The sequence below is a fragment of the Hyphomonas neptunium ATCC 15444 genome (assembly GCF_000013025.1).
GTDB lineage: Bacteria > Pseudomonadota > Alphaproteobacteria > Caulobacterales > Hyphomonadaceae > Hyphomonas > Hyphomonas neptunia.
In genome coordinates, this window is the sequence record NC_008358.1 from 613,703 (window position 1) to 670,071 (window position 56,369).

General features: G+C 63.2%; 53 protein-coding genes (2 of these 53 running past the window's edge). 33 read left to right on the forward strand and 20 right to left on the reverse strand.

Annotation, left to right across the window (positions count from 1 at the left end; all coding sequences use genetic code 11):
• On the reverse strand, positions 1-1,090 hold the 5' portion of the coding sequence (locus HNE_RS03060) for a M20 family peptidase (RefSeq protein ID WP_011645643.1). The gene continues 404 nt to the left of window position 1, outside the view; 1,090 of the gene's 1,494 nt are visible here — the first part of the coding sequence; its start codon is at positions 1,088-1,090; its stop codon lies off the left edge, out of view.
• Positions 1,091-1,175: 85 nt separating this feature from the next.
• Here HNE_RS03060 and HNE_RS03065 point away from each other — a divergent pair, with 85 nt between their 5' ends.
• On the forward strand, positions 1,176-2,600 hold the full coding sequence (locus HNE_RS03065; RefSeq protein WP_233351984.1) for an MFS transporter: 1,425 nt from the start codon (positions 1,176-1,178) through the stop codon (positions 2,598-2,600).
• 18 nt (positions 2,601-2,618) lie between these two features.
• Here the strand turns inward: HNE_RS03065 and HNE_RS03070 are convergent, their stop codons facing one another.
• Both HNE_RS03070 and ubiG read right to left on the reverse strand, forming a co-directional pair.
• Complete coding sequence (locus tag HNE_RS03070; protein ID WP_011645645.1) at positions 2,619-3,230, reverse strand: DUF924 family protein; 612 nt, start codon at positions 3,228-3,230, stop codon at positions 2,619-2,621.
• The gene (ubiG, locus tag HNE_RS03075) at positions 3,227-4,003 is read right to left on the reverse strand and encodes a bifunctional 2-polyprenyl-6-hydroxyphenol methylase/3-demethylubiquinol 3-O-methyltransferase UbiG (RefSeq protein ID WP_011645646.1); all 777 of its coding nucleotides are present in this window, start codon (positions 4,001-4,003) and stop codon (positions 3,227-3,229) included. The genes HNE_RS03070 and ubiG overlap by 4 nt, the downstream gene beginning before the upstream one ends.
• A 94-nt stretch (positions 4,004-4,097) precedes the next feature.
• Here ubiG and HNE_RS03080 point away from each other — a divergent pair, with 94 nt between their 5' ends.
• From HNE_RS03080 to ispG, 4 genes are all read left to right on the forward strand, one after another.
• A complete protein-coding gene (locus tag HNE_RS03080; protein WP_011645647.1) occupies positions 4,098-5,345 on the forward strand; it encodes an aspartate kinase in 1,248 nt (415 codons plus the stop codon).
• 24 nt (positions 5,346-5,369) lie between these two features.
• Entirely contained in the window at positions 5,370-7,637 is a 2,268-nt protein-coding gene (gene ptsP, locus HNE_RS03085; RefSeq protein ID WP_011645648.1) for a phosphoenolpyruvate--protein phosphotransferase, read from the forward strand.
• Between the two features lie 111 nt (positions 7,638-7,748).
• Entirely contained in the window at positions 7,749-8,711 is a 963-nt protein-coding gene (locus tag HNE_RS03090; RefSeq protein WP_041298745.1) for a helix-turn-helix domain-containing protein, read from the forward strand.
• Positions 8,712-8,794: 83 nt separating this feature from the next.
• The gene (gene ispG, locus HNE_RS03095; protein ID WP_011645650.1) at positions 8,795-9,937 is read left to right on the forward strand and encodes a flavodoxin-dependent (E)-4-hydroxy-3-methylbut-2-enyl-diphosphate synthase; all 1,143 of its coding nucleotides are present in this window, start codon (positions 8,795-8,797) and stop codon (positions 9,935-9,937) included.
• A gap of 9 nt (positions 9,938-9,946) precedes the next feature.
• On the opposite strand, the gene HNE_RS03100 is transcribed toward ispG, so the two are convergent.
• Together HNE_RS03100 and HNE_RS03105 are read right to left on the reverse strand one after the other, a co-directional pair.
• Positions 9,947-10,480 carry a DUF1254 domain-containing protein gene (locus HNE_RS03100; RefSeq protein ID WP_011645651.1) on the reverse strand — a complete coding sequence of 178 codons (534 nt, stop codon included), beginning with the start codon at positions 10,478-10,480 and terminating at the stop codon, positions 9,947-9,949.
• Positions 10,480-11,082, reverse strand: coding sequence for a DUF1214 domain-containing protein (locus tag HNE_RS03105; RefSeq protein ID WP_011645652.1), 603 nt, complete (start codon positions 11,080-11,082; stop codon positions 10,480-10,482). The genes HNE_RS03100 and HNE_RS03105 overlap by 1 nt, the downstream gene beginning before the upstream one ends.
• A 119-nt stretch (positions 11,083-11,201) precedes the next feature.
• On the opposite strand from HNE_RS03105, the gene HNE_RS17750 reads away from it, so the two are divergent.
• From HNE_RS17750 to clpB, 8 genes are all read left to right on the forward strand, one after another.
• Complete coding sequence (locus HNE_RS17750; protein WP_049755002.1) at positions 11,202-12,476, forward strand: alpha/beta hydrolase; 1,275 nt, start codon at positions 11,202-11,204, stop codon at positions 12,474-12,476.
• Positions 12,477-12,514: 38 nt separating this feature from the next.
• Positions 12,515-12,946, forward strand: coding sequence for an MAPEG family protein (locus HNE_RS03115; protein WP_011645654.1), 432 nt, complete (start codon positions 12,515-12,517; stop codon positions 12,944-12,946).
• Positions 12,947-12,994: 48 nt separating this feature from the next.
• Positions 12,995-14,071, forward strand: coding sequence for a peptide chain release factor 1 (gene prfA, locus HNE_RS03120; RefSeq protein WP_035590156.1), 1,077 nt, complete (start codon positions 12,995-12,997; stop codon positions 14,069-14,071).
• A complete protein-coding gene (locus HNE_RS03125; RefSeq protein WP_011645656.1) occupies positions 14,068-14,886 on the forward strand; it encodes an MOSC domain-containing protein in 819 nt (272 codons plus the stop codon). Before prfA ends, HNE_RS03125 begins: the two co-directional genes overlap by 4 nt.
• Positions 14,886-15,770 (forward strand): aspartyl protease family protein, encoded by an 885-nt coding sequence (locus tag HNE_RS03130; protein ID WP_011645657.1) that lies wholly within the window; start codon positions 14,886-14,888, stop codon positions 15,768-15,770. The genes HNE_RS03125 and HNE_RS03130 overlap by 1 nt, the downstream gene beginning before the upstream one ends.
• Positions 15,749-16,624, forward strand: coding sequence for a peptide chain release factor N(5)-glutamine methyltransferase (gene prmC / locus HNE_RS03135; RefSeq protein ID WP_049755003.1), 876 nt, complete (start codon positions 15,749-15,751; stop codon positions 16,622-16,624). The genes HNE_RS03130 and prmC overlap by 22 nt, the downstream gene beginning before the upstream one ends.
• Positions 16,625-16,843: 219 nt before the next feature.
• Positions 16,844-17,623: a DUF4167 domain-containing protein gene (locus HNE_RS17755; RefSeq protein ID WP_011645659.1), complete on the forward strand. Its 780-nt coding sequence runs from the start codon at positions 16,844-16,846 to the stop codon at positions 17,621-17,623.
• Positions 17,624-17,806: 183 nt separating this feature from the next.
• Positions 17,807-20,425 (forward strand): ATP-dependent chaperone ClpB, encoded by a 2,619-nt coding sequence (clpB, locus tag HNE_RS03145; protein ID WP_011645660.1) that lies wholly within the window; start codon positions 17,807-17,809, stop codon positions 20,423-20,425.
• Between the two features lie 46 nt (positions 20,426-20,471).
• On the opposite strand, the gene HNE_RS17760 is transcribed toward clpB, so the two are convergent.
• The gene (locus HNE_RS17760; protein WP_011645661.1) at positions 20,472-21,842 is read right to left on the reverse strand and encodes a M23 family metallopeptidase; all 1,371 of its coding nucleotides are present in this window, start codon (positions 21,840-21,842) and stop codon (positions 20,472-20,474) included.
• Between the two features lie 145 nt (positions 21,843-21,987).
• The gene (locus tag HNE_RS03160) at positions 21,988-23,364 is read right to left on the reverse strand and encodes a M23 family metallopeptidase (protein ID WP_011645662.1); all 1,377 of its coding nucleotides are present in this window, start codon (positions 23,362-23,364) and stop codon (positions 21,988-21,990) included.
• A 297-nt stretch (positions 23,365-23,661) separates the two neighbouring features.
• Here HNE_RS03160 and HNE_RS03165 point away from each other — a divergent pair, with 297 nt between their 5' ends.
• The 8 genes from HNE_RS03165 to mnmA all read left to right on the forward strand — a co-directional run bounded on the left by HNE_RS03165 (position 23,662) and on the right by mnmA (position 31,294).
• Positions 23,662-26,868, forward strand: coding sequence for an intermembrane phospholipid transport protein YdbH family protein (locus HNE_RS03165; protein WP_148205793.1), 3,207 nt, complete (start codon positions 23,662-23,664; stop codon positions 26,866-26,868).
• An 89-nt stretch (positions 26,869-26,957) separates the two neighbouring features.
• Positions 26,958-27,149 carry a YnbE family lipoprotein gene (locus tag HNE_RS03170; RefSeq protein WP_011645664.1) on the forward strand — a complete coding sequence of 64 codons (192 nt, stop codon included), beginning with the start codon at positions 26,958-26,960 and terminating at the stop codon, positions 27,147-27,149.
• Between the two features lie 27 nt (positions 27,150-27,176).
• A complete protein-coding gene (locus tag HNE_RS03175; RefSeq protein ID WP_011645665.1) occupies positions 27,177-27,527 on the forward strand; it encodes a YdbL family protein in 351 nt (116 codons plus the stop codon).
• Positions 27,528-27,664: 137 nt separating this feature from the next.
• Entirely contained in the window at positions 27,665-27,895 is a 231-nt protein-coding gene (locus tag HNE_RS03180; RefSeq protein WP_035590146.1) for a hypothetical protein, read from the forward strand.
• Between the two features lie 110 nt (positions 27,896-28,005).
• Positions 28,006-28,653 carry a histidine phosphotransferase family protein gene (locus HNE_RS03185; protein ID WP_011645667.1) on the forward strand — a complete coding sequence of 216 codons (648 nt, stop codon included), beginning with the start codon at positions 28,006-28,008 and terminating at the stop codon, positions 28,651-28,653.
• 88 nt (positions 28,654-28,741) lie between these two features.
• A complete protein-coding gene (locus HNE_RS03190) occupies positions 28,742-29,107 on the forward strand; it encodes a response regulator (protein WP_011645668.1) in 366 nt (121 codons plus the stop codon).
• 54 nt (positions 29,108-29,161) lie between these two features.
• Complete coding sequence (locus tag HNE_RS03195) at positions 29,162-30,013, forward strand: CheR family methyltransferase (RefSeq protein WP_233351986.1); 852 nt, start codon at positions 29,162-29,164, stop codon at positions 30,011-30,013.
• Positions 30,014-30,109: 96 nt separating this feature from the next.
• Positions 30,110-31,294 (forward strand): tRNA 2-thiouridine(34) synthase MnmA, encoded by a 1,185-nt coding sequence (gene mnmA, locus HNE_RS03200; RefSeq protein ID WP_011645670.1) that lies wholly within the window; start codon positions 30,110-30,112, stop codon positions 31,292-31,294.
• An 8-nt stretch (positions 31,295-31,302) separates the two neighbouring features.
• Here mnmA and HNE_RS03205 read toward each other — a convergent pair whose 3' ends face one another.
• From HNE_RS03205 to carB, 3 genes are all read right to left on the reverse strand, one after another.
• On the reverse strand, positions 31,303-32,367 hold the full coding sequence (locus tag HNE_RS03205; RefSeq protein WP_011645671.1) for a mitochondrial fission ELM1 family protein: 1,065 nt from the start codon (positions 32,365-32,367) through the stop codon (positions 31,303-31,305).
• Between the two features lie 11 nt (positions 32,368-32,378).
• The gene (gene greA, locus HNE_RS03210) at positions 32,379-32,852 is read right to left on the reverse strand and encodes a transcription elongation factor GreA (RefSeq protein ID WP_011645672.1); all 474 of its coding nucleotides are present in this window, start codon (positions 32,850-32,852) and stop codon (positions 32,379-32,381) included.
• Between the two features lie 69 nt (positions 32,853-32,921).
• Positions 32,922-36,200 (reverse strand): carbamoyl-phosphate synthase large subunit, encoded by a 3,279-nt coding sequence (gene carB, locus HNE_RS03215; RefSeq protein WP_011645673.1) that lies wholly within the window; start codon positions 36,198-36,200, stop codon positions 32,922-32,924.
• Positions 36,201-36,352: 152 nt separating this feature from the next.
• Here carB and HNE_RS03220 point away from each other — a divergent pair, with 152 nt between their 5' ends.
• The 3 genes from HNE_RS03220 (at position 36,353) to HNE_RS03230 (ending at position 38,398) form a co-directional block, all read left to right on the forward strand.
• On the forward strand, positions 36,353-36,718 hold the full coding sequence (locus HNE_RS03220) for a hypothetical protein (RefSeq protein WP_035590143.1): 366 nt from the start codon (positions 36,353-36,355) through the stop codon (positions 36,716-36,718).
• 44 nt (positions 36,719-36,762) lie between these two features.
• Positions 36,763-37,086: a hypothetical protein gene (locus tag HNE_RS03225; protein WP_011645675.1), complete on the forward strand. Its 324-nt coding sequence runs from the start codon at positions 36,763-36,765 to the stop codon at positions 37,084-37,086.
• A 79-nt stretch (positions 37,087-37,165) separates the two neighbouring features.
• Positions 37,166-38,398, forward strand: a complete 1,233-nt coding sequence (locus HNE_RS03230; RefSeq protein ID WP_011645676.1) for a hypothetical protein — start codon at positions 37,166-37,168, stop codon at positions 38,396-38,398.
• Between the two features lie 73 nt (positions 38,399-38,471).
• Here the strand turns inward: HNE_RS03230 and HNE_RS03235 are convergent, their stop codons facing one another.
• Together HNE_RS03235 and HNE_RS03240 are read right to left on the reverse strand one after the other, a co-directional pair.
• Positions 38,472-38,816 (reverse strand): YMGG-like glycine zipper-containing protein, encoded by a 345-nt coding sequence (locus tag HNE_RS03235; RefSeq protein ID WP_011645677.1) that lies wholly within the window; start codon positions 38,814-38,816, stop codon positions 38,472-38,474.
• Positions 38,817-38,891: 75 nt separating this feature from the next.
• Positions 38,892-39,626, reverse strand: coding sequence for an MBL fold metallo-hydrolase (locus HNE_RS03240; protein WP_011645678.1), 735 nt, complete (start codon positions 39,624-39,626; stop codon positions 38,892-38,894).
• 111 nt (positions 39,627-39,737) lie between these two features.
• Between HNE_RS03240 and HNE_RS03245 the strand changes: the two genes are divergently transcribed.
• The 3 genes from HNE_RS03245 to HNE_RS03255 all read left to right on the forward strand — a co-directional run bounded on the left by HNE_RS03245 (position 39,738) and on the right by HNE_RS03255 (position 42,964).
• Positions 39,738-40,709: a M48 family metallopeptidase gene (locus HNE_RS03245; protein WP_011645679.1), complete on the forward strand. Its 972-nt coding sequence runs from the start codon at positions 39,738-39,740 to the stop codon at positions 40,707-40,709.
• Between the two features lie 374 nt (positions 40,710-41,083).
• Positions 41,084-41,674: a TetR/AcrR family transcriptional regulator gene (locus HNE_RS03250; RefSeq protein ID WP_011645680.1), complete on the forward strand. Its 591-nt coding sequence runs from the start codon at positions 41,084-41,086 to the stop codon at positions 41,672-41,674.
• Positions 41,675-41,773: 99 nt separating this feature from the next.
• Positions 41,774-42,964 carry an amino acid aminotransferase gene (locus tag HNE_RS03255; protein ID WP_011645681.1) on the forward strand — a complete coding sequence of 397 codons (1,191 nt, stop codon included), beginning with the start codon at positions 41,774-41,776 and terminating at the stop codon, positions 42,962-42,964.
• Positions 42,965-43,012: 48 nt separating this feature from the next.
• Here the strand turns inward: HNE_RS03255 and HNE_RS03260 are convergent, their stop codons facing one another.
• The 3 genes from HNE_RS03260 to HNE_RS03270 all read right to left on the reverse strand — a co-directional run bounded on the left by HNE_RS03260 (position 43,013) and on the right by HNE_RS03270 (position 44,783).
• On the reverse strand, positions 43,013-43,300 hold the full coding sequence (locus HNE_RS03260) for a DUF1330 domain-containing protein (RefSeq protein ID WP_011645682.1): 288 nt from the start codon (positions 43,298-43,300) through the stop codon (positions 43,013-43,015).
• 77 nt (positions 43,301-43,377) lie between these two features.
• Entirely contained in the window at positions 43,378-44,301 is a 924-nt protein-coding gene (locus HNE_RS03265; protein WP_011645683.1) for a thioesterase family protein, read from the reverse strand.
• Positions 44,298-44,783 carry a transcriptional repressor gene (locus tag HNE_RS03270; RefSeq protein ID WP_035590141.1) on the reverse strand — a complete coding sequence of 162 codons (486 nt, stop codon included), beginning with the start codon at positions 44,781-44,783 and terminating at the stop codon, positions 44,298-44,300. Before HNE_RS03270 ends, HNE_RS03265 begins: the two co-directional genes overlap by 4 nt.
• Before the next feature lie 129 nt (positions 44,784-44,912).
• Here HNE_RS03270 and HNE_RS03275 point away from each other — a divergent pair, with 129 nt between their 5' ends.
• Positions 44,913-45,296 (forward strand): MarR family transcriptional regulator, encoded by a 384-nt coding sequence (locus HNE_RS03275; RefSeq protein WP_011645685.1) that lies wholly within the window; start codon positions 44,913-44,915, stop codon positions 45,294-45,296.
• 31 nt (positions 45,297-45,327) lie between these two features.
• Positions 45,328-46,188, forward strand: coding sequence for an NlpC/P60 family protein (locus HNE_RS03280; RefSeq protein WP_011645686.1), 861 nt, complete (start codon positions 45,328-45,330; stop codon positions 46,186-46,188).
• Between the two features lie 80 nt (positions 46,189-46,268).
• Here the strand turns inward: HNE_RS03280 and HNE_RS03285 are convergent, their stop codons facing one another.
• Positions 46,269-47,066 (reverse strand): c-type cytochrome, encoded by a 798-nt coding sequence (locus HNE_RS03285; protein ID WP_011645687.1) that lies wholly within the window; start codon positions 47,064-47,066, stop codon positions 46,269-46,271.
• 162 nt (positions 47,067-47,228) lie between these two features.
• Here HNE_RS03285 and HNE_RS03290 point away from each other — a divergent pair, with 162 nt between their 5' ends.
• Entirely contained in the window at positions 47,229-48,065 is an 837-nt protein-coding gene (locus HNE_RS03290; RefSeq protein ID WP_011645688.1) for a prephenate dehydratase, read from the forward strand.
• Here HNE_RS03290 and HNE_RS03295 read toward each other — a convergent pair.
• The gene (locus tag HNE_RS03295) at positions 48,049-48,951 is read right to left on the reverse strand and encodes a LysR family transcriptional regulator (protein WP_233351988.1); all 903 of its coding nucleotides are present in this window, start codon (positions 48,949-48,951) and stop codon (positions 48,049-48,051) included. The genes HNE_RS03290 and HNE_RS03295 overlap by 17 nt on opposite strands.
• Before the next feature lie 142 nt (positions 48,952-49,093).
• Here HNE_RS03295 and HNE_RS03300 point away from each other — a divergent pair, with 142 nt between their 5' ends.
• The gene (locus HNE_RS03300) at positions 49,094-49,585 is read left to right on the forward strand and encodes a hypothetical protein (RefSeq protein WP_011645690.1); all 492 of its coding nucleotides are present in this window, start codon (positions 49,094-49,096) and stop codon (positions 49,583-49,585) included.
• 65 nt (positions 49,586-49,650) lie between these two features.
• Positions 49,651-50,109 (forward strand): YHS domain-containing (seleno)protein, encoded by a 459-nt coding sequence (locus tag HNE_RS03305; RefSeq protein WP_011645691.1) that lies wholly within the window; start codon positions 49,651-49,653, stop codon positions 50,107-50,109.
• 238 nt (positions 50,110-50,347) lie between these two features.
• On the opposite strand, the gene HNE_RS18305 is transcribed toward HNE_RS03305, so the two are convergent.
• Both HNE_RS18305 and nudC read right to left on the reverse strand, forming a co-directional pair.
• Positions 50,348-50,575 carry a hypothetical protein gene (locus HNE_RS18305; RefSeq protein WP_011645692.1) on the reverse strand — a complete coding sequence of 76 codons (228 nt, stop codon included), beginning with the start codon at positions 50,573-50,575 and terminating at the stop codon, positions 50,348-50,350.
• Positions 50,576-50,679: 104 nt separating this feature from the next.
• Positions 50,680-51,597: an NAD(+) diphosphatase gene (nudC, locus tag HNE_RS03315; protein ID WP_011645693.1), complete on the reverse strand. Its 918-nt coding sequence runs from the start codon at positions 51,595-51,597 to the stop codon at positions 50,680-50,682.
• A 131-nt stretch (positions 51,598-51,728) separates the two neighbouring features.
• Between nudC and HNE_RS03320 the strand changes: the two genes are divergently transcribed.
• A complete protein-coding gene (locus HNE_RS03320) occupies positions 51,729-53,903 on the forward strand; it encodes a beta-propeller domain-containing protein (protein ID WP_011645694.1) in 2,175 nt (724 codons plus the stop codon).
• 8 nt (positions 53,904-53,911) lie between these two features.
• On the opposite strand, the gene HNE_RS03325 is transcribed toward HNE_RS03320, so the two are convergent.
• A protein-coding gene (locus tag HNE_RS03325; protein WP_011645695.1) for a peptidoglycan-binding protein crosses the window boundary here: on the reverse strand, positions 53,912-56,369 show its 3' portion. 1,259 nt of this gene lie beyond the right edge of the window; the window shows 2,458 of its 3,717 coding nt (coding positions 1,260-3,717); its start codon lies off the right edge, out of view; its stop codon occupies positions 53,912-53,914.

Genomic DNA, 56,369 nt, shown 5'->3' on the forward strand with positions numbered 1-56,369 from the left:
AGTTCACCATGGCGCTGGCCCTCTGGGCGAGTACGTTTTCCTTGGCTGATCCTGCCAGCATGGTCGGCGCGGTCGTCGTGCGGATCATGGCGTTGCCTGCCGAAATCCCGCTCATCTGCTGGTCGATCATGCCTTCGAAGAGCCAGAGATTGGCAAACGCCATCTTCTGCATGAAAGGCATGTCATTGGCGGCGGAGCGGAAAAGGTCCGACACCGGAGGTTTCGAGAAATCCGCCTTCATCTGGTTGTCGTCCAGCGCCACCACAGCGCGGGCCAGGCGCACAGCTGCCGAATCGCGCGGCGGCGTGGACGAATGCCCGCCTTCGCCCGTCGCGATGATTTCCAGTGTCAGATAGCCTTTCTCGGCAATCCCGATGAACCCCATCGCCTTGCCCGAAAGCGGGGAGGGGTCGACGATCATGAAGCCTTCATCCAGCGCCATCTCCGGCTCGATGCCGCGCGATTTCAAGAGCGCAATGCCCGCCTCGGCGCCCGAACCGGAAACTTCTTCGTCATGGTCAAACATGAAATAAATTGTGCGTTTCGGCTGGAAACCTGATGTGGCCAGCGCCTCAGCCGCTTCCATAAGCGCCACGAGGGAGCCTTTGTCGTCAATCACGCCGCGGCCATAAACATAGCCGTCAACGATCTCGCCATCGAACGGGCCGCCGGTCCAGTCTCCCTCCGTGCCGATATTCACCGGCACAACATCCTGGTGCGCCATCAGCAGGATCGGCTTCAATCCGGGATCAGATCCTTCCCAAGTATAGAGCAGGGTGAGGGTCTCCGGCACCAGTTCTTTCTGCATTGCAGCATGGGCTGCGGGATAGGTTTCTTCCAGCCACTGATGCAGCGCGTTCCACGGTCCTTCCTGACCCGGACGCGGATCACCGGGCGCAATCGTGATCGTGCGAAACTGGATCGCGCGGGAGAGATTTTGTGCGCCGCGTTCAGAGGAAATCTCCGGCGCGGCGGGAAGCTCCACCCGGCCACCGACAGGGTCGGCCCCATAGCTCGCGGTACGGAACAGAACGACGGCAATGATGATGCCGATGATGGCGCCAAGGCCAACCAGTATATTGCGGATCATGGCGTCGCCCGTCCTCCCTGCTTCTGGCGCCGCAGTTTGCGTGGCATCGGCGCCACGTCAAGCGAGGGCGCAGCTAAAAAATGACTTGGCCGTCACCTTCGCTCAAGGCAGTGTGCGCGCCATGTCCCAGTCCCCCACCAAGCGTTTGTCGTTCCCGCGAGTGCTCGCCTTTGCCTCGCTCAGCATTCCCATTGCCGGGGTCGGCCTGCCGCTGGGGGTCTACCTCGCGCCGCTCTATGCCAATGAAGCGCCTCATGGGGTTGGCCTCGGTCTGGAGCTGACCGGGCTCCTCTTCATGCTGCTGCGCTTCTGGGACATCTTCACCGATCCGATCATGGGCTACATGGTCGACCGCTACCGCACGCCGCTCGGGCGTGTGCGCCACTGGATCATCCTCTGTGTACCGATCCTCGGCATCTCCACCTTCTTTGTCTACATGCCGCCGGCCGGGGCAGGACCCGTCTACTTCATCGGCTGGATGCTGCTGTTCTATGTCGGTTTCACGCTGCTCCAGACGTCACGCTCCTCCTGGGTGCCGGCCATTGCCAGCGATTATGACGACCGCTCACGGCTGTTCCTCTGGCCAGAGATCGTATCGGTGTTTGCCATGCTGGCTTTGCTGGCTACGCCGCTGATCCTCTCCACGATTGGGGTGGAGGCAGACAGGTTCGGGCAGGTGGCCGTCATGGGCTGGGTGATGATTATCGCCCTGCCGATTGCGGTGGCGCTGTCGTGTTTCTTCGTGCCCGATCCGCCTTTGCGGGGGGAGTCCAAACAGGTTGAGAAATTCGAGCTGCGCCCGCTGCTGCAAGCCATTCGCGGGCCGATGTTCAGCCGCCTCCTGACGATTGAGCTGCTTGTATCGACGGCCATTTCAGTGACGGCCGCAAACTTCCTCTTCGTCGCCGAATATGCGTTTGGCGCCAATGACGCGCAGACCAGCCTGACGCTGATGCTGTTCTTCGTCATGGCCATCATCGCGCTGCCCTTCTGGCTCTGGCTGGCCAAGAAAACCGAAAAGCGGACCGCCTATTTCATCGCCACCACCTTTTCCGGTATCGCCTTCATCGCCTTCATTCCGCTGGCGCCCTATGGCAATTTCACGACCTTCCTGATCGCCTCGCTGATTGCGGGCATCCCGTTCAGCGCGCCGATCTTCCTCGCCCGCGCGATGACGGCCGATGTCGTTGAATGGCAGGCCGCAGAGACCGGGGAAAACCGCGCCGGTAATTTCTATGCGCTGCTGACGAGCTTCAACAAAGTTGGCTCCAGCCTCGCCTTTGGTGTGGGCTATTTCATTGTTGGCCGGATCGCCGGTTTCCGCCCCGGCCAGGAAAATTCCGACGCGGCGATCTTTGGTCTTGTCATGGTGTTCGGTTTCCTGCCGGGTCTGCTCTACCTGCTCGCCGGTTTCCTGGCGCGCGGCTATCCGCTGACCCGCGCTGTGCAGGAAGAAACGGCCCGCAAGCTTGAGGGCCGGATAGAGGTCGCGCCCCCTCCGGTGATCTGAAGGGCGGTTATCTGAAACCTAGAAGCCACCGCCCTCGGCGAGCCATTCCTTTTCGTCCGGGGTGCTTTCGCGGCCGACCACATCGTTGCGATGCGGGAAGCGGCCGAAGTCACCGATCACTTTCAGGTGCGCCTCGGCATAGTCTTTCGTGTTGGCGGCGAAGTCGCGGAACTCCGGCCGGGCCTCCGCCGCCAGGGCGGTGAACAGCGCAACGGCTCTCTCCTGGTCCGCCATCGCTTCGGAATGTTCCAGCGGCAGATAGAAGAACACGCGCTCCACTTCGGAAAGCCCGCGATCCTCGCCCGCCGCCAGGCCTTCCTTGCACAGATGAAGCGCCAGCATGTCCTGCGCAAAGGCGCGGGGGCTTTTGCGGAAGATGTTGCGGCTCATCTGGTCCAGCACGATGATCGCCGACAGCCGCTGGCGCGGGCCCCGCGCCGCCCAGTCATGCGCCATCGGTCCGGCCGACAGGGTTTCAAGAAGCGGCTGAAACTGCGCTGTCAGGATACGGTCAAACGCGTCTCCGCCATTGAACCAGAGCGGTGCATGGGTCTTGAGCACTTCGGGAGATGCGGCTGACCCGCCAAACCAGAAAGCATGCACGGTGGCGGGCGAGGGAAGGGCAATCATGCGGCGGGCCTCCGGGCAACAACCATATAGTTCACGCTGGTATCCTCCGAAAGTTTCCACGCCCCGCTGAGTGGATGAAAGCTGACGCCGATGGGCGTGTCCGTTTCCATCCCCGCGCTTTCCAGCGGCCGGGTCACATCTTCCGGCGCCAGGAATTTCGACCAGTCATGCGTGCCTGGCGGCAACCAGCGCAAGATGTACTCGGCCCCGATCACGGCGGTGGCCAGCGCCTTGGCAGTCTTGTTGAGCGTTGCCACGATCATCAGCCCGCCGGGCTTCACCAGCTGGGCAGTGTCCATCAGGAACTGCGCCGGGTCAGCCACATGCTCGACCACTTCCATATTCAGCACGATGTCGAACGCCGCCTCGCCGCTCGCCAGCAGACCCTCGGCCGTGCCGGCGCGATAGTCGATGTTCAGGCCCTGCTGGCTGGCATGGGTGAGGGCGGTCTTGATATTGGCTTCGGAGGCGTCCACCCCCGTGACCGCCGCGCCCAGGCGCGCCATCGGCTCGGAGACAAGGCCCCCGCCGCAGCCAATGTCGAGCAGACGCAGGCCCTTGAGCGGGCGCAACTCCCCCAGAGGCAGGCCGAAATGGCGCTCGGCCGTCTCGCGGATGAATTTCAACCGTGTGGGGTTGAACCGGTGGAGCGGCTTGAACTTGCCGTCAGGGTTCCACCAGTCGGCCGCCATGGCGGAAAACTTGGCCACTTCGGCCGGGTCGATGCTCGGCGTCACGGGCGCTGCGTCAGACGCGTCAATTGTTCTCGCCATTGTTTAGCAATCCTGTTTGATCCCGGCCCGACTTTCTTCTAGAGGGGCCGATAAATGAGCGGGCCTCAAGGGGCCAGAAGGTATTTGGGGCGAAATGGCGCGGACAGTACTCAAATTCGGCGGCACATCGGTCGGCGATCTCGACCGTATTGCGAATGTAGCAGAGATCGTCGCTGCGCGCGCCGCAAAGGGCGAGAAGATGGCCGTGATTGTCTCGGCCATGTCGGGCGAGACCAACAAGCTGGTTGCCCTGGCAGACGGGGCGGCAGGCAAGGATCTGCCGCGCAGCCTCTATGATGACGAGTACGACGTGGTCGTCGCCTCGGGCGAGCAGGTGACCGCAGGGCTTCTCGCGCTGGCGCTGCGCCGCCGGGGGCTGAAAGCCCGCTCCTGGCTCGGCTGGCAGCTGCGCCTGAAGACCGATAACAGCCATGGCCGCGCTCGCATCATGGGCTTTGACGACAGCTCGCTGCCCGATTCCATCGACAGCGGCGAGATTGCCGTCGTCGCCGGTTTCCAGGGCGTGACCGATGACTTCCGGGTCACCACGCTCGGCCGGGGCGGGTCTGACACCAGCGCCGTGGCCGTGGCCGCCGCCCTTGGCGCGCAGGTGTGTGATATCTATACCGATGTGGACGGCGTCTACACGACCGACCCCCGCATCGTTCCCAAAGCCCGCCGCATCGACAAGATTTCCTATGAGGAAATGCTCGAAATGGCCTCCCTGGGCGCCAAAGTGCTTCAGACGCGCTCGGTCGAGCTGGCGATGAACCATGGTGTGCCGGTGCGCGTGCTGTCCAGTTTTGTAAAACCCGGCGAGGAGAGCCCCGGCACCCTCGTCTGTTCAGAGGAAGAGATCGTGGAAAAACAGGTCGTCAGCGGCGTTGCCTATTCGCGGGATGAGGCGAAGGTCACCCTCTATGGCGTGCCCGACAAGCCCGGCTCCTCGGCCAAGATCTTCTCTGCGCTCGCCCGCGCCGGCGTCAATGTGGACATGATCGTCCAGGCCTCCTCGCGCGAAGCCTCCAAGGCGAACCTCGTTTTCACCTGCACCGACCGCGACAGCCCGTTTGCCCGCGAGACGCTGGAAGGCCTTCAGGCCGAGGTCGGCTATGACCGGATCGAGGTGATCCGCGACGTGTCGAAGATCTCGATCATCGGCGTCGGCATGAAAAGCCATACCGGCGTTGCCGAAAAGATGTTCACCGCCCTCTCGGAAAAGAGCATCAACATTGATGTCATCGCCACATCCGAGATCAAGATTTCCGTTCTGATCGCCGCGCCCTATACAGAACTGGCGGTCCGGGCACTTCATACAGCATTCGGGCTGGACGCAGACTGACGGGTCACCGTAGACCGGGAGAGCATGCCGTATAACCTGCCGGCCACCCGAGTTCTGATGAACAACCTCCGCCAGGTGATGGCAGAGGAGGGTGACGCACGTTCGCGCCTCGATCAGGTGGTGCGCATCATTGCCTCCACCATGGTCGCCGATGTGTGCTCGATCTATCACCGCGAGGCCGACGAGACGCTGCTGCTGATCGCCACCGAGGGCCTGAAGGAAGAGGCCGTCAACAAGACCCGCATGGGCGCCAATGAGGGCCTTGTCGGCTATGTCGCCCGCACGGCAGAGCCCATCGCGATTGAAGACGCCCCGCGCCACCCGGCCTTCTCCTACCGCCCGGAAACCGGCGAAGACCCGTTCCATGCCTTCCTCGGCGTGCCGATCCTGCGCACTGGCGGCGTGCTCGGCGTGCTCGTCGTGCAGAACCGCACCGAGCGCACCTATCGCGACGAGGAAATCGAAACCCTCCAGACTATTGCCATGGTGCTGGCCGAGATCGTCCACCGCATTGAGGAAGACCAGTCTACGCCCCAGCCTGACCGGCGCTTCCGGGGCCAGAGCAGCGAAAACCTGCGCGGGCGCATCTTCTGCGAAGGCCTCGGCTATGGCCGGGCCGTGCTGCACGATCCGGTGGTTCCGGCCGCCCGCTTCTTTGCCGCCGACCAGAAACAGGAAACCCTGCGGCTGACGCAGGGCCTGAAGGACCTGCGCACCTCGATTGACCGGATGATGCTGATCGACGGCGCCGCACTGGGCGAAGACCCGCGCGATGTGATGGAGGCCTACCGCCTTCTGGCGCATGACAATTCCTGGGCCGAAAAGTTGCAGGAAGGTGTGCGTTCGGGCCTCTCCGCTGAAGCCTCGGTCGACCGCGCCCGCCGCGAACACCGCGCCAAGATGCAGGCCGCGCGCGATCCCTATCTGCGCGAACGCCTGCATGACCTGGAAGACCTCGACAACCGGCTGCTGCGTATCCTCGGCGGGGACGAGAACAAGCCCCAGATCACCGATGAGAGCAGCGTGCTGGTCGCCCGCCGTCTCGGCCCGGCAGAGCTTCTGGAATACGCCAAGACCGGCCTTAAAGGCATCCTGATGGAAGAGGCGGCCGCCTCCTCCCACGCCGCCATCGTGGCGCGCGCGCTCAGCATTCCGGCCATCGGCGGCATCGAGGGGCTCACCACCCTGATCGAGCAGGGCGATTATGTGATCGTCGACGCCGAACAGGGCCAGGCGCACATCCGGCCCGATGACGCCGTCTATGACGCCTACAAGTCCCGCGTGGCGCTCCGCTCGGAGCGTCAGGCAGTCTATGCCAGCCTCAAGGGGCTCCCCGCGCAGACAAAAGACGGCGAAACCCTCTCGCTGATGCTGAACGCCGGCCTCGACCTTGATCTCGACATGCTCGATCAGGCCGGCGCCGACGGGGTCGGCCTCTTCCGCACCGAGTTCCAGTTCCTCGTCTCCGAAAGCCTGCCGCGCCTGGAAGACCAGATTTCGCTCTATCGCCGCGTGCTGGACCGGGCGGCGGGACGGCCCGTCATCTTCCGGACGCTCGATCTGGGCGGCGACAAGGTTCTGCCCATTCTCAACCAGCTGCGCGAAGAAAACCCGGCGCTCGGCTGGCGCTCGATCCGCTTCGCGCTCGACCATAAAGGTCTCTTCCGCCGCCAGCTGCGCGCGCTTGTCCGGGCGGCCGGGGAAGGGCCCCTGACGGTCATGTTCCCCATGGTGACGACGCCCGAAGAGTTCCGCGAGGCGCGCGCGTTGCTGGAGGAAGAGGTCGCCTGGACCCTGAAACGCACCGGCAAGACGCCGTCAAAGCTCGAAATCGGCGTGATGCTGGAAACCCCGGCGCTGGCTTTCTCGCTGTCGGATCTCGCCGGTGAGGTCGATTTCCTCTCCGTCGGCACCAACGATCTGTTGCAGTTCTTCTTTGCCGCTGACCGGATGACGCCGTCTGTGTCAGACCGGTACGCTTTGATCAGCCCGGCGGCCCTGCGTTTCCTGCGGATGGTGGCGGAGACGTGCAAGACCGCCGGTATCCGGCTCTCGGTCTGCGGGGAGGCAACCGCCACCCCGCTGGCCGCTTTCTGCTTTGCTGCCTTCGGTTACAGCAGCCTGTCGATGTCGGCTTCGTCCATCGGTCCGGTCAAACAGGCCCTCAGATCCATTGATCTGGCCGGATTCCGCAAGGGTCTGGACGCGGCGCTGGAGAAGCCGAACGGTGCGTTCCGTAACCAAGTATTAGGGATCGCCATTGAACATGGGGCCGATATACCGGACACATGAAGCTGGTTATGACGGGATGATGGCGCATTTGTCTTGGCCTGGACCGTTTTTTGCCAAATTTGGTACCCATATGGCAGCGGTCGAAGTGACTGGTAGAATATGGCACACAACATGACCCATGAAGCAGCAGAGAACGGACAGAAGTCCGAGGACTCTGTGACAGAGAACGGAACGGAACGTTCCAACGTGACCCCTATCTCCCCGCGCGCCGCGCGAGAGCTGGAAGTGCGCGAGGGCCGTGTCCGCGCCGAAGAGATTTTCCGAACCGCCGAATATGAAGGCGAAGCGCTCCGCATGGGGCAGGTGCTGCGCCGCGTCCGCGAAGCGCTGGCCCTGCAACTCACCGACATCGCCAAGGAAACCCGCATCCGCGAGAATTTCCTGATGGGGATCGAGCGGATGGAAGTGCAGACCATCGCGCCGGGCTATCTGAAAGCCTATCTGCTGACCTATGCGCGCTATCTCGGCCTGCCAGAGCAGGAAGTTGTGCAGCGCTATACCCGCGAATGCGGCGGCCTCGATGAGGTCAAGACGGCTGCGCCGGTGCCCAAGATCGGCCAGATCCAGAAAAAAGCCACCAAATGGCCGCTGATCGTGGCGGGCGCTGCCCTGCTGGCTGCGGTTATCGCCGCGGGCGTCACCGCCATGGTGATGATGAACAATGCGCCTGAAGAACCCCTCAGCGAAGCCCCCGTGGCCGTTTCCGGGGCCCGCGACAGCCTATTCGAGGACGCCCGCGCCGAAACCAGCGCGCCGGTAGAGCTGCCGCTGGAGATTGTGGCCGTCCGTCAGGGCTGGCTCGAAGTGCGCGGCGCCGATGGCACCATCTTCCTCAGCCGCACACTGGCCGAAGGGGAAACCTATTACCCGCGTCTCAACGCTGGCTGGACTGTCTCCACCCGCAATGGCGGTGATTTCCAGTGGCGCGTCGGCGATGTCGTTGTCGGCACGCTCGGTCCGGACGGCGCGCAGGTCTTCTCCGTTTCGGTCGACGAACAATTGCCGCTGGCAGCCGAACTTCTGGCCGCGCCAACGGTTGCGGCCACTGAAGAGGCCGAACCAGCGACACCCTGAGGCCTTTACGGAGCGCCTCACACACGCCACATCTGGCCTGAACTCCTCTGCGCCTGCAGGGAAGCTAGTCTGCGAGACGTCCGATGAGCCACAATCCGATCCGTCCCTGGCGCAATATCGAGCGCCGCAAGTCCCGCCAGGTGCGGGTGGGGAATCTGATGGTCGGGGGCGACGCGCCGATTGCCGTCCAGACGATGACCAACACGCCCACCGAGGACGCCGCCGCCACGATCGCCCAGATCCTGCGCTGCGCGGAGGCGGGCGCCGACATTGTCCGCGTGTCCTGCCCGACCGAAGAGTCGACCAAAGCCATGCGCGAGATCGTCAAGGCGAGCCCGGTGCCGCTCGTGGCCGACATCCACTTTCACTACAAACGCGGCATTGAAGCGGCCGACGCGGGCGCTGCCTGCCTGCGCATCAATCCCGGCAATATCGGCTCCCATGCCCGTGTGAAGGAAGTTGTCGCCGCCGCGCGCGCCAATGGCTGCTCGATGCGCATTGGTGTCAATGGCGGCAGCCTGGAGCGCCACCTTCTGGAAAAATATGGCGAGCCATGCCCGGACGCGATGGTCGAAAGCGCGCTGGACCATGCCCGCATTCTCGATGATCTGGGCTTTTACGACTACAAGATCTCGGTCAAGGCGTCCGACATGTTCCTCACCGTGGCGGCCTATCACGCCCTCGCCGAGGCAACCGACGCGCCGCTGCATCTGGGCATTACAGAAGCGGGCGGCCTGCGTACCGGTACGGTCAAATCCTCCATCGGCATGGGCGCGCTGCTCTGGGCCGGCATCGGCGACACCATCCGCGTCTCTCTCTCGGCAGAGCCCGAAGAAGAGGTGAAGGTCGGCTTCGAGATGCTCAAATCCCTCGGCCTGCGCACGCGCGGCGTGAACATCGTCGCGTGCCCCAGCTGCGCGCGTCAGGGCTTTGACGTGATCCGCACCGTCGAGACACTGGAAAAGCGCCTCGCGCATATCTCCGAGCCGATTTCGCTGTCGATCATCGGCTGCGTCGTGAACGGTCCGGGCGAAGCCTCCCTTACCGATCTCGGTTTCACCGGCGGCGGCAAGGAAAGCGGCAAGATGTTCGTCAACGGACGGGCCGACCACAATGTCGCCAATGCCGATATGGTCGAACACATCGTCAAGCTGGTCGAGGACAAGGCCGCCCGTTTGAAAGCTCAGCGCGACGCAGAAGAAGCCACCGAAGTTCCGGCAGAGTAGCGCGTTACATCAAAGCGGCGCGCAGCGGCTCGCCGGGATCAGCGCGGCAGCAGCTTCATACGCGGCCTGCGACGGCGCCAGCCGGCGGATCAGTGCCAGCGCCTCCGGCTTCGACACGATCACCTGTTCGGCCTCGCCATATTCATCAAGATCCTGGCCTTCCAACGCGACGATCACCCGGCGCATGCCGGTCGCGCCCTCGGCGCGCGCATCCACCGACCCGGCATAGACATTGTCCGTATCCGCCTCAAATATCGATAGCGAGCCATATTCCGGCCAGGCGGGCACCGACAGCTCCACCGGCCCTTCGGACACATCAATCAGGCAGATCGCATAGGCAAGGTCGGGCGAGGGCCGAACCACGGTCTGTGTTTGAGGGGTCATCCGCGGGCTCATCGTCCAGCTGTGCAGCGGGATGCCGCTGTCCGCCATCCGCTCGCGCACCTTCGACATGATCTGGCCGGGCAGGGCGCTGAGCACGACAAAATGGGCCAGCAGAAACGTCACGGCAAAGGCGGCAAGGCCAGTCAGGAACGAGCGCATCAGGCGTCACCTCCGCAAGCCAGGCGTTTGACGCCGGGCGTGGGCAGCACGCCTTCCGGATCGGCAATCAGGTCCGGCGTGGGCCTGTAGATGCGCAGGGTCATGTCGAAGTCTCCGCCAGCCTGGCTGGATACCCAGTTGCCCGTCTCCGGGTCCGTGGCCGCAACGGTGAAGGACCAGGCGTCTTCCGCCCCCGAAGAGGCCGCCTTGGTCTGGTCGAAGGAGAGGGCGTTGTCCTTGTTGAGGGGCAGATAGCTCTGCGCGTCATAGAGGGTGATCGACCACCATTGGCCGGGCATGTCCCCGCCGCTGACCTCATAGGTGCAGTCTTCCGACAGGCGATTGCCATCGCTGTCCATATTTGTCGTGAAATAGACCGCTTCTTCTTTCGTCAGCGCCAGCAGGCCGTGCCGGGCAATGCGTGCGCGCGTCCAGGGGTTGGCGCTGGTTGACCCGATGGTCCAGTCGCTTTTCCAGCCATTGACATCGATCTGGTCACCCACGCTGGCGCCCGAGCCAATCATGCCCGCCGCGAAGAAGGCAGACGCTGCGCCCGCTGCCAGACCCAGCACGCCGCCAATCAGAAGAGGAAGAATCCGCATCCCTTCACGCTATCGTGACTGTATCGGACGGCAAGAGGAAAACAGAAGGGGGCTGGGAGGCGCCAGCGGGATGCGCTAGCACTCACCCCCTTAACGGGCCTTTTTCCGGGTGTAATTTCATGTTCCGAGTTCTGCGCTGGATCGGCATCGTGCTACTGGCGGGCATCCTGCTGCTGATCGGGTCCAGCTGCACAATGCTGGGCCTCAACTATGCCAGCCTCGATATCGACAACAAGCCCGGCGCCACGCCCGCCATAGATGTCTCCGCGCTGATCTCCGATCCGGCCGAGCGCGAGCGTCTCAAAGGCCTGTTGCAGGAAACCCTCTATGGCGCCTGGCCGGAAGACCTGCCGGTCTCGTTTGGCGACTGGCGCGTCATCGTCCCTGATTATCTCGAAGGGCGCGGTACGCTGGAAGAACTCGACATCACCATCGGCGCCGGCGATGGCGCGCGAACCTTTCAGCTGGTCGGCGCCTTTCCTTACGGAGCCGTGCAGGCGCCTGTGGTGATCGCCCAGACCTTCGGGTCCAACTGCGCCACCTTCCCGGAGCAGCCCGTCACCAGCATGGATGGCGACCCCTGCACCGTGCATGATTACGGGCCGATCCTCGGCTTCATCGTCTCGGCGGTGTTTGGCGAATATATCGCCGAAGCCCCGGTCGGGCTCTATTTTGATGCCGGGTTTGCCTATGCGAGCTTTCATGCGAGCGACTTCATTCCCGATGATGCAGACGAAGCCGGCCCCGCCATTGACGGGCTGGGCGGTGATCCAAACCCCGGCAGCACGCTGATGGCCTGGGCTTATGGCTTCTCGGCAGCGATCACGGCGCTGGAAGCTGACGACCGGGTGGGCGAGGGGCGTATGGCGGTGCTCGGCCATTCCCGGCATGGCAAGGCGGCGCTGCTGGCGGCGGCCTGGGACCCGCGCATCGACGCCGTGATTGCCCACCAGTCCGGCTTTGCCGGCGCGGCGCTCTCGCGCTCTCCCTCGGGCGAGCGGCTGGACCGGATGGTAGAATCCTATCCCCACTGGCTGGCGCCGCAGGCGGCCCGCTATGCCGCAGCGCCCGACACTCTGCCGTTTGACCAGCACCACCTTCTGGCCCTGATCGCGCCCCGGCCCCTGTTCATGGGCAATGCCCGGCGGGACGTCTGGTCCGACCCCAATTCCAGCTACCGCGCTGCCATCGCCGCCAGCGAAGTCTGGAAGGCGTATGGGGAGACCGGCCTGAAGGATGACATCACCCATTTTGATCCGGCGGCCGATATTGCCTTCTTCCTGCGGCCGGGTGGGCACAGCATTGTGGATGACGACATCGCGGCGTTCCTGGCGTTTCTGTCGGCGCATATGGGCGAAACGGGCGAGTTGCCAAACCGTATGACGGCGCCGTAGTCTCTCCTGCAATAACAATGCTGTGGGAGGCTACACTTATGGAAATACCTGAAATCGAATTCCTCAAACCCGTCCTGGCGCTGGTGATCTGGACCTGCGTGATGTGGATCTGGATGTATGCCCTGCGCCTGCCGGCCTTCAGCAAGGCGGGCATCAAACCGGACGATGCGAGACATCCGGGGACATATTCGGACAAATTGCCCCCGCACGTCCGCTCCGCAGCGGACAATTACAACCACCTGCATGAACAGCCGACGATCTTCTATGCGCTGATGTTCTTCATGGCGCTGACCGGGGGCGGGGATAACCTCTCCACGACCGTTGCCTGGGTCTATGTGGCCCTGAGGATCGCGCATTCCTTCGTTCAGGTGGTCATCGGGTCGGTGGCGCTGCGGTTCCTGGTCTTTACGGCGGGGACGTTCTGCCTGTTCTTCCTGGCAGGCAAGGAAGCCCTGCGCATCTTCGGCTGACATCAAGGCGGGCTTCCATGAAGCCTGAAAGCGGATTAAAGGGCGGGCATGTCAGCCTTGTCCCAATTGCGCCTTCAGCAGGTGATCGATCGGTATGAGGAGGTTGAGGCCCGGATGGGCGCGACTTCCAACACTAACGAGATCATTGCCCTTTCAAAAGAACACGCCGAGCTCCGCCCGGTGGTCGAGAAGGCGCGCGCGCTGATGACCGTCCGCAAGGGGCTCTCCGAGGCCGAGGCGATGATCGCCTCAGGCGACAGGGAAATGGCCGAACTTGCAGAAATGGAGATCGACGACCTGCGCGAGCGTCTTCCCGGTCTGGAGCAGGAAATGCAGCTTCTGCTGCTGCCCAAGGATGTCGATGACAAGGCCGATATCGTGCTTGAAGTGCGTGCCGGTACAGGCGGCGATGAAGCGGCCCTGTTCGCGGGCGATCTCTTCCGGATGTACACCCGCTTTGCGCAAATCATGGGCTGGAGCGTCGAGATCGTCGATGTGGCGCCTGGCGACGCCGGCGGCTACAAGGAAATCATTGCTAACGTGTCGGGCGACGGCGTGTTCGGGCGGATGAAGTGGGAGAGCGGCGTGCACCGCGTCCAGCGCGTGCCGGCTACCGAGACGCAGGGACGTATTCATACATCGGCGGCGACGGTTGCCGTCCTTCCGGCGCCGGAGAATATCGAGATCGAGGTGCGCGCCGACGATATCCGTATCGACACGATGCGCTCGTCCGGAGCCGGCGGCCAGCACGTCAACACGACGGACTCGGCTGTGCGCATCACCCACTTGCCGACCGGCATCATGGTGACGAGTTCGGAGAAGTCCCAGCACGTCAACCGCGAGAAGGCGATGGATCAGCTGAAAATCCGCCTCTATGAGCGCGAGCGCGCCGAGAAGGATGCCGCCCGCTCCGAAGCGCGCGCCAGCCAGATCGGCTCGGGCGACCGCAGCCAGAAGGTGCGCACCTATAACTATCCGGAAAACCGCCTGACCGATCACCGTATCGGGCTGACGCTCTACTCGCTCGACCGGATCATCACGGGCGACAAGCTGGGCGATGTGATCGAAGCTCTGATTACGGAAGATCAGTCCCGGCGCCTCGCCTCCCTGGAGGCAGGTGCATGAGCGGCGGGCTTGCCGGCCGGGTGACAAGCCTCTGGCGCCATCCGGTGAAGGGGTTTACGCCCGAACGCCTGAGCGAAGTGACCCTCACGGCCGGCGGGCATTTTCCGTGTGACCGGCTGTTTGCGATTGAAGATGGCCCGTCGGGCTTTGATCCGGCCGCCCCGGCGCATATTTCAAAGATGCGCTTCACGGTGCTCGCCCGGTTGCCCAGGATCGCCGCGATCCGCACCCGGTATGATGAGGCGTCGGGTATCCTGACCGCCTCCCACCCTGACTTTGAAGACGTGCAGGCGCAGATGGCTGAGGCAGCGGGACGTGACGCGCTGGCCGCCTGGGTGACGCAGGTTCTGGGTGAGGACGTGCGGGGAACGCTGAAGGTTCTTCCGGCCCCGGACGGGCACCGGTTCATGGACAGCCGGTCAGGCTTTGTGTCGATCATCAATCTTGCCAGCGTGCGCGATCTGGAAACAAAGACCGGCCGGGCGATCGACCCGCTGCGCTTTCGCGGCAATATTCTGGTCGATGGCTGGCCGGCCTGGAGCGAGCATACACTGGCGGAAAAGACGGTGACGCTTGGCGGGGCAACGCTCAAGGGGATCAAACCCATCACCCGCTGCGCCGCCACCCATGTTGATCCGGCCACGGCGGAAGCCGACATGAACCTCACCGCCGCGCTCTATCAGCACTACGGCCATATGGATTGCGGCCTGTATGCCGAAGTGGTGACAGGCGGGCCTGTCTCGCCGGGCGATGTGATCGAAGCTCTGATCACGCAAGACCAATCCCGCCAGCTGGCGTCACCGGAGAAGACCTGATGTCTATGCGCGCAGTATGGATGGCTGCCGGAATCGCCTTGCTGTCAGCCTGTGGGGCCGTGCCCGGACCGGCCTCTGGTTCCGCAGTGCTTCTGGCCGCCGAACCTTCTCTGCGCGTGGAAGGCAACCGGATATTTCTCGCGGCCCGCGTTCAGGGGCTGGCGACGGATGCGCTTCTGGATTCCGGGGCGGAGATGACCCTTGTCGACAAAGGCTTTGCCGCTGAGGCCGGCCTCCTTGCCTTTGGCGACGATGAAGTGAAAGGCACCGGCGCGGGCACGGAGCGCGTGCAGTTTGCGCAAGGCGTGACCATCGCGGCGGCTGGAAAGCAGCTTGCCGACCAGACTGTGGCGATCCTTGATCTGACGGATATTTCAGAGCGGGTCGTTGGTCATCCGCTGACGGTCATTCTGGGCCGGGAGATTTTTGATGCGGGCATCTATGCGCTGGATGTTGACGCTGGCCGGTTTCAAAGCGTTGCGCCCGAGGCCGTGCCAGCGGCGGAGCCGCTTGCGCTGAGCGAAGCAAACGGCATCAAACAGGTCGCTATCACGATAGACGGCGTGCCTGTGCTGGCAGACTTCGACCTGGGCAATGGCAACGAAATTCTGCTCAGCCGCGAGTTTGCGGAGCGCGCCGGCCTGCTGGAGCCGGCAAATATTCTGGGCACGAAGCTGGGCGGGGGCATCGGCGGCCCGGTCGAACGCACGCTGGTGCGGGTCGAGACGCTCGAAATCGGCGGGCATGTGCTGCGGAATGTGACTGCGGCGGTCTCTCCGCCCGGTGACGGGGCAGACGCAAATATCGGCGTATCCGTGTTGCGTGATTTCACACTGGTGATCGATTTCGCAGGAAACCGTGTGTGGCTGGAACCGCGCGCGTGACGCCGCCCACCTATGATGATCTGATCCGGCATGCGGCGCGCCGTTTCAAGGACGCCGGTCTTTCGGAGGCGTATCAGAATGCCGTGCTGCTGATGGTTCATGCGTTCGGCGACACGCGTGCGGTGCTGATCTCGGCGGGCAATGCGCCTGTGCCAAAGGCTGTGGAAGACCTCTATCTCGCTGCCGTCGAGCGCCGCGCCGCGCGTGAGCCGATCCAGCACATCCTCGGCGTGACGCAATTCTACGGCCTCGACATCCGCACAGACGCGCGCGCGCTGATCCCGCGCATCGACAGCGAGTGCGTGGTCGAGGCGGCGCTGGACCGGATGCCGAAGAACACCCCGCTCGTCCTTGCGGATCTGGGCACGGGTTCGGGCTGCCTCCTCGCCGCGCTCCTGTCCCAGCGCCCGCTCGCCCGCGGGGAAGGGGTGGAGGCCAGCGCCGAGGCGGCGAGCCTCGCCCGCGAGAATCTCGACGCCCTGAACCTTGCGGCGCGCGGCGCGGTCTTTGATGGCAGCTGGACCCAGTGGCAGGGCTGGGAAAACGCAGACCTCATAATCTCCAATCCACCCTACATTGCATCGGCCGAGATTGCGGTGCTGGAGCCTGAAGTGCGCGCGCATGACCCCCTGAGCGCGCTCGATGGCGGGGCGGACGGGCTGGACGCTTACCGCGAGATCATCGCGCTCGCTGCCGCCCGGATGAAACCCGGCGCCTGGCTGGTGTTCGAGATCGGGCACGACCAGAAAGCGGCTCTGGAGTGGTTAATGGCACAGACCGGCTTTGAGGCCATTGCCTCTGGTCAGGATCTGGGCGGCAATGACCGCTGGGTTGGCGCCCGCAGACCCTGTTGAGCCCGCTTACATTTTCTCTTGGCGGGCCGGTCGATCCACGTTACACAAGAGGCCGGTGAGGGGCCGCCCGCAATTTGCGCGGGTGCAGATGCAAGCTCCCGCCCGGGATCAGTTGAAACGGCAGCGTCGATACTCAAGCCCTGTCTGCATGCAGAAGCTGATGGTTCTGACAACTGCTTGCCGGCGATCACAGGCATACTTTGAAACAGGATACTCCGAATGAAACGCTCACGCGGGCGCAACAGACGCTCAGGCGGCAATCCGCAGAATGCTTTCAACAATCCCAACCGCCACTATGAAAGTGTCGGTCCGGATGTGAAAATCCGCGGCTCCGCCCAGCAGGTCCTGGAGAAATATCTCCAATACGCCCGCGACGCGCAGACCAGCGGCGACCGCATTCTTTCCGAAGCCTATTTCCAGTTTGCGGAACATTATCAGCGCATCGTCGCCAAGCAGACCGAAGCGCGCGTTCAGCAACCGCAACAGAATCAGCAGAACCAGCAAAATCGTGGCGACCGGCGCGATGATCGCGACAATCGCCCGAACGGCGACCGCGACTATCGCGGCAATCAGCCCTCTGATGGCGCCGACAATCAGGATGAGGATGCCGGCGAAGCCGTCGTTACCTCAACCGTTCCGCGTCATGACGATGAGAATCAGCGCGACACCCAACGCGACACGTCGCGGGACAGCCAGCGCGCCGATTCGCTGCGCGTGATCGATGCCGATGATGACGGCGATGAGGCAAGCTCTGAAGAGGCCGATGAGGTCTCTGCCCAGGACGCCCTTCCGCCCGAGCGCGATCGCAGCGAACGCGCCCCGCGCGCCAACACGGCCCGCCGCAAGCCTTACAAGCCCCGCGAAGATCGCGCCCCGCGCCAGAAGGACGACGCCGCCGGTGAGCCGGCTGCGGAGACCGACGGCGTGATGAAAACCCTCTCGCGCGGCCGCCGCCGCCCGGCGGTTGAAGAAGGCGCCTCCACCGAGACGACAGACTGAGCCGGGCTTCCTTTCGGTTCTAGGTAGTTTTACTGCGACGCCCCGCCTCTCCGGCGGGGCGTTTCGTTTTGCGCCTTGATGCTTGCGCAGCGCGCCTCGCGTTCCCAAATCCTCGTCAACACCGGTTGCCGCTGAGCGGGGCCGGGCGAACTTTTCAATCTGCCTCCAGAAGGGGATGAATTCATGAACCTTGAGCAATACACAGAACGCGCCCGCGCTATCATCCAGGGCGCCCAGACCGCAGCCCTGGCCGCTGGCCATCAGGTGCTGACCCCGGCGCATATCCTCAAAACGCTGCTGGACGACCGCGACCAGCTGGCTGTGAACCTCATCCGCGCGACCGGTGGACGGCCTGAACTGGCCGTGCAGGGCGTTGACGCCGCGCTCGGCCGCGTGCCGAAAGTTTCCGGCGCCGGGGCAGGCGGGCTGCGCCTCGAACAGGCGGGCGCCAAACTCTTCCAGGACGCTGAAGCCGGCGCCAAGAAGGCCGGCGACGCCTTCGTCACCGCTGAGCGGCTGCTGCTTGCCATTGCCGGGCTGTCCGGAGATCCGGCGGCGGACGTGCTGAAGAACGCCGGCGTGACGCCCAAGACGCTGGAAGGCGCTATTGCACAGCTGCGCCAGGGCCGCACGGCCGACAGTCAGAATGCGGAAGAAGGCTATGAAGCCCTCAAGAAATACGCCCGCGACCTGACCAAGGACGCGCGCGAAGGCAAGCTCGACCCCGTGATCGGCCGTGACGAGGAAATCCGCCGCGCCATCCAGGTCCTCTCGCGCCGTTCAAAAAACAACCCCGTGCTGATCGGGGAGCCGGGCGTGGGCAAGACGGCGATTGCCGAAGGTCTCGCCCTGCGCATCGTCAATGGCGACGTGCCAGAAAGCCTCAAAGACAAGAAACTCCTCGCGCTCGATATGGGCGCGCTGATCGCCGGGGCAAAATTCCGCGGCGAGTTCGAGGAGCGCCTGAAAGCGGTGTTGAACGAAGTTCAGCAGGCAGACGGCGGCATCATCCTCTTCATTGACGAGATGCACACGCTCGTCGGCGCGGGAAAATCCGAAGGCGCGATGGACGCGTCCAATCTTCTGAAGCCCGCACTGGCGCGCGGGGAGCTGCACTGTATCGGCGCCACCACGCTGGACGAATACCGCAAATATGTCGAAGGCGACGCGGCGCTGGCCCGTCGCTTCATGGCGGTATTTGTCGATGAGCCTACGGTGGAGGACACGATCTCGATCCTCCGGGGGCTGAAGGGCCGTTACGAAGCCCATCACGGCGTGCGAATTTCCGATGCGGCGATTGTGGCCGCCGCTACGCTGTCCAACCGCTATATCACCGATCGTTTCCTGCCCGACAAAGCCATCGACCTGATGGACGAGGCCGGATCGCGCCTGCGCATGCAGGTCGATTCCAAGCCCGAGGAGCTCGACGAGATCGACCGGCGGATGCTGCAGCTGAAAATCGAGGCCGAAGCTCTCAAGAAGGAGAAGGACACCGCCTCGCAGGACCGTCTGAAAACGCTGGAAGGCGAAATCGCCGGTCTTGAAACCCGCTCACGCGAGCTGACCACCGCCTGGAGCGCCGAGAAGGACAAGCTGAAAGGCGCAGCCTCCGCTAAGGAGAAGCTCGACCGGGCCTTCTCGGATATGGCTGAGGCCCAGCGCCAGGGCGATCTGGCCCGTGCGTCCGAGCTTAAATTCGCGACCATCCCGCAGCTTGAAAAACTGATCGCCGAAGTCGAAGCCAAGGGCGACGCCGAAGGCGGGCTCGTTTCCGAAGTCGTCCGTCCAGAGGATATTGCCGGGGTCGTTTCCAAATGGACCGGCATTCCGGTCGACAAGATGATGGAAGGCGAGCGGGAGAAGCTGCTGCGCATGGAAGATTCCCTGCGCGGGCGGGTTGTTGGCCAGGAAGACGCGCTGCTCGCGGTCTCCAATGCCGTGCGCCGCGCGCGCGCCGGTCTGCAGGACCCGAACCGCCCCATCGGCTCGTTCCTGTTTGTCGGCCCCACGGGTGTTGGCAAGACAGAGCTCACCAAGGCGCTCGCCGAATTCATGTTCGATGATGACACCGCGATCCTGCGGCTCGATATGTCGGAATTTTCCGAGAAGCATTCGGTTGCCCGCCTGATCGGCGCGCCGCCGGGCTATGTCGGCTATGATGAAGGCGGGGTTTTGACCGAATCCGTCCGCAGGCGGCCTTATCAGGTCGTGCTGTTTGACGAGGTGGAGAAAGCCCACCCGGACCTCTTCAACACGCTGCTCCAGGTGCTCGATGATGGCCGTCTCACCGATGGCCAGGGCCGCACGGTGGATTTCAAGAACACGATCATCATCATGACCTCAAACCTCGGCGCCGACGCGCTGGCGAGCGGGGAAGAGGGGGAGGTGTCCGAGCAGGCCCGCGAGCATGTGATGGGCGCCATCCGCCGGCATTTCCGCCCGGAATTCATCAACCGGATCGACGAGATCGTCTTCTTCAAACGGCTTGGCCGCGGCGAGATCGACCATATCGTCGACATCCAGATGGGCCGCCTCGAGCAGCTTCTGAAGGACCGGAAGATGAAGCTCGACCTCAGCCTCGACGCCCGCAACTGGCTCGCGGCGCGGGGATACGATCCGGTCTATGGCGCGCGCCCCTTGAAGCGTGTCATCCAGAAAGAGCTGCAGGACCCGCTCGCCCGGCTGCTGCTCGAAGGCCGCATCCTTGACGGCGAAACCATCCATGTCGGCGTGGAGGGCGATGGCCTCGCCATCAACGGCGTGCCCAACGACTTTGCCAAAGGCCGGGCTGCGCTCAACTGAGCGGTGCCGGAACTCCGTGTAGACGGATTAAATCGCCTCGGCGCCCTCAAGGCGCCGGGGCGTTTGCCATCCGGGCGGAGTTGGCGGCGGCGAAAAGCTGGCCGCCGGGGGCCTGGTTGCGGAAGGCGTCGATGGTATCGCGCTGGGCTTCGAAGGCGGCGAACACGTCCTTGTTTCCGGAGAGGTCGCGGCCCGTCGGCAGGGCGAGGGTCACCGGGTTCACATAGAACCCGTTGCGCAGCACTTCATAATGCAGGTGCGCGCCCGTGCTGGAGCCGGTGGAGCCGACAAAGCCGATGATGTCGCCGCGCATCACGGTGCGCCCCGGTGTCAGCCCTTCGGCAAAGCCGGACATATGCGCATAGACGGTCTCATAGCCGCGTTCATGCCGGATACGGACGAACCAGCCATAGCCATCGCCCCAGCGCATGTCGGTCACAAGGCCCGAGCCTGCCGCGCGGATCGGCGTGCCGATGGGCGCGCGGAAATCAATCCCGGCATGGAGCAGCATTTCGCCGGTGATCGGGTGGAGCCGGTTGCCGAAGCCGGAATTCATCTGCGCCCCGCGCACCGGATCGCGCAGCAGGAATTCATCGCCCGCAATGCCGCTGCCACTGTAGAATTCCGGCAGGCCGGTATCTTCCGGCGTGAAGCGATACCAGCTGCCCGAAGCGTCCTGGCCGTTGAAAGCCGCGAAGACGAGATCGCCCGCTTCGAGAAAATTGCCGCGCTCGTCGGCGATCACTTCGATCACCGCGTCAAACCGCTCGCCCTTGCGCCCGCCCTGGCCGAGGACCGGGTCTTCGGGGAACAGGCCGGCAAACATTTCGGCATGCTGGCGCGTGCCGCCGCCTTCGAGGATCGCGTCGGCCAGCGTCGTGTCGATGCGGCCGGCCACGCGGTGAAGCACGGTGGTGGTGCGCGCCGAGAGAAGGTTGGCGGTAAAGCGGCCATCGGCGCTGCGGCTGGCCACGAGGGTGGCTTTGGGGCTCAGCTTGGCGCTGACACCGGCAAGGCGCTCGCGGCCATCGGCGCTGGCTTCAAACCAGGCAGAGAGGGGTGTGCCCTGGCGCAGGCGCTGGCCCCGCGTGGGGGAGGCTTCGCGCAGCGCAATGGCGGCCGCCGTGGCGTCCTCCGGGCTGGCGCCGAGAACTTCGAGCACATCCACGGTCGAGACGCTGGCGGTGACTGTCCCTGTGCGGGTCACGGTGTCGGTTTCGCCCGCTTCGGCGCGCAGATCGTTCATCTGCAACAGGCCCAGCGGTTTGAGGGCTTCCGGCTCGGCCCGCACCAGCAGGAACAGCGCGAGCATCACGAGGATCACCGCCGCCGCGCCAACGCGCTCGGCGGTGCGCGATGTCATGTCCAGACGCCGTACGGCGACAGGAATCCGAGGCAGCTTTCGCGTCCGTTTCATGTCGTGTCTCCCATCCAGAGCGGGGCCCGAACCTGGGTCGAGGCAAGGGTCTGGCAGGGAGAAAGCAAGAAAGGGACCAGAATCGCCCCAGAGGAGAGATTGTTCAACAGCCGCTCTCGTTAACGGCTAAGTTTTCTGCGAGGTTTCAGGGGCTTACGGGCGTTGCTTCACGCGGCACAACCGCGGCCATCGGGCCCGCCGTACCGCTGGTGCGCAGCGTATCGATGGCGTCCTTGTGCTGGCGGAATTCGGCCAGCATGGCGGGATCTTCGGCCAGTTTGCGCCCCGTCGGCAGCTTCAGCGACATCGCGTTGAGCGGCTTGCCGTCGACATACACCTCATAGTGCAGGTGCGGGCCGGTGGACGCGCCGGTCGAGCCGACATAGCCGATCACTTCGCCCTGGCGCACCTTGCGGCCCGATTTCACGCCCTTGGCATAGCGCGAGAGGTGGGCATAGGCGGTGTCATAGCCGCGCGTGTGCTTGATCTTGATGTAATTGCCATAGCCGCCATTCCAGCTCGCCCGCTGCACGGTGCCCGAGCCCGCCGCATAGACCGGCGTGCCGGTGGGGGCGGCAAAGTCAGTGCCCTTGTGCAGGCGTGTGTAGCCCGAGATCGGATGGCGCCGCGTGCCGAAATTGGACGAGATGCGCGCGCCATTGATCGGCGTCTTCATCAGGAATTTCGTAGCGCTCTCGCCCTTCTCGTCGAAATAGTCGCTGACGCCATCATCGCTCGGCGTGAAGCGATAGAAGCCGCGCTTCAGCGCCTTGCCGTCCAGCGCCGCATACAGCACCTCGCCATTGCGCACCGGATTGCCGCGCTCGTCCACGAAGGTCTCGAAGAAAATCTCGAACCGGTCGCCGGGGTGGATTTCCCGTTGAAAGTCAATGTCATAGGCAAAGGCGCTGGCAAAATCGACGACCTGCTGATCGCCCGCGCCCAGCTTCAGGGCGGCGTTATAGATCGAGCCGTCAATCTCTGCGGCCACCCGCTTGTAGCTCGGTTTCAGCTTTGCATTCAGCTGCGTGGCCTGCCACCCGCCTTCCAGCGTGCGCGTCACCAGCAGGCTGCGATCGGCGTCTGCCTTGATCGCCAGCGCGGTGAGGCGGCCATCTTCCACGAAGGTTTCCGCCTCAAGGCCGGGGCGCAGGCGCCGGTGATCGATCAGATCCTTGCTGTAGACTGCCTGCAGCGCCGCATTGGCTTCGCCCACAGGCGCGCCGAGCCGGTTGACCAGGCCCGTCAGCGTCTCGTTCCGCTCCAGCTTGCCTTCCGCCTTGACCAGCTGTTTGGGCGCTCCGACCACATCGACGGCGGACACAAGCCGCGCGGCCAGCGGCAGCGGTGTGGCCGCTTCGGCGGTCTGCACCATCGCGGCGTCCGGCCGCCCGGCCATCACGAGGCCGGCAATCGCCGAGGCAGACCCCAGCACGCCGAGCACGACAAGGCTTTTCATACCCTGCGAAAGATTGCGTTTCGGCGGGGTTGCCGGGGCGATGGGAAGGTCGTCCTGGGTCAAGCTTGGTATCCTGTCATTTGACGTCCCCCCGGCCGTTCAGGCTGGTACGTATATCGCTCGCCCTAAAACCGTCTCGCGATCAACTTAAAGATTCGAGAAGTTGGAACGTCTTAATTACATGCCACTTTAGGACTTTATGGCTTAGTAAAAGCAAGAAGCAAGCCGGTCGGACCAGTGAAACCAGTCGACTCTTCCGAGATGAGGCGCCTTTCGAAGGGGTCTATACCGCGCCCATGGGTATGGGCGCGCCGGTTAATACTGGGCTTTTTTCTGCTTCTTGTATTTTCCGTCATCCTGGTGTGGCTGCTGCGCAAACCGATTGCTGAACAGGCTCTGGACGCCTGGTGCGCCGACCGCGATCTGACCTGCGATGCGAAGTTCACCCAGATCGGTGCGGGCGGCGCCACGCTCACCGGCGTGCGTATCAGCGCTGGCGCGGATGTGCCCGCAGAGGCCCAGGAAGTGAGCGCCCGGCTCTCCTGGCCCGGTTTTTTCGTCCCGCGTATTGACGGCATTTCGATCACCGGTCTGGAAATGCGCGGCACGCTCGATCCCACGGGCCTGAAATTCTATGGGCTGGAGCGTCTGGCGGCGCCTACGGGCGGGGGCGGGGGCACAGCGCCGCCCATCGAGATCCGCGACGCCCGCATTTACCTTGAAACACCCTTTGGCCCGGCGGCGGCCACGCTGAATGTTTCCGGCGTCGTACCGGAAAACGCCACCGCGTCTCTCGCCCTCGATCCGGCCCGTCTGGCGCTCGGTGAGGCACGGATGGTGCTGGGCGAGGCGTTCCTTACTGCGCGCATCGTCGACGGGGCCGTCACGGGCGAGCTGCGTCTGGCTGCCGATGAGGCGCAGGCCAACGGACATTCTGCCTCGGGCTTCAGCCTGGCAGCCCAGGCGGCGTTCCCGCTCAGCGGAGAGGGCGCCACCTCGCTCGAATGGTCCGCGCGCCTTGCTGAAGGCACAGCGCCAGAGGCCAGCATTGCCGGCCTGCGCACGCGCGGGCGGGCGGAGTTTGACGCCCTGCCGGACATGTCGGCCAGCAGCGTGCTGGACGCGCTCACCCTGACGGTGGCGCAGGCCGAGTTTGACCAGGCCGAAGCCTCAGGCTGGCGCATCGGCCAGAGCCTCTTCTCGGCAGAGCTGGAAGGCGAGGGCGGGGTATTCCAGGGCCCGGTCTCGCTGGAGGCGGGCGCGCTTGCCGGCCCGCCCGGCACGGCACGGCAGCTGCGCCTCGCCGGAGACCTCGCCCGCACAGCAGACAAACGCATCGATTTTACCGGCGGCGTTCAGCTCAACGGCACGGCGCTGACAGCTGAAACGCTGGCCCCGGCCACCAATGCGCTGGCCCTGCCGGGCGTGCTTGCCGCTCACGGCGCCGAGCTGTCGGGCGCGCTCAGCCGCGCGGCCCAGGATTTTGACACCGCCTTTGGCCTGCGCGCAGCCTATCAGGACGGCGATCTGCGGGTCGAGGCCGATGGCCCCTCGGCGCTGGCGGCGGCGTCAGGTCTTCGCCTTGAGGCCAACGGGCCAGACGGCGGCAGCTGGCTGCGCGTGCAGGACCAGCAGGTGTTGATGAATGGCCGCCTCAGCCTCTCTGGCGGCGGCGCGCCAGACCTGTCAGCGGATATGGGCACGGCGACGCTCAGCGCAGACGCGCTCAGCCTGGAAGGCGCCGCCATCAGCCTCGCGCCCTGGTCAGCGGGCGGGCGCACGATTGCAGCAGAGCTGACTGCGCTCGATTTCTCGCGCCAGGCAGAGGGCTTCCAGGCCAAAGGGCAGGGCGACTTCACCCTCACCGGAGAACTCGAAGGCGTCACGCTTGAGCGCACCCGTCTCGCGGGCGGCCTCAGCGCGGTTCAGGATGCCTCGGGCCTGCGCGTGCAGGCTGATGGCGCCCCGTGCCTGCGGGTCACGTCAGACGGCATCGTGACCGGCGGCATCACCATTCCTGACGCGGCCTTTAACATCTGCCCGGCCGACGGGCGTTTCATCCGGCAGGGCGAGTCCCTTGCCGGGTCTGCGCGCCTCGGCGATCTCGACATTCCGATGCAGTTTTCCGGCGGGCAGGGCGTCATGGCCCTGCGCGGCGCGGCGGTTGACTGGACCTTGGCGAGCGGGTTCTCGATGCTGGTCAGCGCCGATACGCTCAGTATGCCGATGACGCTGGGCGAGAATACGCTCACCCTCGACAGCGGCGATCCGGAAATCCGCCTCGCCACAGGGGCCGGCCCCGTGCGGATCGTGGCCGGCCTCGGCCAGACCCAGTTTGGCGGCGGGCTCATCCCGGCAAATGTCTCGGCCGCCCATTTCGGCTTTGAGGGCACCAGCGCGCCGGGCGGTCTGTCAGGCGATGTCAGTGCCGATGGCGTGCGCATTGCCGATACGCTGGAAGACGCAATTTATGAGCCGGTCGTGGGTGATTTCACCGGCCGCATCGAAGGCCAGCGCCTTGTGGCGTCCGGCCCGTTCCGACTGGAAGCCTTCGGAACACAGATTGCCACCGCGAACGCCGACATCAACATCTTTGATCTTGATGGCACGGCCACCCTCAAATCCGAGCGCCTCGTCTTCGTGCCGGGCGGCGTCCAGCCGTCGATGATTTCGCGCCGGCTGGTCGGCCTCTTCACCAGCGCAGAGGGCGCGTTCACGGGCGACGCCGCATTCAAGATCACGGACGGGGATATTCAGGGAACGGCCGATCTCACGGTCACAGATTTCGGCTTTCAGACCACCCGCCTGGGCCGGGTTCAGGGCATCTCCGGCAAGGTCGCCTTCACCGACGTGATGAAGCTGACGACAGCGCCCGATCAGGAAATCACCATTGCCAGCGTCAATCCGGGCATTCCTTTCTCTGATGGTCAGGTTTTCTTCGGCCTCGATGAAGGCAAGACCCTGCGTCTCAGCTCGGTCACCTTTCCCTTTGCCGGGGGGCAGCTCGCCCTGGCGCCGCTGGACTGGTCATTGGGCGAAGTGACCGGCCAGCGGGTCGAGGTCACGGCCAGCAGCCTCAATCTCACCCAGCTGATCGAAGTGCTCAAACTGCCTGATACTGCCGCCGAAGGCACGGTCAGCGGGTCATTCCCGATCGAGTTCAGCCAGAACTCCGTCATCGTGCGCGACGCGCGCCTGATGGCCGATGGCGGCGGGCGTCTCTCCTATACCGGCGGCGCGGTAAACGCCGCCGCCGAAAACGATCCCACGGCGGCGATGGCTTTCAATGCCCTGCGCGATCTTGAATTCTATGTGCTGGAAGTCAGCCTTTCCGGCGATCTGGCAGACCGGATGCAGGCGGGCCTCGTGCTGGCTGGCCGCAATGTCCGCTCCGTCCCGGTCGGCGGGGCGATTACCATGCCGCCGGGCCAGGCGTTTGAATTCTCGATGAACTTCAACCTGCCGCTCGCACAGCTGATCGAGCAGGGGCTGCAATCGTCCAATGCCAGCGCCCTGATCGACCTGGCCACCCGGCCTGCCGAAGAGGTAGAGGCCGAGCCCGAATGACACTATCTGAACGAGGGGCAACAGTCCCTTCGATTGACGTTAAGAACGGGCATGTCATTGTCTGCCGGTAATATGAGGAGTTTCGCCTTATGAGGTTCAAGCCAGTCATACTTGCCGCGGCAGGGGCTATCGCCCTGTCGGCCTGCACGCACACCGTGAAGCTCGAGCCGTCGGACAAGCCCATCAAGATCGACCTCAACGTCAACATCACGCAGGAAGTGCGCATCAAGCTGGACCGTGAAGTCACGGACCTGATCGCGGACAACCCTGACCTGTTCTGATTGCCTGGGTCCCTAGGGGAGACACACATGACCACTATTCGTACTCTGATCCTTGGCCTGGTCCTGATGTTCGGCGGCGTTGCCGTCACGCAGGCCTCTGCGCAGGGCAACTCGCAGATCGAGACGGCCCGTTCCACAGGCGTCATCGGTGAGCGCATCGACGGCTATCTCGGCGTGGTCGGCTCCGCTGACGCTGAAATTGTCCGGCAGGTGCAGGACATCAACAACCGCCGCCGCGCGCTCTATGAAAAGACCGCTGGCGAAACCGGAACGACCGTTCAACAGGTCGCCCGCATCGCCGGTGAGAAACAACTCGCCGAACGCGTGAAACCCGGTGAGTATTACATGGACGCCACCGGCAGCTGGAAACAGAAATAGGCTTCGGCCTGAATTGGACCCCGGATAGGCACGCCCTGTCCGGGGTTTGTTGTTTCTTAGTCCTTCCCTGACCGCCCGGCGGCCCTAACTGTCCCAATCTGTCCTAAAGTGTCCCGGCCTGTCCGGTGTTTGACCCGATGTCTTTTCGCCTGATCCTCTGGATTGGCGGCGCCTTTGCCGCCCTCGCGCTCCTCCTCTGGGGCATCACCTTTTTATGGGGCAGCATGGGTATCGGCATGACCGGCCATGGCTGGTTTGCCTATATTCTGGGCGGGGTGCTGACCCTGGCCCTCTCCATCGGCCTGTTTCTGCTGACATTCCACAGCGCCCGCCATGGGCATGATGATATGGATGATCCCGGCGCCTGAAGCCGTGCCGCAATACAAGGCTGTTACCAGAGTGTCATCGCTCGTTTATTGACAGTCCCGGCGGCTCACCTGATCCTGCAGCGCAAGCTGACAACATACGGGCTGAACCAATGAACCTTGATCATGCGCGTTTCGCTGCATTTATCTCCGCGCGTCTCTGTCACGACATCGTCTCGCCGGCGGCGACCATGTCGCTGTCTCTGGAGATGCTCGACAGCCCTGGCAGTGCCGAGGAAAAGGAGCAGTCCGAACGCACCCTGCGCGAGGGCGCCCATGGCGTAACCGCCACGCTGCAATTCCTGCGCTACGCCTTCGGATCGATGGGCCTGCAGCCCGGAACGGCCGATGTCCACCAGTTCAAGAAGCTGACCGACGACTATCTGCGCTTCCAGAAGCCCAGCATTGACTGGGATCTGAGCACGCCGGTGCTGACCTTTGCCGAGGCCCGGCTGATCATGAACCTTGTCATGGTGTGCCTGACGGCCACCGTGCGCGGCGGTATCATCCACGTAAATGTGCGCGAGGATAACGGCGCCAAGACGCTCACCCTGACGTGCAAGGGCGACCGGCTGAAGCTGAAGGAAGACGTGGTCAAAGCCCTCAAGGGTGAGGAGCCCGAGCATGGCTGGCGCCCGGAAAACATCCAGCCGATGTTCGCCAAGCTGACTTGCGACAGCCTCGGCGGTACGCTGCATGCCCGCCAGGCGCCTGATGGCACCGTGGTGTTCATGGCCACCGGCCTCAAACCGCAAGCCTGAGGCCCGCCCGGTCAGGTTTTGTTAACCCGCTTCAGGCACGCATGAGGCTGGACCGCCCCTGTTTCTGCCAGTCCGGAGCCCTGCCGCCATGCGCACCTGCCTCGTTGTCGACGATTCCCGCGTAGTCCGGAAAGTTGCCTCCCGCATCGTCCGCGATCTCGGTTTCTCGGTCACCGAGGCAGGCGATGGCGCCGAAGCGTTGAAAATGTGCCGGGAATCCATGCCCGACGCGATCCTGCTGGACTGGAACATGCCGACCATGAACGGCATCGATTTCCTCCGCGCCCTGCGCCGGGAAGAGGGGGGCAAGGTGCCACGTATTGTGTTCTGTTCGATTGAAAATGATCCCGAACACATCAATGAAGCCCTGCGCTCCGGGGCGGATGAGTTCATCATGAAGCCATTTGATGCAGACATCCTGGAGAGCAAATTCGCTGAAGTCGGGCTGATCTGAAGCCTTTCTTAACAAAAAGCGGCCTAACGGTAACCTTTGGGGCGGACGCGCCTCGTGGCGGAGCAGGATATGCAGGAGACGGTGTTCAACGTGCTCGCAGACCTGGCCTTGAAGGCCACCGGTCAGGCAATCCCGCCGTCACGCGCCTACCTTATGGAGGCGCGCCTGTCGCCGCTGGCGCGCCGCGAGGGCTTCGGCTCGCTCGCTGATCTCGTTCACTGTCTTGAATCGCGCCAGAACGCGGTTTTCCGGAACGAAGTCGCCTCCGCGCTGCTCACCCATGACACCTGGTTTTTCCGGGAACGACCCGTCTTCGACACGGTAATCAACGCGATCCTGCCCGAGCGCCTCGATGCCACCCAGTCGGGGCGTCTGCGCGTCTGGTGTGCCGGCGGCAGCTCCGGCCAGGAGGCCTACTCCCTCGCCATGCTGCTGGAGGACGAGCCCGGCGCCAGTCTGCGCAGCGCCAAGATCGAGATCCTCTCAACCGATTATTGCAAATACTCGACCGAGAAGGCCCGCAACGGCGTCTATAACCACTACGAATCCCAGCGGGGCCTTTCGATCTTCCGGCTGATGAAACACTTCACTCGCACCGATGGCGGCGACTGGGCGGTAAACGATACGATCCGTTCCCGTGTCAGCTTCCGCCAGCACAATTTAATGGAAACTGCTTCCGGCCTGGGCAAGTTCGATCTGATCTTCTGCCGGCACGTTCTCTCGGGCATGTCCAAGTCCGCCCGCATGCGCGTCGCCGAAGTCCTCGCCGCCCAGATGTCGCCGGGCGCGGTCATCATCCTGGGGGAAGGGGAAAGCTTCCAGGGCCTCACCGAACTCCTCGAACCCGCCCGCGACATCCGCCAGGGCTGGGTCGCGGCTGGTACGGCGAATAGGGCGGCGGCGTGATCTGAGGCCAAAACCTCTCGCATCCGAAACAATCCTGCCCTATATCCCCCGCTTCCAACCAGCTGCTCCGGACCTTGACCCCGGTGGGAGTGAGAGATGACGATCGACACCGCTGCGTGGCCCGCTGGCCGCGTTAACTCGCTTGGGTTTGCCAAGCCCCCCCATGAAACCCGCGTTGTGGCGGCCATGTCTGGCGGCGTGGACAGCTCCGTTGTGGCCGCGATGCTGAAAGCCGAAGGCTATGACGTGATCGGCATCACGCTGCAGCTTTACGATCATGGCGCCGCCATCGAAAAGAAGGGCGCCTGCTGCGCGGGCCAGGACATTCACGACGCGCGCAATGTGTCCGACGCCATCGGCATTCCCCATTACGTGCTCGATTACGAATCCCGCTTCCGCGAGCAGGTCATGGAGGATTTTGCCGACACGTATCTGTCCGGCTCCACGCCCATCCCGTGCATCCGCTGCAATCAGACGGTCAAGTTTGCTGACCTCCTGGCCACGGCGAAGGAGCTGGGCGCCGATTGCCTCGCCACCGGCCACTACATCCGCCGCACGGACGGTCCGGAGGGGCCAGAGCTTCACCGCGCGCAGGATGCGAGCCGCGACCAGTCCTACTTCCTGTTCGCCACCACGCGCGCGCAGCTCGATTTCCTGCGCTTCCCGCTGGGGAGCCTTCCCAAGAGCGAAGTTCGCGAACTGGCGGAAAAATTCGCCCTGCAGGTGGCCGCCAAGCCCGACAGCCAGGACATCTGCTTCGTGCCCGATGGCTCCTACGCCAAGGTCGTTGAAAAGCTGCGCCCCGGTTCCGGGCGCGGGGGCGAGATCGTGCATCTTGATGGCCGCGTTCTGGGCAAGCATGAGGGCGTGATCCACTACACCATCGGCCAGCGCCGGGGCCTTGGCGTGGCGACCGGCGATCCGCTGTTCGTGGTGAAGATCGACGCGCCCGCGCGCCGGGTCATCGTTGGCCCGCGTGAGGCGCTGATGACGCGCGGCCTGCTGCTGGAAGAGCTTAACTGGCTGGGGCAGGGCAGCCTGGAAGAGGCCGCAACCCACGGCGCGCGCGTGCTGATCCGTGTGCGGTCAACCCGCCCGCCTGTGCCCGGGCGCCTCGGATATGAAGACGGCGTCCCGGCGGTGTTCTTCGACGCGCCCGAAGAAGGCGTCGCGCGCGGCCAGGCGGCTGTGCTCTACGACCTTGAAGGCAGCACCCGCATTCTCGGCGGCGGCTTCATCGCCCGGCCCTTGCCGGCCGATGAGCGCGTGGTGGCGGCGTAAGCGTCAGCTCAGCCTAGCCAGTCCGGCGCCGTCACGCCCTTGCTCGTGAAAGCGGGCGCCGGAAAACGCTCCAGCAGGCGCTCCACGATGATGTCGGCTACCCGCTCTGCCTCGCGCAGCGGTTCGTAGGACCACTGATCAAGCGAGCCAGTGAACCAGCGGGCCACGCCGCGCTGGATCAGGCTGTCATGCAGGCGGTCGAACTTGTCGGCGCGCCCTTCCAGCTTGGCGATATGCACCGGCAGGCCATGCCAGGCCGCTTCAGACAGCATGTTGGCGCTGTCTTCGGTGACGAGGGCGGCATTGGAGAAGAGAAGCCAGGCGAGATAGGGGTTTGGTCCGTCCTGCGGCCCGGCCCAGAAGGCGGCGCCGATGTCGCCCGCCATCTGCCGGAAGCGCGCCGCAATGGGCACCGGTGTGCGGCGTGAGGCGGTGAGCCGCAAACGCCAGCCATAGCTCGCAAGCTCGCGCATCTGGCCCTCCAGCCGGTCTGCCGCAGCTTGCGTAAAGGTATGAACCCGCGAGTCACCGCCCAGAACAACGATGGCAGAGTTTCGGGTTTCATCGGCAAGGCCCGCAAAGGCCTGCGCGGCTTCTTCCAGCGCTTCGGGCGAGAAATAGGCCGGCGAACCGACCGTGCGGATGACATTCGGGCCGGTTACGGCGTCATGCTCGGGCACGACGAGCAGGTCGAAGTTTGACGGGGCTACATGCGGATCGAGGATCTGCACGGTGAGGGTCTGTCCGCCTGAGGCGGCGCGCGCATAACGGGTGAGCGAGGCCGAGCGGCGCCCCGCCCCGATCCATACGGTCGGCCAGGGGGCAACCAGTGATGGCCTCTGCGCCTTGGGCAATGCCTGCAAGGGCGATGGCAGCCGGTCGGCGGGCAGCCAGCGCCACGGCGCGCGGGGTGTCAGCACAAGGGGCTCCTGCCGGTGAGCTTGCCCGGCGATATGCGCAATGCGCACCCAGCGGTCCATTGCGCCCAAAGCGGACGTCAGCGCACGCACCTGCGCGGCATTTCCGGCGCGGCCATCCGAAACCGCCCAGACAGACGGTCCGAGCGACCCCATGCCTTTGATCCTTACTTGTAAACGACCTTGATAACCTCATAGGCGCGGGCGCCGGCGGGCGCGGCTACTTCGGCCTCGTCGCCTTCTTCCTTGCCGATCAGTGCGCGGGCGATAGGGGAGGTGACAGAGATCTTGCCCTGTTTCACATCCGCTTCGTCCTCGCCCACGATCTTGTAGGTCTGCTCGTCTTCGGTGTCGACATCCGCAATGGTTACAGTTGCACCAAAGCGCACTTTCGAGCCGCCCAGCTTGGACACATCGATCACGTCAGCGCGCGCCAGCTTGTCGTCCAGCTCGCTGATACGGCCTTCGATGAAGCTCTGCTTCTCCTTGGCCGCGTGATATTCGGCGTTCTCCGACAGGTCGCCATGCGAGCGGGCTTCGGAAATTGCCGCAATGATGCTTGGGCGCTCAACGGATTTGAGCACCTTCAGTTCAGCCTGAAGCGCGGCATGCCCTTCGGCGGTCATCGGAATGCGTTCCATCGAAAATTCCCTTACTCACAGCGGCAAAAAGCGTTGTCGCAAAAACCAAGGGCGTCAAGTGGTGGCCGATCAGGCGCTTTGCAAGGCGCGCACGGAGATTTCCTGTGATTTCATGCTGGCGATGGCCTTCACCGCCGCCAGCGACGCGGCAAGCGTTGTGAAGTAAGGAATTTTCCGCGCAACGGCCGTCCGGCGAATGGACCCAGAGTCTGACAGGGACGCGGCGCCCTCTGTTGTGTTGAACACCAGCTGCACGTCGCCATTGATCATCGCATCGACAATATGGGGCTGGCCTTCGAGCACCTTGTTGACCCGTTTGACGGGAATGCCCTTCGATTCGAGGTGTGTGGCCGTGCCGCTGGTCGCCAGAATGGTGAAGCCCTGCTCGACGAGGCCGCGGGCGGCTTCTTCGGCGCCCTTCTTGTCGCTGTCGCGCACGGAGATGAACACCGTGCCTTCAGCCGGCAGGCGGATGCCCCCGCCCAGCTGGCTCTTGAGGAAGGCCATGCCGAAATCATCGTCCCAGCCCATGACTTCGCCGGTCGAGCGCATTTCCGGGCCAAGCTGGGGGTCAACGCCGGGGAAGCGGGCAAACGGGAACACCGCTTCCTTGATCGCAATCCGGCGCGGGCGGGCGTTGGACAGGTCAAAGCTGGAGAGAGCTTCACCGGCCATCACCTTGGCGGCGATGGCGGCAATCGGCGCGCCGACAGCCTTGGCCACGAAGGGCACCGTGCGGCTGGCGCGCGGGTTGGCTTCGAGCACATAGATTTCCTCACCCTTGACCGCGAACTGAATGTTGATCAGCCCCCGGACATTGAGCGCCATGGCGAGCTGGGCGGCCTGTTCGCCCAAGCGCTTCTGCAAGTCCTGGGAGAGGGTGAAGGGCGGCAGGGCGCAGGCGGAGTCGCCCGAATGCACGCCGGCTTCCTCGATATGCTCCATGATGCCGGCCACATGCACGGTCTTGCCGTCGCAGATCGCGTCGACATCCACCTCAATGGCGTCGGAGAGATACCGGTCGATGAAGAGGGAGGCGTCGCCCGAGACGCGCAGCGCCTCGGCGGCGAACTTGCGGAGGTCTTCATCATTGCGCGCGATTTCCATCGCCCGGCCGCCCAGCACGAAGGAGGGTCGCAGCATGACCGGATAGCCGATTTCGTTGGCTTTCACTTCGGCTTCTTCAACGCTGCGCGCAACTCGCGAGGGCGCCTGCTGAATGCCGAGCTTGTCGAGCAGGGCGGCAAACTGTTCGCGGTCCTCTGCCAGGTCGATGGAGGCCGGGCTGGTGCCGAGAATGGGCACCTGTTCTTCAAACAGCGGACCAGCAAGTTTCAGCGGCGTCTGGCCGCCAAACTGCACGATCACGCCGGCCAGCTCGCCGGCCGATTGTTCCACATGGATGATCTCGAGCACATGCTCGATGGTCAGCGGTTCGAAATAGAGGCGGTCAGAGGTATCATAGTCCGTAGACACCGTTTCCGGGTTACAGTTGACCATGATGGATTCGATGCCGAGGTCTTCCATCGCGAAGGCCGCATGGCAGCAGCAATAGTCAAACTCGATGCCCTGGCCGATACGGTTGGGTCCGCCTCCCAGAATAATCGCTTTCTTGCGAGAGGAAGGCCCCGCTTCACACTCCGCGGCCGCCTGGCCGAAGGGCGCGTGTTCGTAAGTCGAATAAAGATAAGGCGTTTTGGCCGCAAATTCGGCCGCGCACGTATCAATGCGCTTATAGACGGGCCGCACGCCAAGTGCATGGCGATGGGCGCGCACGCCGTCTTCGGTGTTGCCGGTCAGCTCTGCCAGGCGCTTGTCGGAGAAGCCCATGGCCTTGATCTCGGTCATGCTGGCCAGGTTGCCCGGCAGGCCATTGGCCAGGATCAGGGCTTCTGTCTTCACGATCTCCTCGATCTGGCGGAGGAACCACGGATCGAAAGATGTGACAGCCTGCACGTCCTCGACACTGAGGCCCATGCGGAACGCCTGGGCGATAACGCGCAGACGGTCGGGCGACTGGATGCCGAGGGCCTGGCGCAGCGCGCTCTCATTTTCAAACGGCAGCTCGTTAAGACCGGAAAGCCCGGTCTCCAGCGAGCAGAGCGCTTTCTGAAGGCTTTCCTGGAAGCTGCGGCCGATGGCCATTGCTTCGCCTACGGACTTCATCGCGGTCGTGAGGATGGGCTCAGCGCCCTTGTATTTCTCAAACGCAAAGCGCGGGATCTTGGTGACGACATAATCAATCGTCGGCTCGAAGGAGGCAGGCGTGACGCCGGTAATGTCATTGTCGAGTTCGTCGAGCGTGTAGCCGACGGCGAGCTTGGCCGCGATCTTGGCAATCGGGAAACCGGTCGCCTTGGAGGCCAGCGCCGAGGAGCGCGATACGCGCGGGTTCATCTCGATGACGATCAGGCGGCCGTCCTTGGGGTTCACGGCGAACTGCACGTTCGAGCCGCCGGTCTCCACGCCAATCTCGCGCAGCACCGCGATCGAGGCGTTGCGCATCACCTGGTATTCCTTGTCCGTCAGCGTCAGGGCCGGGGCCACGGTGATGGAGTCGCCGGTATGCACGCCCATCGGGTCAATGTTCTCGATCGAGCAGATGATGATGCAGTTGTCGGCCGTGTCGCGCACAACCTCCATCTCATACTCTTTCCAGCCGAGCAGGCTCTCATCGATCAGGATCTGCGCGTTGGGCGAGGCGGCAAGGCCCGAGCGGCAGATTTCTTCATATTCCTCGACATTGTAGGCGATGCCCCCGCCTGTACCGCCGAGCGTGAAGGCCGGGCGGATAATGGCGGGCAGGCCGACCGTCTCCAGCGCGTCCATCGCCTGCCGCAGGCCGGTGATGCGGTCATAGGATTTGATCTTGCCGTCTTCTCCGCGGATTTCCGGGGAGGCGATGATCGCCGCGCGCGGATTTTCGAGGCCGAGGCGGTCCATCGCCTCGCGGAAGAGCTTGCGGTCCTCGGCCATCTCGATGGCTTCCGCCTTCGCGCCGATCAGCTCGACGCCGTATTTCTCCAGGATGCCAGCATAGTGCAGATCCAGCGCGCAGTTCAGCGCCGTCTGCCCGCCCATGGTCGGCAGCAGCGCATCCGGGCGCTCGGCGGCGATGATCTTCTCCACCACTTCAGGCAGGATCGGCTCGATATAGGTTGCGTCCGCCAGCTCCGGATCGGTCATGATGGTGGCGGGGTTGGAGTTCACCAGGATCACCCGGTAACCCTCTGCCTTCAGGGCTTTGACGGCCTGAACCCCGGAATAATCAAACTCGCAGGCCTGGCCGATAATGATCGGGCCGGCGCCAATGACAAGGATCGAGGAGATGTCGGTGCGCTTGGGCATGGGTTCGTGGTCTCCTCACAGGCGGTCAAACGGCTGCCCGATAGCAGGGAGTCGGGCGCGGGGGCAAGGCGCAAGGTGCGTGGAACACCCCCGATACAGGGGGAAGCACGCTGCCTTGCGCGGTGCTACGGGCTGTAGCGAAGGAAATCCAGATGAAACGCTCTGCGCGCGTGCCTATTCTGCCCTGTCTTATCGCCGCACTGCCCGTGTGGCTCGCCGCATGCGCGAGCGATCTGGCGCAGGGATACCGCTCCACACCGGACTATCCGGCCTATTCAGCCGCCACCTGCACCAGCGTTACCGCCACCCAGGCGCTGAACGAGGCGGCCGAAAATGATGTCGAGCGGGGCACAGGCATGAACCTCAAGGGCACGGGCCCAAGCGGGGATGACATGTTCGGCGGGCTTCTGATGGCCTTTGTGTTTGCGCTGGCCGAGGAGCGCCCGCCGGGCCTCTCCGACGCCTGCGCCGGGGTCGGCGCCGCCCAGGCGGCCTCTACCCGCCGTGAGGGTTACTGACGCCTGCCATGCAGCCCCAAATCGAGATCTCAGGAGAGACACCCATGCAAACCCCGCCCAACCTGTTCATCCTCTACACGCTGAAACAAGGTGTCAGCCCGCAAGCGTTCGAGGACTGGGTGATCACCACCGACCAGCCCGCGATGCGCAGCCTCGCCCGCGTCCAGTCTTTCCGCACCTACCGGGCCGAACGCCTGCTGATGGGGGAGGGCGCGCCCGGAATTTCATACATCGAAGCCTTCGCCATCCCTGACCTTGAAGGCTTCACCGCCGAGGACATGGCCGGCGAAACGGTCCAGTCCATCATGGGCGCCTTCATGGGCTTTGCCGATGCGCCCCAGTTCATCGTGGTCTCGGAAATAAAATAGCCCCTGTCTGACCTGATCGGGGGGTAGCGGCGGGCGCAAAAAGCCAGCAATGCTGCGTCCCGGTTCCGGAGAGTTTCTGATGCGACATGTCCTGAAGTCCGCCCTGTGTGCCGCCGCGGTGTTCGCGGGCGCCGCCCTTCCGGCGGTTGCCGACGACGCGACCTGCGAGACGGAAAAGCTGCGCGGCGCGCTTGAGGCTGTTCAGTCGGTCATAAAGGATGGCACGACCCTGTCGGTCTACGTTCCGCAGATGGACAGCTACGTAAAGGATTGCCCCAATCAGGCCTGGATCAATGTTCTGGGCGGCGAGCTTGATCTGATGGTCTTCAGGGGCTTGCGCAACGCCAATGGCGGGGTGCCAACCCAGGACGCCGTCAATTATCTCCTCCGCGCCTTTCTCCGCTCGGACGTGTTTTATGCGGGTCCGGACGAGACGCGCAACGGCCGCTACGACGTCGCCACCAGCCACAGCTTCTACAACAGGCTTGAATACAGTGTTGCCTCCAACAGCCGCCGCGCGATCATTGACGAGCTGGCGACGCTGGCACTGGCGGGCACCGTCCACCCCTACCTTTCCGGCAAGGCGCCGCTGGAATGCAAAGGGTGGCTGACCAGCGACGCGCAGAACATCTCCTATGATATTGATGAAGCGGCCGACAAGGTGCTGCTGCCTTTTGTGGAGGCCGCCGCCGAGGCCTGCCGGAGCGCGGCAACGCGTTCAGACAAGTTACCGCTCTCTCTGCTGGCCAAGACCTATATCCGCCTGGTTGACAAAGGCGTGGTGAGTGATCCGGGCGAAGTCGAAAGCATGCTGCTGGCGGCTGAAAAAGACGCCAGGGAGTATCTTGGTAAGGATGAATTTCACACGTTCTATTTTGATGAGAGCGACGTCAACAAGCTGAAGAGCCTTCTACGAAAATATGGCGTCCATACCGGTCCCGGCGAGGCGGTGATTGATCGCGCCTTGTGGTTCACCGCGGAATATATCGGCAGCGAAGCGGCCATACGCTCCATCGTCTATTCGCTGGACGATTACTGGACGCCGCTCGCCGCGGGCGACACCGATGCGTCTAAAGAAGACGTCGCCAAAGCCCGCAACCGTATGACGGCATACGTGCTTGAGCTGAACAAGGAAGGCGCCGCCGCCGGCTTCAAGGATGAGACCAGCGCCATGCTGCGTGAGGCCGTCACCGCTTTTCACAAGCGTGAGATCGTCTCCCCGAAGATGGAGGGCCGCACGGACATGCCCTCCTGGCTCTATGACATCGTGATCCGGATACTGACGCCGGTGCCGACTGCCGCGCCACAGTAATCAGCAGGCAAACCAAAAGCCCGGCATCATCCTGAGATGAGCCGGGCTTTCGTCACTTCCGGGAGGAGGTGAGTTACCAGTTACGCGAGTCGTTGGGGTAACGGTCGCGGGCATCCACAACGCCGTCACCATCGGTGTCGTAATTGTATGGATCGTAATTGTCCGGGCGGTTATCACCGCCGCAATCGCCTGCTTTGTTACAGCCGCGCATCGCGCCTGCTACGCCGCCGACAGCTGCGCCGATTGCAGCCCCGCGTGTTGCGTCGCCATCGCCGACATTGTTGCCGATCGCTGCGCCGGCTGCTGCGCCAAGGGCTGCGCCGCCAACAGCGTTACGTTCTGCAGTGCCCGACGATGTGCAGGCGGCCATTGCAAGCGCGCTGGCACCAATCGCGGCAAATTTGAGATATCCAATCATGGGTCGTTCCTTTCCTGTCCGATGGGAAGGAAACGTGCCGGCGCGGGGTTGGTTCCGGCAAATTTTTCGTAAGGTTCAGCTCCAGCGCTTGGAGGTGCGCTGGCTGATCAGGTCCACTTCGCCTTTTTCGGCGCCATTATAGCCGGTCACGGCGTCGGCGACGAAGGGGTTGTCCTGGCGTTCCTGCCCGAAAGTGGAGAGGGGGCCGTGGCCGGGCACAAAGCGCATGTCATCGCCCAGCGGCCAGAGTTTCTGGGTGATGGAATCGATCAGCTGCTGATGATTGCCGCGCGGGAAATCCGTGCGCCCGACCGAGCCACGGAACAGAACATCGCCGACAAAGGCCAGCGCGCCTTCGGGATGATAGATCACCACATGGCCCGGCGTATGGCCGGGGCAGTGGGCCACGCCGAACTTGTTGCCGGCCAGCTCCAGCACATCGCCATCATCCAGATACCGGTCCGGTGTCACATTCTTCCCGTCGCGGATGCCATACCTGGCGCCGCTGGCTTCCACTTCGTCCAGCAGCCACTGGTCGTCCTTGTGGGGTCCGATGATCGGGCAGCCGGTGCGATCCTTCACCGCCATGGCGGCGCCCACATGGTCCAGGTGGCCATGCGTCAGCCAGACGGCGACGATCTTCACGCCGAAATGATCGGCCGCCTGCATCAGCTTGTCGATCTCCCCGCCGGGGTCCACGAACACGCCTTCCATGGTCTGGGTAGACCATATCATCGACGTATTCTGTTGCAGCGGGGTCACCGGAATGATCCGGATCTCGAGTTTCGGGGCGGGGGTCTGCTCGGTCATGTGGGAAACATAGCGATCCCGGCCTTTGGCGCAATGCGGCGTGTCCTGTCTTTTCGCTCGCCAGACGCTGGGTTAACTGGTTTGTTAGCCACCTTTTCAGGAGCGCAAACGATGCAGCCACCCCAGCAACCGATCCGCGCCAATGGCCTCGGCGATCTTGTCGGCGGGCGCGGCGGCATCATTCTGATCGCCCTGATCGGCCTGTTCATCTACTGGCAGTCAAACCAGAAAGAGGTGCCCTTCGCGCCCGGCAAGAAGCAGTTCAACACCCTGTCGGTCGCGCAGGAGATCAAGCTGGGCGAGGAATCCTATCTTCAGATCCTTCAGCAGGAGCAGGGGCAGGGCAACACGGTTCTCTGCGCCGATGAGGCGAGCTGTCAGGGAGACGCCCGTGTGCTGACGGAAAAGGTGCGCGCCATCGGCACGCGCCTGCAACGCGCGGCGCTGGAGCTGGAAAACGATTACCGCACCGAGGGCTATGACATGCCCGGCGTGGTGGAGCAGTTCGACTGGACCTATTATGTCGTCGACTCGCCCACGCCCAACGCCTTCTGCCTGCCGGGCGGCTATGTGGCAGTCTATACCGGCATCCTCGATATCACTGGCAACTATGACGGCCTCGTCACGCTCGATGATGTTGCCGACGAGAACAAGCTTGCCGTCGTCATGGGTCATGAAATCGGCCACGCCCTCGCCCATCACGGCGCCGCGCGGATGAGCACCCAGCAGATGATGCAGATCGGCCAGGTCGCGCTCGCCGTGGGGGTAGGGGATATGGACGCCGGCCAGCGGCTGGCGGTGCTTCAGGCGTTTGGTGTTGCCGCCCAGGGCGGCTTCCTAGCCTTCTCGCGCGATCATGAAACACAGGCTGACAAGATCGGCCTCGATCTGCTCGTGCGCGCCTGTTACGATCCCCGCCAGGCGCCCGAACTCTGGGAGCGGATGGGCGAGATTGGCGAAGGCCAGCGCCCCCCCGAATGGATGAGCACCCACCCGGCCTCTGAAACCCGCGCTGAAAACTTCCGCAAATGGATGCCGGACGCCATCGCGGAATATGAGCGCCGCTGTGGCGCGCTCGATTAAAAACGGCCCCCGCAGCAAAGCGAGGGCCGCAAAGGGCCATTCCCCAACGTGGAAAAGCGCGACCTTGGGAGCTGCGCCTTTCGCCCTTTGAATCTGAGTAGCTAGGTCAACCTGAACTTCAGGCAACACTGCCGGCGCAAGGCGATCAGAGGGGTGCGGAAAAGCGCGCGCCTGAACTCAGCGCAAAAAAAAAGCCGCGAAGCCTCCTCCTCCCGAAGCGCTTCGCGGCTGTCCAATGCAGTCCGTGCCGTCCACCGGCGTCACCCAGCCTGCAGTGTTCAAGTGAGCAGCGTAGGTCTTTTGAAAGACCCGCAACCAAAAAAGGTTACCCTTTTTACATACCACTGGTATGATCGTGCGCAAGAGGTGTGGGGATGCCGAAACGCACAAAAGAGCAGGCCGCTGAAACGCGCGAGTCTTTACTCAGCGCCGCTAGAGAATCTTTTGCAAATCAAGGGTTTGCTGCCACAAGCGTGGCGACAGTAGCCGCTGCAGCGGGCACAACCAAGGGCGCACTGTTTCATTATTTTAGCAGTAAGGAGGCCCTGTTCCTCGAAGTTTGGACGGCCCTTCAGCTGGAAATGGACGCCGCGGCCCGAGAGGCAGCAAAGGCGGCCCGGTCGGGAACGGACCCCTATGCGGCCTTCCTCGCGGGCTGCCGGGTCTATCTCGAATGGGCCACCCGGCCCGATTACCAGACCATTGTCCTTGTCGACGGCCCCTCGGTCCTTGGCATGGCCCGCTGGCATGAACTCGACTTCCAGCTCGGCATGAACAACATGACCCAGGGCGCCGCCTATCTCGCCCGCCAGGGCCTGCTGGCCGAAGACCGTGTCCGACCCGCCGCCGTCCTCCTTCAGGCGGCGCTCAATGGCGCGGGCTTTGCCCTCTCCTCCAGCTACCGCGATGTGACCGTCAACGAGCTGTTCACCACCTTCGAGCAGATCCTGCGCGGCCTGCGTTAAATGGCATAGACTTCGCGCAACGATCCCAGTGCGCGGGGTTTATTATGCGGCGGAAAGCCGATACGGGTCACCGCGAAAGAAACGGAAGGCCCTCTCCTCATGTCTCATTTCTCGCCCCTCTCCACGCTCCCGCCGGATGCGCTCCTCGGGCTCATGACGGCATACCGCGCCGATGAGCGCAGTGAAAAATTCGATCTCGGCGTCGGTGTCTACAAGGACGAGAATGGCGAAACCCCGATCCTCTCGGCGGTGCGCAAGGCCGAGGCCAAGATGCTCGCGGCGCAGACCACGAAGGTCTACGAAGGCCCGCGCGGCAATACCGATTTCTGCGCCCATATCGAAAAGTTCGTGTTCGGCAAGGACCATCCGGCGCTGGCCGAAAACCGCGTCCTCTCCTTCACGTCTCCGGGTGGCTGCGGCGCGCTCTTTCTCGGCGTCGGCCTGATGCGCCGCATGGGCACGCGCCGCGTCTGGGTCTCGCGGCCCACTTGGCCAAACCACCCCAACGTCGTCAAATCCCTGGGCCTGGACGTGAAGGAATACACCTATTCGCGTGACGGCGCCTTCTACCGTCTCGGCGCGCTGGCTGACCTCTCGACCGCAGAGCGTGGCGATGGCATCATCATCCAGGGCCCCTGCCACAACCCCACCGGAATCGATCCGTCAACGGAAGACTGGCGCGAGCTTGGAAAGCTCTGCAAGGATAAGGGCATCATCGCGCTGCTCGATGTCGCCTATCACGGCTTCGCCTCGGGCCTTGACCGGGACATGGACGGCGTGCGCGCCTTCATTGATGAGGCGGGCGAGGCACTGATCTCCTATTCCTGCTCGAAGAACTTTGGTCTCTACCGGGAACGCACGGGCTGCTTCCTCGCCGTTGGCGCAGAAGCAGAAGGCATCGCGGCGGCCACCACGCATGTGGCCGATATGGGCCGCGCGACCTGGTCTATGCCGCCGTCGCATGGCGCAGGCATCGTCGCCACCATTCTGGACGATCCGGACCTGCGCGCCGAATGGGAGACGGAGCTTTCCGCCATGCGCACACGGATGATCGGTCTGCGCGAAGCGCTCTCTGACGCCCTCGTCAGCCATTCGGGATCAAACCTGCTGGCGGCCCTCAAGACGCAGAACGGCATGTTCTCCCAACTGCCGATCTCGGCCGAAGACACCGCCAAGGCCCGCGAAGCAGACGGCATCTACATGCCGTCTTCCGGCCGCATCAATATCGCCGGGCTTCACCCAAGTGACATTCCGCGCCTCGCGGAAATCCTGGCGGGCTATCTGGTCTAGACACCCCATTCATCCCCGCCTTCGCGGGGATGAACGGAAATTTCAGACTTACACGCCCTCAACAAAAATAACCCGGTAATCTGCCGCCTGATAGCGGTGCGCGCGGGCCTCTTTATAGGCCGGGCTGTCATACCAGGCTTTGGCCTCGGGCATTGAAGGGAAGGAGAGGATCACCACGCCATCGGCGTCGGCCCCTTCGGTCACTTCATGCTTGCCGTAAAAGGCCAGCGGCGTGATCTGGTGGTCGCCGCGTGCATCGCCTGCCGCTTTGGCATAGCGGGCCATCGCCTCTTCATCGCGCAGTTTTTCGCGGATCAGGATAATGTAGGCTGCCATCTGGTATCTCCCCGTGTTTGTGACGGGGCACCTTCAGCGGGCCGGGCCGATCTTGTAAATCCCTGCCGTTGGGGCGCTCAGACGGTAAGGCCCTTCGGCGCCAGCGCTTCAAGGTCGCCCAGCATTTCCGGCGGCGCGGGAATAGCCTTACGCGCGTCGAGATCCAGCGTGATGGCGACGGCTTCACAGGTGGCCCATGCCATGCCCGTTTCCGGGTTCATCACCCAATGGACCAGCGAGTGCGTCTTGCCCTCAACTTTGCCGAGCGATGTGTGCACGGTGTAGAGATCGCTGGCGCGCGGCAGGCGGTGATAGCGCAGGCGGTATTCCAGAACGGCCGCGCCCATGCGCTTGCCCCCGGCAGTCTCCGCTACCTTCTGGCGCCATTCATAAAGCAGGTTGGGCACCGAGTCCGAAATGCGCCCGATAAACCAGGAGGGCTCCATCCATCCGTGTGCGCCGCAATGGCCGGGCGGAACAGCGCCCATGCCGATCTGGCGCACGCCCGCCGCGTTCACCTTCTCCATCGTGATTTCAGAATAGGGCAGGCCCGGCGCATCGGGATCGAAACTGCGCGGCAGGGCTTCTTCCGGTGTCGTGCCGATCAGGCCCTCCATCTTCTGGCGGGTCTTGGCCGTCCAGGGGAAGGGCTCGCCTTCGGCAGTGTCGATATGGGCAATCCGCGTGCGGAAGGCCGCTGCGAGGCGGCCGTCGCCATGGCGCAGTTCCTGATAGATCACCGCGTCATGTTCGCCGATTTCCAGCACGCAGCCCTGCATGGCCAGCGGCCGGCCGGGCAGCACTTCGCGCACAAAGCGGATATGCTGGTCCACGGGCACAAGCGTCGATGGCCCACTCGGACGGAAGGCTTCGGGCAGGCCAAGATGGCTCGCCAGCGCGATCATGCCTTCCAGCTGTTTCTCGACATAGACGCGCACATTCATGTGCCCCATCTCATCGCAGTCCCACTGGTTACAGCTACCCTGCCAGAGTGGGATCATGCGTTACATCTCCTGCAGCGCCCGCGCACTTCGATCACGGCGCGGGTCATCTGGAAGCCTGCGGCTTCTGTTTCCTGTCTGAGCGCCTGGCTGGTGGCCACGGCATGAAGTTCTTCGGCGTTCTGGCAGATCTCGCAGATCAGGAAAACCGCCGAATGATTGTGGCTTGTATGCCCGCACGCCACATAGGCGTTGAGGCTTTCGATCTTGTGGACGAGGCCGGTCTCCTGAAGGAAATCCAGCGCGCGATAAATCGTCGGCGGCTTGGCCGCGCCTTCCCCGTCCAGATTGGCCAGAAGGTCATAGGCTTTGGCCGGGCCGTCATTTTCCAGCAGCAGGCGCAGCACCTTGCGGCGGATGCGCGTCATCCGCTGGCCCTTGCGAACCACCAGAGCTTCGGCCTCTGCAAGGAAGGCGTCCGCGTCCTGCGGGGCGCAGGGCGTGTTGGCAGAACCATGATCGTGGGCGTGTGAATGGGCCATTCCCCTAATGTCTGGTGTTTTGAGACGAATGTGAAGGGGGATCACCGCAAGAGGCACTGGACGGTGTCTGCAAATCACCTGAGATTCAGCGCTGTGCCGCAGTAATCGTAGCGTGGAGGATTGGCCGGGATGCAATTGTCGGAGCGGGAAGGGCTTGAGCTCTGGCGGAAATCGGTCACGGCCTCGGTGCGTTCGGATGCGCCAGACCTCACCGCGCGCCAGCAGGCAGTCCTCATGACCATCGCGCTGACCCCCGGCCCGCACACCGTGCGGGGCCTTGCCGAACATCTGGGCATCGCCAAGCCGGCTGTCACCCGTGCGCTCGATGCTCTGGAACGTCTCGATTTCATTCGCCGCCTGCCCGACGACACAGACCTGCGCTCGATCTTCGTTGAACGCACGCCGGAAGGCATGAGCTACCTGCGCGCCTTCGCCCGGCTTGTGCTGGCGGCCGCTTCCGGTGAAGAAACGGGCTCGGGCAAGCCGCCGCGCCGCAACTCTGCGGTCGCCTGAGGCGGGCTGCCCGTTAGGGAGGCCCTCTGCCATGCCGGAATTCAATGATCCGCGCCTTGCCCGCCCAGAGGGCGCTGGCACGGCGTTTCAGGTCAGCGCTGGCGCCACCGCGATCCGGGAGATCCCTGCACCCGACGGCCGCGCCGTAACCTTTGCCCTGCATGGGGAAGTGGTCGATGTGTTCCGGGAGGAGGGGGAGTTCGGCCTCGTCCAGTGCCGGCGAGACCGGTATACCGGCTGGGCGCTCATGGAGGCGCTCTCGGCCCCGGTCATGGCGCCGACGCACAAGGTGTCAGCCCTGCGCACCTATGCCTTCTCGGAGCCCGACATCAAATCCGCCCCGCATTTCATGCTCAGTCTGGGCGCGCGGGTCGTGGCCACCGGCCGGAAGGAAGGCGCCCTGATCGAATGCGTGCGGGCGGGGTGGGTTCCGCAAGGCCACCTGGCGCCGCTCGATCAGTTCGAACCAGACCCCGCAGGCGTCGCCCTGCGCTTCCTGGAGGCCCCTTACCTGTGGGGCGGGCGGGAGAGCCTGGGGCTGGACTGTACCGGCCTCACCCAGCAGGCATTTGAAGCCTGCGGTGTCCTCCTGCCGCGCGATTCTGACATGCAGCTTGCCTGGGCTGGCACGGAAGTGTCCGGTTTTGTCCAGGTTTGTCCTGAAAGTGTCAGCCTGTGTCGCGGTGATCTCGTCTTCTGGCGCGATCATGTCGGCATCCTGACTGCGCCTGACACGCTCCTTCACGCCAACGCCTACCATATGAAGGTCGCGCAGGAGCCTCTGGCCGAAGCCATTGAAAGAATTGAGAAATCTACCGGTCCCGTCCTGTCTGTGCGCCGCATCGACCTCGCCGCAGACCGCGCAAAAATCCCGGACTGGCTCAGCGCCTGAATTCCAGAACCCTGTTTTTCCAAAGAAAAACCCCGGCCAGGGCCGGGGTTTAAATTCTGATCGAAATTTTGAACCCCGACTTACTCGGCAGGGGCTTCTTCAGCGGGCGCTTCGGTAGGCGCCTCCTCGGTGGCGGGGGCTTCCTCTGCCGGAGCAGCGCCCTCTTCAGCCGCCGCCGGGGCCGCTTCGCCTTCGGCTGGAACTGCAGCGCCGTCAGCAGGTGCCGCCTCGCCTTCAACCGCTTCACCTTCAGCTGGAACAGCCTCGTCACCGGCCTCTTCAGCAGCTGGCAGCGGCTCCGGGAATGCCGGTGCGTTCTCGGTATTGGCCGCCAGATAAGCGATCACCGCCGCCCGGTCCGTATCGCGGCGAATACCCGCAAACGACATCGACGTACCCCGAACATAAGCGCTCGGATTGTTGATCCACTCATTCAGGTTCTCGTAGGTCCAGCTGCCTTCTGCGTTGGAAAGCGCGCCGGAATAAGCAAATCCGGCGATATGGGCTTTGTCGGCGCCCACAGTGTTGTGCAGGTTCGGGCCGGTGCCGTTTGCGCCGCCAGCATTGATGGTGTGGCAGGTCGAGCACTGGCTCGCGAACAGGCGTTCACCGCGGGTCAGGTCCGCGCTGGCAAGGGCAGCGCCAAGGTCAAACACCTCTTCTGCTGCATCCGCGCCTGCGCCCGCCGCTTCAGCGACTTCAACGCAATAGTGGAACTGCTGGCACATCTTTTCCGAAAGCGTTGTGGCCTCGGCTTCCTCGCCGTGATGGCCTGCGCCGCTGGCGAACACCACGTTCGGAAGCTGCATGAGGAACATGATGCCGAGCGCGCTTGCGAGCACCGCTCCGATGATCTTGTTGAGACCGAGCTCTCCCATGGGGCATTCCTTCGAATCTATGGCGTTATTCTGTCTTGGCGGGCGCCTTTTGGCACGCTAACCGGGTGCGCACAATATAAAGGGTGCCTCTCCAGGGCGCTTCCCCCCGTACTCGCGGCGATCAGACGCATGCCGGGGCCATTCAATACAGGGATTTTCGGAATGACCAGCAAAATAGCCTATCAGGGCGAACCCGGCGCGAACTCGCATATTGCCTGCGGCGAAGCGTTTCCGGGCTTTGAGCCGATGGCATGCCGGACGTTCGAGGATTGCTTCATCGCCGTGGAGCGGGGCGAGGCCGAGCTTGCCATGATCCCGGTCGAAAATACCATCGCCGGCCGGGTGGGCGACATTCACTATCTGCTGCCCACCACTCAGTTGCACATCACCGGCGAATACTACCTGCCGATCCGGTTTCAGCTGATGGCGCTGCCGGGCACCAGGCTAGAGGATGTCAAAAAGGCGCGTTCCCACATCATGGGTCTTGGCCAGTGCCGTAACTTCCTGCGCAAGCATGCCATTGACCCGATCACTGCGGCGGACACAGCGGGCGCGGCAAGGGAGGTCTCCGAACTGAACGACCCAAGCGTTGCGGCCATTGCCCCGCGCCTTGCCGCAGAAGTCTACGGTCTGGAAATCCTCGCCGAGAATATCGAGGACGCCGCCCATAACACGACCCGCTTCGTCATCATGTCGCGCGAGCCCGCCGAGATCGATGCGGGCGACGGCCCTGCCAAGACGGCGTTCATCTTTGAGGTCCGCAACATCCCCGCTGCGCTCTACAAGGGCCTTGGCGGATTTGCCACCAACGGCGTCAACATGACCAAGCTGGAAAGCTATCTGGTGGGCGGCTCTTTCGAAGCGACGCAATTCTATGCCGAAATCGAAGGCCACCCTGATGAGCGCCCGGTCCAGCTTGCGCTTGAGGAGTTGGGCTTCTTCTCGCAGTCGCTGAAAATCCTTGGCGTCTTTCCCAAAGCGATCAACGCGCGGCTGTAGCGGCCTCCAGCCGGGCCATTGAACAGGCGTGGGCAATGGCTGGCTCGATATGTTCGACAAACAGCCGTGCCTTGCCGCGCAGCTTGCCTGAGGTCCAGACCGCATGGATCGACAGGGAAGGGCCTTGCCATTCGGGCAGCACACGGACCAGGCGCTGATCGCCGAAGCATTCCGATGCCAGCCAGGCCGGGGCCAGCAGGATGCCGAGCCCGCCAGCTGCTGCCTCGAGCAGCGTTTCACCTGATGAAGCGCGGAACGGCCCATCAACCCGCGCTTCGAAATGTTCATTCCCGCGGCTGAGGTCCCAGACGGTCTGGCGGTTGTGCCGGAAGACCACGGCATTGTGGTTGCCGACCTCCTCGACGGTCTGCGGCGCGCCGTGGCGCGCGATATATTCCGGGGACGCCCAGAGCACCTGAGGTGCTTCGCCGAGCTTCTTGGCCATGAGCCGAGAGTCGCGCAGTTCGCCGAGCCGGAAAGCAATATCAATGCCTTCCGAAACAAGGTCCGTAAGCGAATCGTCGGACACCAGGTCAAACCGGATGCTGGAATAGGCGGCAAGAAAGCCAGGTACAGCCGGTGCCACGACGCGCCGGGCAAAGGAATGCGAGCAGGAAATCCGCAACAGCCCGACAGGGGAGTGTTCCAGGCCGCGCGCTTCGGCTTCGGCTTCATCAAACTCGGTAAGAATGTCGACTGCGCGGCGATAGAAGCGCTCGCCCGCTTCGGTCAGGCTCAGCGCGCGGGTCGTCCGCTGGAAGAGGGTTGTGCCAAGGCTTGCTTCCAGATCCTGTATCCGGCGCGACACGGTGGGTTGGCCAAGTTCAAGATCGGCCGCAGCGCGCGAAAAGCTGCCCGCATCGGCGACGCGCACGAACAACTGCATGGCTTCAATTCTATCCAAGCCCGTCCTCCGGAAACTGATGGGCCGCGATCACGCGGGCGTGTAGGTTGCTCACGACTACTTGCTTTGCCGGCAAAACCCAAGCGGTGGCAGTAAGCCTGCAACGAGATATGGGGAGCGTTTCATGGCATTGCATCTCAGGAAGTGGGCGCCGGCTGGCTACAGCATCATTGCCTCGCTCGTATTCCTCGACAGTCTGCGCTTCAAGTTTACCAACGCCCCGGAAACGCAGACCATATTTGGCAAGCTTGATGCTTGGGCAGCCAGCCTCGGAGCAGGCGGGCTTTTTGCGCAGACTGGCCTGTTCAGCCAGTACGTTATCGGAACCGCTGAACTGGCCGCATCGGCCTTCCTGCTTGCCGGTCTCATTCCCCACCTGAAGCGGCTTCGCGTCATCGGCGCCCTGATTGCAGTGGCCGTCATGACAGGGGCCGTAAGCTTTCATCTATTCACGCCGCTCGGAATTGATCCCAACAATGATGGTGGCGGGTTGTTCGCCATGGCAGTCGTTGTCTGGTTGTCGTCCATCTTCATGCTGGTGGCAGGCCGGGATACGCTGGCCGGTCTGGTCAAAGCGATTGGCAATGTCCTCGTTCCCCCGCGCCCGGCGGGCTGAGAGCATCTGAAAATGTGTTCTCACCTTCCCGGTTTCTCAAACCCCTACGGAAAGGCCCTTTACGGATGAAACCCCGCCACCTTCTCGCCGCTTTGGCAATCGCCTGCGCACCTGCGATCCTTCTTCCGGCCCCTGCGATGGCTGAGCCGCCGGTCTATACCGATATTTTCTCGGACATTGCCGTGCAGGGACATGACCCGGTCGCCTACTTCAAGGAAGGCAAGCCGGTAAAAGGCTCCAAGAGTTTTACAGCAGAGCATAAGGGCGCGACCTTCCGTTTCGCCAGCGCAGCAAACCGTGATGCCTTCCTTGCCGATCCGGAAATGTATGCACCTCAATATGGAGGTTATTGTGCATGGGCGGTCAGCCAAGGCTATCATGCGAAAGGCGATGCCAGGTTCTGGAAAATCGTCGATGGCAAACTCTATCTGAACTACAACGCATCGGTTCAGGAGAAGTGGGAAAGCGATGTTCCCGGCTTTATAGAAAGCGGCAACGAGAACTGGCCGAAGATCAATCAGTGAGGGTGCCACGCATCCGCAAGCACATATGAAGGGGCGCCTGTTTCAGAATGGAGCAGGCGCTTTTTGGGGTATGCGCCGGCGGTGTGTGCGAAGGGCGTGAAGGCTCGAGGATCGCCATACAGCTCTATCTTCGACCATCAGTGGGGGGCGTGCAAAGCAAGCCGTAACCTCTTGAATGGAAACATAAAAAAACGGGCGAGACCAGCTCGCCCGTTTCATGTGAAGACTGTCCGTAGACTTACTTCTTTTTAGCGGCCGGCTTTTTTGCAGCAGGCTTTTTGGCTGGTGCAGCTTTAGCAGCAGGCGCTGCCTTGGCTTTCACTGCAGGCTTTTTCGCCGGTGCAGCTTTAGCAGCAGGCTTCTTAGCCGGGGCTGCTTTTTTAGCGGCCGGAGCTTTAGCGGCCGGCTTTTTTGCCGGGGCTGCTTTGGTGGCAGCTTTAGCGGCGGGTTTCTTTGCAACTGCCATGTCTGATCTCCTATCATCTGGCCAGCCAATAATATCGTGATTCGGGAGAAATCAACTGCTGATTTTCACAAATGAGGAGAATCTGTGGAGTATTCCGTATACGGTCAATCGTTTCTGAAGGCCCATACCTTCATGATGTGATGCGCAATCGCGGTCGCCGGCGGGCAAAAGAGTTCGGCATGCTTGCCATTGATAATGTCGCGCATCTCTTCCCGCGTAACCCAACGCGCACTCTCGAGTTCGTTTGGATCGATGGTGATTTCATCGGAATCAGCAGGCAGAATAAAGCCCATCATGAGAGAAGAAGGATAGGGCCATGGTTGACAGGCGACATACTCGGCTCTGCTGGGATCACAGTGGATTCCGGCTTCTTCAAACAATTCGCGTGATGCTGCCTGCTCGATTGTTTCGCCCGGTTCGCAGAAGCCTGCCAGGCATGACATGAAGCCTGCGGGCCAGAACTTCTGCCGTCCGATCAGTGCGCGGCCATCCTTCACGGCAAGCATGATGGCAACAGGATCGGTACGCGGAAAATGTTCAGTACCGCACATCGCGCACTGCGCCTTCCAGCCGGCTTCGACGATGCCATTCTGCCCGCCGCATTTTGCGCAGTGGCTGTGGCTCTGATGCCACAGGAAAAGACTGCGGGCGGTCGACGCGCAGTTGGCATCCATGTCCGGCATACGCGCAGACGCCTGCCGGAAGTCGAGAAATTCGCCCGCGCCTGCGATCAGGGAACCGGCAAGATCAAACTTCGCGGGCAGCTCCATCGCAAAGACGGGCGCGCCGGTCTTGTCCTCACCCAGAAAGAGGCGCGGGCTGCCCGGTGATATGCGCAGGGCTTCCGGGCCAAACCAGTAGAGACCGCCTTCCGGCGTTACGAACGGATCACCTGCGCGCAGCATCAGGATCAGCGCGGTGTCGTTCTGGATTGCGGTTTCAAGCCAGGCTTCATCGGTGCGGCGATGGGCGGCGCGGTTAATGGGCTTGGCGGCGAGGGGCATGTCATTTGAGTTCGTCATGGGTCAGAGGACTAGATCGGTTTTTCGGGGAAGGGAACACCGGACGCAGCGCCAGCCTCGCCACGTCTCTGCCACTACTCTGCCGCAGTCGCATGGGGTAATGTCGTCATACGTTTGAGGGGACGCTCATCATGATACGCTTTTTCGGTCTGCCACTGATCGCGCTGGTCGCCTGCGCCTGCACATATTCTCAACCCACCGCGCTTGTGCCTGATGTGCCAGAGCCGCCGGCACCGCTGGAAAACCGCTTTGACGGTTATGCGGTGCCCGAGCAGGATGAAAGCCTTGCTGTCTTTGAAGATCCCGCATTGGAGGGCCTGCGTTCTCCGGCGCTCTCCCGGTTTCGTACCGAAGCGGAATTTGCCGATTGGCTGAAGGCCACGCGCGCTGCATCGGAAGCACGCGGGATCGGGCAGATGTATCCGGTGCCTCTGCCGGCTGCCCCGCCTTCTTCTGATATGGCGATGTCGGTCGGTGAGCCTCAGGCAATGGAGGCGGCGCCTTCCGAGGTGATGGTCACCGGCAGTGCAGAGCCAGAGTCAGATTCCAATCCCGAGATCACCAACAATCAGAAGGCTGGTGTCGATGAAGGCGGCATCATCAAGCAGATCGGCCAGCACCTCGTTATCCTTCAGGATGGGCGTCTGTTCGTCACCGATCTTATGCCGGGCGGGCAGGCGGGCCTGAAGCTGGCCGACCGCGCCAATGTCTATCGCTCCAGCGATGAGGACACCTGGTATGATGAAGTGCTCGTATCGGGCCGCACCATTCTCGTGACGGGGTATTCCTATCGCGAGGAGGCCACCGAATATACCGTGCTGAACCTTGGTGAAGACGGGAAGGTGACGCGGCAGGCGACCTTCTACATTTCCTCCAACGATTATTATTCCGGTTCCAACTATGCCACGCGCATGATCGACGGGAAGCTGGTCATCCATACACCGATCTATCTGGTCGGGCGCGGATGGTGGGATGATCTGGAAATCCCCGTCATCCGCGAATGGCGGCAGGAAGAGGAAGACGGCTTCCGCGAACGGACCGAGCTTGAAGATGGCCGGCCGCTGTTCAGTGCGACCGACATATGGATGCCGGTTCAGCAGACGCTGATGCCGGTGATCCATACCGTGACCGTGTGCGATATTTCAGGCGTTACCGACACCTCCATTCCCGCCTGCAAGGCGACCGCAATTGTCGGCACCGAAACCCATGAGTTCCTCGTCACCAAGGACGCTTTCTGGCTCTGGATGAGCCCGTCCGGTCAGGAGCGTGCGCGGGAGCTGCGCGAGGATCATCCCCATCCGGAGTGTTCTTCGGGCCCGCGTCCGGAACTTTCCAACATTGTGCCTTCCGCGCTTGTGCGCCTGCCGGTCGATGGATCGAAGCCCGGCGTTCTGGGGGTGCGGGGCGAGCCGCAGAACCAGTTCTCGATGGACATGGATGCCGGAACGTTCCGCGCCGTGCTTGACTGGCGCCACCGCGATTGCGGAATTTGGGTGACCAGGGAAGAAACCGACCTCACCTTCTTTGATGTGCCGCTAGATGAGTTGGGGGACGTTCTCCTCGATACCGCCGGCGGGCGCTACTTCGATCTGCCCACACCTGGCGCGTCTGCGTATGAAGCGCGCTTCACGGAGAAGCACCTGGTTTACGGCGCGCGCGAAGGCTGGGGCAGCTGGCCGCCAAGCGACGGCGAAACCCGTGAGAATGGCCGCGCGATCATCGTGCCGGTAGATGCGCCTGCTTCGCCCGTCACGGTCGAGCTTTCCCATGATGTCATTCGCGCTGAACGCGCAGGCCCCTACATGGCCCTGACGGGGTATCATGATGATGCCGGGCTCAGCATGTCGCTGATCGACCTTCGCGCCGACCCCCGCCTCTCCGGGACGATGACACTTCAGGGGCGCTATGAGAGCGAGACCCGCAGCCATGCCTTCAACAGCCGCATCGGCGCGGACGGCGCTGGGCTGATCGGGCTGCCCACTGTTCCGAGGTCAGAGGAAGCTGAGCGTTGGTGGTGGTGGTCGAGCAGCTCTGACATGAGCTATATCGCTGCTGCAGCCGATGGCAGCCTGTCAGAGGCTGGTATGATCGATGCAACGCGCCGCGATCCAGACCTTCCCTCCGAGACCGGGTATGCCTGCGAAGTGTCGTGTATTGACTGGTACGGCAATGCCCGGCCGATCTTCACCGGGAACCGCCTGTTGGCACTGATCAACTCTGAACTGGTCGAAGGCGCGTTGCAGGACGGCACAGTTACCGAGATCAACCGGATCGATCTCACCGCGCCGCTGTCTGAAGAGAGATAGAGGCTGCCTCAGCCCCGGCGGTTTGACGCGCCGGTGTTGAGGCGGTCGATCAGCTCCGGCGTGACGGTCCCGGAAACCGAGAGTCCTTCATTGCGCTGATAGTCGCGGATCGCATTTGCCGTCTGCGCGCCCAGCACGCCATCGGCTTCGCCCGAGAGGTAACCGAGCCGCGAAAGCGCTGTCTGCACGGCCTGTACCTGGAGCGGATTGCCCGTGTTCCAGCGCTGGGCGCCGAACCGGCCATTCGCCAGCGCAATGCTGGGCGTTTCGCTCCACAGGTCTGCCGTTTCCATAACTTCACGAACCGTCTCCGGGGGCAGGCGGCTGGACAGGCTGCGAACTTCCAGTGTCGCGCCGCTATCCCCCTGGCGTGAGGCCAATTCGAACCAGTAAAGCGCTTCTGCCAGATCCTGCTCGGCGCCAATGCCTTCGGCAAACATTACGCCCAGATTGTATTGAGCATCCAGGAAGCCATGATCAGCTGCCTTACGGAACCATTCGACCGCGCCCAGATCATCCAGTTCGCCGCCCTCACCTTCAGCCATGAACAGGGCAAGGTCATACATCGCGCCGACATGACCGGCCTCTGCGGCCTTGGAAATCAGGCTGCGCGCCTGGATCATGTCCTGATCGACGCCAATGCCTTGTTCGTAGAGCTTGCCGAGGTCGTACTGTGCCGGGGCGGCGCCCTTCAGGGCCGCGCGCCGGAGGAGGGGGATGGCGCTGTCCAGATCGTTCTGCGTCAGATGGCTTTGTGCCAGCTGGTATTGCGCGATCGCGTTCCCGGCATTCGCTTCGGACTCGACTGTCACGACGGAGGGGATCGCCGGATAGCTCGCGACAGGTTGCGGGCTCAGTGAAGCAAGGGTCGGGGTCTCTTCAACAACGGCCTGGGGCGCTGGTGCAGAAGGTTCTGCGGCCTCTGCCGTATCGCTTTCAGTGGCCCCGAAGATGTCTTCTTCGATCGCGCCAGCAGCACTGTCGAACAGTTCGTCTTCTTCTACTGCCTCGCCAGCCAGTACATCGAATTGACCGGGACCATTGAGGCTTGCGAGATCGTCAATTCCGGGATCGGCAGGGGGCGCCGACGCAAAAATCGGATCAACATACGTGTCCACAGGACCCGACAGCGACGGATCATGCGGCTGCTTGCCGCGCAAGTAGAGATACCCGCCCGCAGCAGCCCCGGTCAGCACAGCGGCAGACGCGGCAATCAGCAAGGGCGCGCGATTGCTGCCGCGCGTCGTCTGTTTGGAAGGCGCCACAGAGACGCGGCGCGATTTCGTCTGGGTATCGGCAGCGGCCAGCGCGGCGCGGCGCGCACGGGCGATGTAGTCGCTTGTCTCGTCATCGCGATCAGTCGCGGCGTTGTCGAGCGTATCGATCAGGCCTGCTTCGTCCTCGTCCGATGTATCGGGATTGGATTCGGCAATGAAGGCGGCGCCGTCGTCCTCATCATCGAAGATGTCGGATTCGCGCGCTTCGCTGCGGGCTTCTTCCAGGCCGGCAAGTTCTGCAAGCGGATCATAATCGTCTGCGCGAATATCGCCTTCAGCCGCTTCCCGGATGCCGGCCATGAAGTCGTCGTCCGCCAGATCGCTTTCAAAGTCATTTTCGAACGCATCGTCGAACATATCTTCACCGCTTGCCTCGGGAGCAGGCTCTGGCGCGGCATCGGTGGCGAGTTGATCTGAGGACGTCGCGCTGCTGAGGCGCTCCACCGCGGCACGGATCGCATCAAAATCTGATCCGTAGGGGCTCTCGTCTGTGTCGCCAGATTTTGCTTCGGTCTCTGCGGGGTCTTCCCAATCGGCAATGCCGGCGTTGAAGTCGATTGCCTCGGAATCGCCGGGGACAGAAATCAGATCCTCAAAGCCGATGTCGGGAACGCCGGCTTCGAATTCGGTGCTCTCTTCGCCGTCGTCGTCGGCTGATGGCAGGGACGGGGTCTCGGCGTAGCGGTCTACCACCTCCTCCTCAGTGAAGGAGTGAGGGGCTTCCGGCGTCAATGCCGGCGCGGGCAGGTCTGCTCCGGGCGGAACGGTAAAGGCTTCCAGGCTTTCCAGCCGCGAGGCGAGCGCAGCGATTGCGCGCTGCATCGGTGAGAGTGACTCCGACGACTGACTATGAATATCCTCCAGGCGTTCGGACACGCTGGCGAGCGCATCGGAGAGACGCGCATCGGTGGTCTTCCGGCTGGCTTCGATTTCCTGCGCCAGCGCGGTGAGCGCTTCGTCCTGGCGTTTTTGCAGGCGCACTGCGGCAACCGTGACCTGTTCGCCCACTTGTTCTATGGCTTCAGCGCTGCTGAACTCGCTCTCTTCCAGCCGTGTTTCGACATGCTCTGCCAGCGCGTCGATCCGTTCCGAGACGGTTGTGCCGAGGCGTTCGATCTCTTCGCGCACACCAGCTGTCATTTCTTCGGGATCGCGTGCTTCGACTTCGGCAAGACGGGCTTTGAGTTCG

Coding starts and splice junctions, on each gene's coding strand:
- HNE_RS17760 (WP_011645661.1), bottom strand. CDS start 21,842: ATGAAACGGACGCGAAAGCTGCCTCGGATTCCTGTCGCCGTACGGCGT.
- HNE_RS03115 (WP_011645654.1), top strand. CDS start 12,515: ATGGAAATACCTGAAATCGAATTCCTCAAACCCGTCCTGGCGCTGGTG.
- HNE_RS03290 (WP_011645688.1), top strand. CDS start 47,229: ATGACCAGCAAAATAGCCTATCAGGGCGAACCCGGCGCGAACTCGCAT.
- HNE_RS03285 (WP_011645687.1), bottom strand. CDS start 47,066: ATGGGAGAGCTCGGTCTCAACAAGATCATCGGAGCGGTGCTCGCAAGC.
- carB (WP_011645673.1), bottom strand. CDS start 36,200: ATGCCCAAGCGCACCGACATCTCCTCGATCCTTGTCATTGGCGCCGGC.
- HNE_RS03320 (WP_011645694.1), top strand. CDS start 51,729: ATGATACGCTTTTTCGGTCTGCCACTGATCGCGCTGGTCGCCTGCGCC.
- HNE_RS03125 (WP_011645656.1), top strand. CDS start 14,068: ATGAGCGGCGGGCTTGCCGGCCGGGTGACAAGCCTCTGGCGCCATCCG.
- HNE_RS17750 (WP_049755002.1), top strand. CDS start 11,202: ATGTTCCGAGTTCTGCGCTGGATCGGCATCGTGCTACTGGCGGGCATC.
- HNE_RS03130 (WP_011645657.1), top strand. CDS start 14,886: ATGTCTATGCGCGCAGTATGGATGGCTGCCGGAATCGCCTTGCTGTCA.
- HNE_RS03295 (WP_233351988.1), bottom strand. CDS start 48,951: ATGCAGTTGTTCGTGCGCGTCGCCGATGCGGGCAGCTTTTCGCGCGCT.
- HNE_RS03260 (WP_011645682.1), bottom strand. CDS start 43,300: ATGGCAGCCTACATTATCCTGATCCGCGAAAAACTGCGCGATGAAGAG.
- prfA (WP_035590156.1), top strand. CDS start 12,995: ATGTCAGCCTTGTCCCAATTGCGCCTTCAGCAGGTGATCGATCGGTAT.
- HNE_RS03265 (WP_011645683.1), bottom strand. CDS start 44,301: ATGATCCCACTCTGGCAGGGTAGCTGTAACCAGTGGGACTGCGATGAG.
- HNE_RS17755 (WP_011645659.1), top strand. CDS start 16,844: ATGAAACGCTCACGCGGGCGCAACAGACGCTCAGGCGGCAATCCGCAG.
- HNE_RS18305 (WP_011645692.1), bottom strand. CDS start 50,575: ATGGCAGTTGCAAAGAAACCCGCCGCTAAAGCTGCCACCAAAGCAGCC.
- HNE_RS03180 (WP_035590146.1), top strand. CDS start 27,665: ATGTCTTTTCGCCTGATCCTCTGGATTGGCGGCGCCTTTGCCGCCCTC.
- HNE_RS03170 (WP_011645664.1), top strand. CDS start 26,958: ATGAGGTTCAAGCCAGTCATACTTGCCGCGGCAGGGGCTATCGCCCTG.
- HNE_RS03240 (WP_011645678.1), bottom strand. CDS start 39,626: ATGACCGAGCAGACCCCCGCCCCGAAACTCGAGATCCGGATCATTCCG.
- HNE_RS03275 (WP_011645685.1), top strand. CDS start 44,913: ATGCAATTGTCGGAGCGGGAAGGGCTTGAGCTCTGGCGGAAATCGGTC.
- HNE_RS03185 (WP_011645667.1), top strand. CDS start 28,006: ATGAACCTTGATCATGCGCGTTTCGCTGCATTTATCTCCGCGCGTCTC.
- HNE_RS03100 (WP_011645651.1), bottom strand. CDS start 10,480: ATGCGCTCGTTCCTGACTGGCCTTGCCGCCTTTGCCGTGACGTTTCTG.
- clpB (WP_011645660.1), top strand. CDS start 17,807: ATGAACCTTGAGCAATACACAGAACGCGCCCGCGCTATCATCCAGGGC.
- HNE_RS03080 (WP_011645647.1), top strand. CDS start 4,098: ATGGCGCGGACAGTACTCAAATTCGGCGGCACATCGGTCGGCGATCTC.
- HNE_RS03220 (WP_035590143.1), top strand. CDS start 36,353: ATGAAACGCTCTGCGCGCGTGCCTATTCTGCCCTGTCTTATCGCCGCA.
- HNE_RS03190 (WP_011645668.1), top strand. CDS start 28,742: ATGCGCACCTGCCTCGTTGTCGACGATTCCCGCGTAGTCCGGAAAGTT.
- ptsP (WP_011645648.1), top strand. CDS start 5,370: ATGCCGTATAACCTGCCGGCCACCCGAGTTCTGATGAACAACCTCCGC.
- nudC (WP_011645693.1), bottom strand. CDS start 51,597: ATGACGAACTCAAATGACATGCCCCTCGCCGCCAAGCCCATTAACCGC.
- HNE_RS03300 (WP_011645690.1), top strand. CDS start 49,094: ATGGCATTGCATCTCAGGAAGTGGGCGCCGGCTGGCTACAGCATCATT.
- HNE_RS03070 (WP_011645645.1), bottom strand. CDS start 3,230: ATGATTGCCCTTCCCTCGCCCGCCACCGTGCATGCTTTCTGGTTTGGC.
- HNE_RS03250 (WP_011645680.1), top strand. CDS start 41,084: ATGCCGAAACGCACAAAAGAGCAGGCCGCTGAAACGCGCGAGTCTTTA.
- ispG (WP_011645650.1), top strand. CDS start 8,795: ATGAGCCACAATCCGATCCGTCCCTGGCGCAATATCGAGCGCCGCAAG.
- HNE_RS03090 (WP_041298745.1), top strand. CDS start 7,749: ATGACCCATGAAGCAGCAGAGAACGGACAGAAGTCCGAGGACTCTGTG.
- HNE_RS03205 (WP_011645671.1), bottom strand. CDS start 32,367: ATGGGGTCGCTCGGACCGTCTGTCTGGGCGGTTTCGGATGGCCGCGCC.
- greA (WP_011645672.1), bottom strand. CDS start 32,852: ATGGAACGCATTCCGATGACCGCCGAAGGGCATGCCGCGCTTCAGGCT.
- HNE_RS03280 (WP_011645686.1), top strand. CDS start 45,328: ATGCCGGAATTCAATGATCCGCGCCTTGCCCGCCCAGAGGGCGCTGGC.
- HNE_RS03305 (WP_011645691.1), top strand. CDS start 49,651: ATGAAACCCCGCCACCTTCTCGCCGCTTTGGCAATCGCCTGCGCACCT.
- HNE_RS03270 (WP_035590141.1), bottom strand. CDS start 44,783: ATGGCCCATTCACACGCCCACGATCATGGTTCTGCCAACACGCCCTGC.
- ubiG (WP_011645646.1), bottom strand. CDS start 4,003: ATGGCGAGAACAATTGACGCGTCTGACGCAGCGCCCGTGACGCCGAGC.
- mnmA (WP_011645670.1), top strand. CDS start 30,110: ATGACGATCGACACCGCTGCGTGGCCCGCTGGCCGCGTTAACTCGCTT.
- HNE_RS03105 (WP_011645652.1), bottom strand. CDS start 11,082: ATGCGGATTCTTCCTCTTCTGATTGGCGGCGTGCTGGGTCTGGCAGCG.
- HNE_RS03235 (WP_011645677.1), bottom strand. CDS start 38,816: ATGATTGGATATCTCAAATTTGCCGCGATTGGTGCCAGCGCGCTTGCA.
- HNE_RS03175 (WP_011645665.1), top strand. CDS start 27,177: ATGACCACTATTCGTACTCTGATCCTTGGCCTGGTCCTGATGTTCGGC.
- HNE_RS03230 (WP_011645676.1), top strand. CDS start 37,166: ATGCGACATGTCCTGAAGTCCGCCCTGTGTGCCGCCGCGGTGTTCGCG.
- HNE_RS03225 (WP_011645675.1), top strand. CDS start 36,763: ATGCAAACCCCGCCCAACCTGTTCATCCTCTACACGCTGAAACAAGGT.
- HNE_RS03255 (WP_011645681.1), top strand. CDS start 41,774: ATGTCTCATTTCTCGCCCCTCTCCACGCTCCCGCCGGATGCGCTCCTC.
- HNE_RS03245 (WP_011645679.1), top strand. CDS start 39,738: ATGCAGCCACCCCAGCAACCGATCCGCGCCAATGGCCTCGGCGATCTT.